This is a genomic window from Psychrobacillus sp. FSL K6-2836, assembly GCF_038003085.1.
Classification (GTDB): domain Bacteria; phylum Bacillota; class Bacilli; order Bacillales_A; family Planococcaceae; genus Psychrobacillus.
In genome coordinates this window covers 749,728-807,398 of the sequence record NZ_JBBOOM010000001.1, presented here as the reverse complement: position 1 = coordinate 807,398, position 57,671 = coordinate 749,728, and the positions used below count along the sequence as shown (strand labels likewise).

Sequence of the window (57,671 nt, the reverse complement as noted above, 5' to 3'; positions counted from 1 at the left end):
ATTTCAGAGAAACCTGTAATAAAAAATAGTGAAATTGTGGCTGCACCTGTGTTAGCATTATCATTGAGCTTTGATCATCGAATGATCGATGGTGCGACTGCACAACATGCGTTGAATCATATGAAACGTTTGTTAAGCAGTCCAGAATTATTATTAATGGAGGCGTAAAAAATGGTAGTAGGAGATTTCCCAATCGAAACAGATACACTTGTAATAGGTTCAGGCCCTGGAGGATATGTTGCAGCTATTCGCGCAGCACAAACAGGACAAAAAGTGGTAGTTGTGGAAAAAGAACATATCGGAGGAGTTTGCTTAAACGTAGGATGTATTCCTTCCAAAGCATTAATCTCTGTTGGTCACCGTTTTGAACAAGCAAAACACGCTGATGATATGGGAATTACAGCTACAGATGTAAAAATCGATTTTTCTAAATCACAAGCTTTTAAAGACAGTGTAGTTAAAAAACTAACTAGCGGAGTTTCTGGATTGTTAAAAGGAAACAATGTGGAAGTAGTTATGGGCGAAGCTTATTTCGTTGATGCTAATACTGTTCGTGTAATGGATGAAAAATCTGCGCAAACATATACATTTAAAAACGCAATTATTGCAACAGGATCTCGTCCTGTAGAAATCCCAACTTTTAAATATACTAAACGCGTTTTAAACTCGACTGGTGCACTAAGCCTACCTGAAATTCCAGAGAACTTAGTTGTAATTGGTGGAGGATATATTGGTACGGAACTTGGTTCAGCATTTGCTAACTTAGGCTCAAAAGTTACTATTGTTGAAGGTGGCGATGATATTCTAGCTGGCTTCGAAAAACAAATGACAACAATTGTTAAAAAAGGCTTGAAGAAAAAAGGCGTTGAAATAGCAGTTAAAGCATCTGCAAAAGGTGTGGAAGAGTCAGATACTGGCGTAGTAGTAACTTATGAAGTTGGCGGAGAAGAGAAAAAAGTCGAAGCTGATTACGTTTTAGTTACTGTAGGTCGTCGTCCAAATACGGATGAAATGGGTCTAGAAGAAATTGGTCTTAAATTTGCTGAGCGCGGATTATTAGAAGTTGACAAACAGTGTCGTACAAACGTTTCTAATATTTATGCAATTGGTGATATTGTTGCTGGTCCTCAACTTGCTCATAAAGCATCTTATGAAGGAAAAGTAGCTGCAGAAGCAATAGCTGGTCAAACATCTGTTGTGGATTACTTAGCAATTCCTGCTGTTTGCTTTACTGATCCAGAAATGGCTACAGTTGGTCTTAACGAAGCGCAAGCAAAAGAACAAGGGTATGATGTTGCTGCTGGGAAATTCCCATTCGGAGCTAACGGTCGTGCACTTGCTCTAAATGCTACAGATGGTTTTGTTAAACTTGTTTCTCGTAAAGAAGATGGTTTATTACTTGGAGCTCAAATCGTTGGTCAAGGTGCTTCAGATATGATCGCTGAACTTGGTTTAGCTATCGAAGCAGGTATGACTGTAGAAGATATTGCAATGACTATTCATGCTCATCCAACATTAGGTGAAATTGCTATGGAAGCTGCAGAAGTAGTTATGGGTCACCCGATTCATATTCTTTCTAAATAATTTCCCTTTTGGGTTTAAAAAATAGACTTGTTCGCTTTTTGCGACAAGTCTATTTTTGATGTACAGGATTTTTTCTAGTGAAATTGTGTACTGGAATCCTCATAACGCCTATATTTCAAACTAACCTGCCTTAGTTCAGGGAGGAATTATAGGAATCTATATCTAATTTATGCGACATGATGAAAATAGCCTAAGATTTATTGGATTTTATTAAACCTTATTTTCTTTTGGGTGATTTACTATGACATTTTTGTTGTTGGTAATAGCAAAACATTAGTGTTACTGAAGCCGAAGTTTTTGGGAGATATTTTCTAGAATCCACAACAGAATCACTAGAATCTGGCGAAGAATCACTAGAATCCACAACAGAATCACTAGAATGTGGCGAAGAATCACTAGAATCCACAACAGAATCACTAGAATGTACAGGAAAATCACTTGAATTCGATAAACATGAGTCGAAAAGTTTAGTTGGGTCACCCAAGGACAAGGATAGTAAATTGTATCTCTTTACTAAGAGTAGTAGTTTGTTAGACGGAGATAAAAACGGTAAGAATATATACCCTACTATCCATCTCTTTCTCCTGTTAAAATATAGAGGAAGGAAAGGGTGATTAGATTGAAACTTACAACTTGGACAATATCAGCAGTCATGTTAATCGGACTTTCTGCTTGCGGCGTTGCAGATGAGAAGCCTGAAGTGGAAAAAGAAACGGAAGAGACGACCCCGGTATCTCAAGAGCCTGTAGTAGAGGAGGTGGATGAGGTAGTTGAGGAAGTTGCTACTCGGGAAGCTGAAACCCTATACGAATTAAACGAGGCAAACTGGACATTCCAACCTATTGAAGATGCAAATCCAAAAGCAGTTTTACTTACAATCGATGATGCTCCTGAAAAATATGCAGTAGAAATGGCAAAAACGTTGAAAGAGTTAAATGCACCGGCTATCTTTTTCGTCAATGGACATTTTATAGATACGGATGAAGAAAAGACTAACTTAAAAGCTATATACGATATGGGATTTTCTATTGGTAACCACACACAAACACATGCTAATTTAAAGGAAAGCTCAGAAGAACAGCAAATGGAAGAAATTTTAAAAGTAAATGAAACAGTAGAAGCAGTAATTGGGGAAAAACCTAAATTCTTCCGAGCACCTTTTGGAGTTAATACAGATTTTAGTAAGTCTCTTGTCCTACAAGAAGGCATGCTTTTAATGAATTGGACATACGGATATGATTGGGAGAAACAATATCGGGATGCTGAAAGTTTGACAGATATTATGGTGAACACCGAGTATTTGACAAATGGTGCAAATTTATTAATGCATGATCGTGAATGGACTGCTGAGGCTTTACGAGGTATTGTAGAGGGTCTGCGTGCTAAAGGTTATGATTTAATAGATCCAAAAACGATTAAAGGAATTCAATAATAATCTATACACCTTTGGATCAATCATCCAAAGGTGTTTTTGAAGAATATGAAAGTATATAAAAATGTCCCGTGAATACTAGGTTCATGGGACTTTAACGAATGAATAAAACAGCTGATTTCCGTTTTAGGTGGAGTACAAAGGCTAAGTGCTTCACTTCGCGATCGCAATGCCTTCGTGACCAATATCATGTTGGCCTCCGCAGGGTGAGCGGTAAGCTATCACCACTGCTTGCGCTTTCGGTTGTGATGTCTTATCTGTCTCACTCATCCTGATGTAATCACCACTTTTCACTAATTAATATAGGGTGTAGTACTCAACAAGAAGATTTAGCATAGCTTACCGATAAGACGATTCGATAATTATAAGTTAATGTAGGAATAAAACTTTCCTGAAATCGCTGTTAATTCAGAAATGCTATTATTTTATGATGGTGGAAGAAGTAGACTTTTTTTATACTAGTGAAATTAAAGAGAAATAGTAAGTTTTTACCCAATAAAGAAGCGAATAGCGCGAGAAATTGTATCTTCTGGCGCTTATTTTATAAATAGGCAAGTATCTTTTCTTTAGTTATCCAAACATGTACTTACCTGTTTCTAAGAGTTGTAGGAGGGCGACAGATAGACAGACGCCATAAGGGATGCTAGTTGGTTGTGGCGGACGTCACAACCAACCAGCATCACTAAAAAATCACTCGGTAATGATATAGAAGCAATTCTGTCTGAAGCACTTCAGAAACGCTAGAAACAGGTTTTGAACTTAAAGGACCGGGCGTGCCCGGTTTTTCTTATATAGACAGTGAATCTTATTCACCTTAAAATTATTCCCTATATATCTATCAGTATTAGGAGGTGTAAGCTTTAAAAGAAATTTCTTTTGAAGCGTAAAATGGTTAAAATTATTCGTATTGTTTTCCAAGTAATTATTTTATATATTTTCTCGTTTATTGGATCTTGGATCGTACAAAGTCTATCACTTCAATTTCCTGGAAGTATTATTGGGTTGTTATTACTTTTTGGTTGTTTATATTTTAAAATAATCCCTGTCGAGCTTATTAAAGATGGAGTTGGGTTTTTATTGACCTTTCTTGCCTTGTTTTTTATACCAGCAACTGTTGGAATTATGGACTATCCAGAACTCCTATCTTGGACCGGTTTAGGAATGATTTTATCAATTTTCATAAGTACGCTAATAACTATTATTGTAACCGGGAAATTTTGTGAGTTCCTTGAGAGAAAACTATTAGAAAAAGAAAAGGAGCAAATTGAATGATTGCATTTGTGATGATAATCGGAACAATTATGCTTTTTTATGTAATGACTTCTGTATATAAAAAATTTACATACCCGTTATTAATTCCTATTTTCTCAACAACGGTATTGCTTGTGATTATTTTAGTTATGAGTAATATATCTTATGACACATATATGTCTGGTGGAAAGTGGATAAATGAACTATTAGGACCAGCTGTTGTTAGTATGGCCTATCCTCTATATATTCACCGAGAGAAAATTTTCAAATATAAAGTCCCAATTCTATTAAGTGTATTGAGTGCTCTGTTTTCGGGATTAATAAGTATTACTATATTATCTAAATTATTGTCATTCGATGATCATATTCTATTATCATTATTACCAAAATCGATTACTTCACCGGTGTCTATCCCCATTAGCGAGGCGATAGGGGGTATTCCAACATTAACGGCAGCTTTCGTTATTTTTGCGGGAATAATAGGAGCTATATTTGGACCCTTTATCTTTAGGATTTGTCGTGTCGAAAAAGCGATAAGTCGAGGTATATCAATGGGAAGTGCTTCCCATGGTATTGGCCTTTCCAAACTTGGAGAGTATGGGGAAGAAACCTTAACAATGGGTTCCGTCTCGATGACTTTAAGTGCAATATTTGGATCTTTTGTTTGCCCATTGTTTGCGCTATTAATTTAATTTCATTTCATGGAATGTATAACTTATGCGCCAAAACATAAAAAGGAACCTCATATATTGGAAGCTCCGTTTCTATGGAGAAAAATACAAAATATCATACTAATAAGGGGACCAAATCACATATGATTTGGTCTCTTTTTAACCTTATGAAACAAAGGTTGTTGGGATTTAACATATAAAATATCATATGATATCGCAATCAAAATGTCATAATGATAAAAGATGTTGTCAACGGTCTTTTTGCTACGTTAATTACAGTGTGATTATATATGTTAAAATAAAAAAATAAGGGAAAAAGTAATTGTATAAATACATATATAGATTGTGGAGAATTGTTGTTAATCTAATACATAATAGCCGAAAAAAGGATAATTAAAAAGTTGAGTTTCTTTGCTAAGATATTGAAGCGAACGGTTTAAATTTTTATTTGGAGGAGAAGTATGAAGAGATTTAAACGAAATATTAAAAGGTTTTTTATATTTTTATTTATTTTGGTTGGTTTCGTGTATTTAAATAACACATCATTATTCTCACAAGATAGGAATAGAGAACCTTTATTACTAGCTCATCGCGGATTGTCACAAAATTTTTATATGGAAGGAATTACTGGTGAAACATGTACAGCAGAGAGGATTTATGAACCAGATCATCCATTTTTGGAAAATACTATATCTTCAATGGAAGCAGCCTTCGAGGCTGGTGCTGACATTGTAGAATTTGATATTCAACTTACAAAAGACGGAGAGTTCGCTGTTTTTCATGATTGGGGACTCGAGTGCAGAACTGATGCCGAAGGACAAATAAAGGATTACACAATGCAAGAACTAAAACAATTAGATATAGGTTATGGCTATACGGCAAATAACGGAGAAACCTATCCTTTTCGTGGTAAAGGACTAGGTCTTATGCCTACACTTGATGAAGTATTATCGCATTTTCCAAAACAAAATGTTTTGATTCATATTAAAAGTAATGACTCGAATGATGGGGAGTATTTGTCTGATTATCTCTCCCAATTTCCAGATAGTAGGCTAAAAAAAATTTCTGTTTATGGTGGAGACAAGCCGATTGCTACTTTGAAAGAAAACCTACCTAATATGCGTGTTATGTCCTTGGATACATTAAAAAGTTGTTTGCTTCCTTATATAGCAGTTGGTTGGACAGGTTATGTTCCATCAACGTGCGAACACACTCAATTGCATATTCCAGAAAAATATGTTCCGTATATTTGGGGATTTTCAAACAAATTTCTAAACAGAATGGAAGATGTTAACACAAGAGTAATCCTCGTTGCAGGCGATGGTGGTTGGTCAGAAGGCTTTGATAAAAAACAAGACTTAGAACGTCTTCCTAAAAATTACTCAGGAGGCATATGGACTAATCGTATTGATAAAATAGCCCCCATTATAAAAGAATAATTTTGCATTTGTTTAACAAACAAATACACTAATAGAATGTAACATTTTATGGAAATTATAAAGAGGCCGGAACAGAAGTAGAAATTTTATTGGAAAAGGAGAAACTTTACTAAATAATGGATATTTAATAAAATTGATTGGAATGGAGGGGCGACTCCTACGGGAATAGCGTGACGCCTGAGACTACAGGCTCAGACCACGCCCGTGGAAAGCGTCCCTGGAATGGAAATCAACTTTGTGCACAGCAAAAAAACAGCATTTTTCTCACAAAGAAAAATGCTGTTTTGGGTTCTGGCCTAGCCGCTTCTTCGATTGACCAAAGAGCAAAAGTATAAGGGGGAGACCAACCGCCCATAAATGCCTGAATGGTTCAACTAACATTCAGGGTGGGATGATGCCCTCCACTGATTGAAGTTTCACCTTTTTTAAAATATCGCTTGATGTTCTTTAATGACGTGAATCATCTCAAGGGTGTCGTCTTCTGGACCTTGGACAGGTAGCCCTGCTTCAATGTTCATCGTTATATAATCTATATTACCTTGGGTAATTATTTCCCCGGGAATAAAAATTGGAATACCTGGTGGATAAACCATTACGAACTCAGCAGAGATACGTCCACTTGCGTCTTTTAGAGGAATAGATTCTGTAGCTGCGTAAAAAGCATCTCTAGGTGACATAGCAAGTCCTGGTATATCTGGCAGAGTAACAGATGGTTCTACGACGACTGCATCAGATTCGTGGGCAGCCACCATTCGTGAAAGAGCATTAACAAGTAAATTAACTTCTTTTTTTGTATCTCCAAGAGTAATCAAACATAGAATATTATATAAGTCTGAAAGCTCTACTTCTATATTTGCTTTTTCTCTTAACCAGATTTCCGCATCATACCCTGTCATACCTAAGTCTTTAACACTTATTAATAGTTTTGTTGGGTCCATATCATACGTAGCAGATGTTTGTAATATTTCTTCCCCTACACAACGAATATGGGGAATTGCATTAATACGTTTACGTGTGTCTTTTGCAAGTCGGATAGCATCCCCTATTAAATCCTCGCCATGAATAGCTAGTTGTCGTCTTGCAGTATCTAATGATGCTAGCAATGGATAGGAAGTGGAAGTTGTTGTTAACATGGACAAAATAGACTGCACACGCTTAGTAGAAACTAGGCCCTCTTTTACATTAAGAATAGAACTTTGAGTCATGGATCCACCTAATTTATGAACAGATGTTGCAGCCATATCAGCCCCAGCTTGCATTGCAGAAACGGGAAGTGAATCGTGAAAATGAATATGAACTCCGTGTGCCTCGTCTACAACAACAGGAATCCCTTTCTTATGCGAAAGCTCTACGATTCTTTTAAGATCCGCTGCTAAACCAAAATAGGTCGGATTAATAACTAGTAATCCTTTTGCATCTGGATGTGCCTCTAAAGCCTTTTCTACAGATTCTACAGATATACCGTGAGAGATTCCTAATTCTTTATCTACCTCTGGATGGATAAAAACTGGAATCGCGCCAGCAAACACAATTGCAGACATTATCGATTTATGAACATTTCGTGGAACAAGAATCTTATCTCCAGGTCCACAAATAGTAAGTATCATAGTCATTATTGCACCACTTGTCCCTTGTACAGAGAAAAATGTTTCATCAGCACCAAATGCTTCAGCTGCCAATTGCTGTGCTTGTTTAATAACACCTTTAGGTGAATGTAAATCATCTAAAGGAGCAATATTGATCAAGTCTATAGAAAGTACATTATCTCCAACGAACTCTCGAAATGCAGGGTCCATCCCTTTCCCTTTTTTATGTCCAGGAATGTGAAACTGGATTGGATGACGATTTCGATGCTTTAATAATGCATCGAATAATGGAGTTTCTAATTGTGACAACGTTCATACCACCTCTAGTTAAAATTTATAAAACAAAAGAAATTATAGCACTTCAATAGCCGTAATACTATCAAAATCATTGTAATTTGTATCATTAGATTAAAATCATTAAACTATTATAAAAGGAGGGGGAAAGAATGTCTTTTCATACAAGGGTTACAGAATTATTAGGGACGAAGCTTCCAATTGTTCAAGGAGGGCTTGCTTATTTAGCTTATTCTGATTTATGTGCAGCTGTTTCAAACGCAGGAGGTTTAGGACAGGTAACTGCCATGAGTTTAAAGACACCAGAAGAATTACGGCAAGAAATATATAAAGTAAGAAAGTTAACGGACAAACCTTTTGGTGTAAATTTTGCAATTGGTCAGACTGGGAGACCTTATGAACATATGTTACAAGTGGCTATAGAAGAAGAGGTTCCGGTAATATCAATGACTGGAGGAAATCCAGCTCCTATATTAGAAAAACTCGCTAATACCTCGATTAAAAAGCTAGTGCTTGTTGCTGCTAAACGACAAGCTCAAAAGGCAGAGCAGCTTGGAGCTGATGCAGTTATGGTAGTGGGACATGAAGGTGGAGGGCATCTTGGAAGAGATGATGTCGGATCTATCGTTTTAATCCCTCAAGTAGTGGATGCTGTGTCTATACCTGTCATTGCTTCTGGTGGTATCGCAGATGGACGGGGATGGATGGCTGCTCATGCACTTGGAGCAGAAGGGGTTGAAATGGGTACAAGATTCATCGCTACAAAAGAATGTGTGCATGCTTCACCTGCTTATAAAACTTCATTAATAAATAGCGGAGAAATGGACACTGTAATTATAAAGAAAACTATTGGTGCTCCTGCAAGAGCTATAAAAAATAGTTGGACAGATTCAATTTTAAGTATTGAAAGTGATAATCCAACATATGATGCTCTTAAGGACTATATTAGTGGTGAAGCGAATAAGCAGTTCATTTACGAAGGTAACGAAGAAAAGGGATTTGGTTGGGCAGGTCAGTCAGTAGGGTTCATAAAGGATATACCTACCGTACAAGAATTATTCGATCGCATGGAAATGGAAGCAATAGACATACGAAATAAGTGGAAATAAAAGGAGGCAGTATCAGATGGAATACACATACCCTTTTTCATTGGATTGGTCGACAGAAGAAATAGTGGATGTAGTGCAATTTTTTGAAGCGATAGAAAAAGCATATGAAAATGGTATCAAACGAGAAGAACTAATGAAAAGATACCGGAGATTTAAAGAAATAGTACCTTCTATTGCAGAAGAAAAATCTTATTTTCGTGAATTTGAAAAAGAAAGTGGTTATGTAAGTTTCCCTATTATTAAAAAGATGAAAGAACAATCGGATAGTGCCATTATCAAGGGTTAAAAAATACCTCCTATACCATAATGTGTATAGGAGGAAAAAATTTTATTTCATTTTGATCATTGTTTTATATATTGGCAATAAATTATCAAATGTCTCTTCTACAAGTTTTAAGAACTCTTCCTCGGAAAGCTGTACAGCTTCTTCTTTGTTAATATGACGACCTACTAAAAATTCTGCTTTTTTTACATCTTTTAAACGCACGAGTAAGTGCTCAAGACCTACTTTCTTTTCCTTTTTTAACAGCGAGGCTTCTGGCTTCATATGATCTCCAGAAATGATAAAGTCGGCAGGTAATTTGTTAAATAATGCTTTTTTCTTTAATAATCGCTCAGCAATGGCTACTTTATCGGGTGCCTCATAAATAACCGCTAATATGATAAAAGCATGGCTACCCCATAATCCTATTTGGAAGTGAGGTAGGGCTTTGTATCCCCTCTTATAAGGTGCAAATGCGACCCAGCTATCCTTTGGGGGATTAACCGACCGTCTTGCATGCTTTGCTACATGGGGATAATATTCTTGTCCAAGTAGTGTAGAAAAATACTGACTATAATGATTGCCTAGCTCCTCGAATTTAGGTCTAACTTTTTCGATCAATCCAGCCATTCTGTTTTCAAGTCCATCTATTTGAAAGACATTAAAATCTTCTTCAGTCCAAAATGTTTTGCTCATATGTAAACTCCTTTCAACTTCTATGTTTATTTTATAGGAATTTTGGGTAAAAATCTTGTAAGTAGTATTTTTCAGTAGACATTATTTATATGGTAGCATATTTTATTATAAAGAATCTTCTGAATATTACGATATAAAAAAAGAAGGGGTGGTAGTGATGAGACAGGTAGTGCATATTATTCGTAAAGAAGACTTGGAAAAAGGAAAAATTCAAACATTAAAAATGGAGTTAGATTATGAGTTGGCAACTTTATTTGACGCAATGACGAGTAAAAATGAAAAAGAAATAAGTGCTTCTAAAACCCGGTTAGCTGAAATTCACCAGCTTTTGGAGGAACTCAATGCTCTCGATTAATGTTCCAATTATAGGAGTACCTTAAAAAACACCTGCTAATGATAAGACAGCCGGTGTTTTTTTCTTTATACTAAAAGCATAGTTGTTAAGAAGGGGTGGGACGATTGGATATACACAAACTTGATACATACGCAAAGTCGTTAATAAAGGAAGCGGCATATAACATAAAAACTTCATTGTCTTCTGAACTCATTATTGAATCGAAGTCAGAGGCAAATGACCTAGTTACTAATATTGATAAAGAGACGGAACAATTTTTTATCAAGCATATAAAAGCAGATTTTGCAGGGCACCGAATATTTGGAGAAGAAGGATTTGGTGATGACATAAAGGATTTAGACGGCTATGTATGGTTACTTGATCCGATAGATGGTACAACAAATTTCATTCACCAAAAACAAAATTTTGCTATATCATTGGGAATATATAAGGATGGGGTTGGTATCCTAGGGTATATATATAATGTGATGGAGGATACTCTGCTAAGTGGTTCCTTAAATGGTGGTGCTTACCTTAATGATAAGCGTTTGCCGAAGTTACACGCTTCCTCAGTTGAGGAGGCAGTCGTTGGCATAAATGCAAGATGGGTAGTGCCAAATAGATATGTACAGGATGAAGGGATGGTGAAATTACTTAAAACCGTCAGAGGTACTAGATCACTTGGGTCAGCAGCAATCGAAATATCGTATGTAGTCACTGGAAGGTTAGATGCCTATATTTCTATGCGGTTATCACCCTGGGATGTAGCTGGTGGAATGGTATTAGCAAAAGAGGTCGGGGCAATTGTTACGAATTTAGCATTTGAACATCTAGATTTACTAGATGCTGATAGCTTTATCGTTTCTAAACCAGGATTACATGAACAATTATTGACAGATTATATTCAATTAAAACAAACTCCAGCAAAATAAACTTTGCTGGAGAGGATTAGGTATTTATAGCAAACCTGCGTCACGCATTTTTTTCTTTGTTTTGAAACCAAATCCCATAATAACGAACAATAAAATAAGGAATACAAAAATAAGTGGAATATTCCGCAGTGCAATAGCAATTCCGATAAGTGCCATTGATAAAATCGCACCTAGGGAATATAGTGCGAAAATCCATTTAATATTAGCCAAAATGATTACCTCCAAAAATAAATGATAAAAAATAATATTACTTTAGTTTCACTTGTGATATAATAACACAGTTATGGACTCGAAAAAAGAATATGGAGTGGAAATATGACAAATATACGTCAAGATTTAAGAAACATTGCAATTATAGCACACGTTGACCATGGGAAAACGACATTAGTCGACCAATTATTAAAACAGTCAGGTACTTTTCGTACTAATGAACATGTTGATGAGAGAGCCATGGACTCGAATGATATAGAGCGTGAACGCGGTATTACAATTTTAGCAAAAAACACTGCAGTCAATTATAATGGGACACGTATTAACATCCTTGATACGCCTGGACATGCTGACTTCGGTGGAGAAGTAGAACGTATTTTAAAAATGGTAGATGGCGTTTTACTTGTTGTCGATGCCTATGAAGGGTGTATGCCACAAACACGTTTTGTATTGAAAAAAGCGTTAGAACAAAAATTAACACCAATCGTAGTAGTAAACAAAGTAGATAAAGATTCAGCTCGTCCATTAGAGGTAGTAGATGAAGTTCTAGAATTGTTTATTGAATTAGGTGCAGATGAAGACCAGCTAGAATTCCCAGTTGTTTATGCTTCAGGTGTAAATGGGACTGCTTCTTTAAATGATGATCCTTCTAAACAAGAAGAAGATATGAAATGTCTATTCGAAATGATTATCTCAGCGATTCCAGCACCAATTGATAACTCTGATGAGCCATTACAATTCCAAGTAGCACTACTAGATTACAATGACTATGTTGGGCGTATCGGTATTGGTCGTGTATTCCGTGGGACAATCGAAGTTGGGCAACAAATTTCATTAATGAAATTAGACGGTTCTGTTAAGAACTATCGTGTTACAAAATTATTCGGTTTCTTCGGTTTAAAACGCGAAGAAATTCAATCGGCTAAAGCTGGAGATTTGATCGCGGTGTCAGGTATGGAACAAATCAACGTTGGTGAAACAGTATGTCCTACAGATCACCCTGATGCGTTAACTCCGTTACGTATTGATGAGCCAACTCTACAAATGACATTCTTAGTGAATAATTCTCCTTTTGCTGGACGCGAAGGTAAATGGGTTACTTCACGTAAAATTGAAGAGCGCCTACGTTCTCAACTAGAAACGGATGTTTCACTACGTGTTGAAGATACAGAATCTCCAGATGCATGGACTGTTTCTGGTCGTGGAGAGCTTCATTTGTCGATTTTAATCGAAAACATGCGTCGTGAAGGTTACGAGTTACAGGTTTCTAAACCAAAAGTTATTATCCGTGAAATTGATGGTAAAAAATGCGAGCCAATCGAAAGAGTGCAAATTGACGTGCCAGAAGACGCTGTAGGCTCTATTATTGAATCAATGGGTACACGTAAAGGTGAAATGATTGACATGGTCAACAATGGTAATGGCCAGGTTCGTCTAATTTTCATGGTGCCAGCTCGTGGATTGATTGGATATACTACAGAATTCATGTCCTTAACTAAAGGTTTCGGTATCATTAACCATACGTTTGATAGCTATCAACCAGTAGTTTCCGGTCGTGTTGGAGGACGTCACCAAGGTGTTCTTGTATCAATGGAAACTGGTAAAGCAACAACTTATGGTATGATGCAAGTGGAAGATCGCGGGACATTATTCCTTGAACCAGGTACTGAGATTTACGAAGGTATGATCGTTGGGGAAAATACTCGTGATGCTGATATCACTGTTAATATAACGAAAATGAAACAAAAAACTAACATCCGTTCAGCTAATAAAGACCAAACTAATGTTATTAAAAGACCTCGTATTTTGACACTTGAGGAAGCTATTGAGTATTTAGGTGATGATGAGTATCTAGAAATTACACCTGAGTCTATTCGTTTACGTAAACAAATTCTAGAGAAGAATGAACGTGAACGTGTTACGAAGAAAAAGAAAAATGCAGAACTTGAATAGAAACTGAAAGGGTGAATAACCTTGGAGGAAAAGCAATTCGTATTTGGTAGAATGTCTAGTATAGCGAGATATATTTATGAGGTTATGCCAAATTTCGATATAGCTGGTTATGTGCTATTTGTTTTAATTTTCTTGCTTTCTGTGCTTGTGTACAAGCTTGGATTTGCAAAGAAATTGCGTTTTAGTCAAAATGTTGTTATTTACGTATTTTTGTTATTAGGTTGTTTGATGTTGACGTTCCTCGCATTTTTCCTTCCTGTTGTGGAAGGGTTAATCGTGGCAGCATTGATTTTAATTATTTACAAAATACGCTTACGACTTGAGAAAAGACAAAGCTCGACTACTTAAATGTAGTCGGGCTTTTTACATATAATCCTTTGTACCTTGCATATACTTTAATAATGTAAAAAGGGGGATTTTAACTGGCGAAAACGTTCCAAGAATCCGCATTGTACGAACTTCATTTTTGGTTACAAATATTGGGAGACCACGCTAGATTTATCCATGATTCATTGGCTCCAAGTGAGAGAGAGAAAATTGAGGCAGCAAGTTCTTTTATTAAACGGTTTGACCAATTGCTAAAAATTTCAAAAAACAATTTAACTAATGAGGATATTATTACGTTAGTCCAAAAATCCAAAGTAGCTAGTGAAAAGATTCGAGCTTTTAAATTATGGATAATAAAAGACCATTTAGTTGGGGAAATAAAGATTTCCCTGCCACCTTCGTTCATCAATCATATGGTAAATGAAGTAGAGGAAGCCATCAGGGTGTTCTCTTATTTAGAGAAAGGTCAAGACATTCCAGATGTACATCCTTTGCATCATGATTTACTATGGCTAATTGATGCTGCAGGCCATGCTGGTGCAATTGATGCAGACCTGGACAGAGTCGAGAAGCAACTGAAAGAAAAAGGGCAGCAATTTATGAAAGAGTGGGAGGACTTTTATTTAAAAGCAGTAGAATTAGCAGGCTTTTTAAGAGCAAATGTTGATAAATTCCCGGCATTAGACAAATTCCATGATGATATAGAATTAGAAATGACTATTTTTAAAGAGTTCCTAAGGGAACTGGAAGAAATGAAGCTCAAAAAAGAAGTATTAGGAACCTTTACACCGCTTATGGCTGACCACATGACTAGGGAAGAAACATACTATTTAAGAAAGATAGAGCTAGTGTCTTAAAAAAACATATAAAAATAAAAAAACCTCACGAATCGTGGAGGTTTTTTGTGTATAAAACATCAATTTGCTGAAAAGTTTGCCTAAATTCCATTTTCAATTAGTGGGGGATAAAGAAAATCCCCACTGTTTAAAGTTCACTTTTTCTCCTAAAAAAGCTACATACTAAAATTCGTTTTCAATCAATCGTGAACTCTTATAAAAAATGAACTTCCCGGTTGCAAGTCGGCTATTGGTTCTTTCTTCAATACGATCGTGACACTCTGGGCACATATACGTGTGAATTGGGCGATTTCTGAGCTTCTTAGCCAGTGGGAGATCATCTGGGAGTTCATCAATTCTATCACAAATAGCACATTGTACTTTCATCTATACATCTCCTATTCTACACGGAACGCTGTGACAAATTTTACCGGAGTATTAATATTTGATCCATCTTTTTTCAATACATGTACAGGACCATCTGCGCGGAGTGGTTTACCTTTATGACTAAACTTCAATAATAGTGTTTCTAAATCTTCTAAAGAAAATATATGTTCACCCTCTGTTGTTTCAACCACTACTCTTGTTGCGTTTGGCAGAGGCTCAGAATTTAGGATAAATGGTTTCATGTCAATTCCGAAAGTACTTGTAAGTGCTTTTGTTCGTTCATATTTTTTTTCTGTTTGTAAAGTTGGTGGATTTGTAGATCCTTCAATGATTTCACGTGACCAATGAGCTGATGTGACTTTTGTATACTCTTCTAGCTCATCTTTGTACTCATATTCACCAGAAAAAAACTCATCCAAATCGATTTTACGATCATCGAAAATCCAAACGGTAGGGTCTAACGTAATATTAAATTTAACTGCACCTTTAACTGGTATGATAAGTTCCAACAAAATTGCCTCCTCTAAACTATCTAATCTTAATAAGTATACCTTTAAATTGATAAGTTCTAAAGAATATTTAACTATTTCCATAAGTTAAATGAGAGAACACTTGCAATTTTCCTGTTCAAAAGATACACTTTAGGGAGATAAATAATTAGAAATAATAAAAATGGGGGCGTCCTCATGGATACTAATATACAAATTTCGTATCAAGAAAAGGCATTAGAGCTTTTGAAAAAAGATGCAGAAAAGATTGCGCAGCTTATAAAAGTGCAGATGGATAACTTAACGATGCCTCAATGCCCTCTTTATGAAGAGGTTTTAGACACACAAATGTTTGGATTATCACGTGAAATAGATTTTGCGGTTAAACTTGGTCTTTTAGAGAAAAGTGAAGGAAAAGAGATTATCGCTTCTCTTGAAAAAGAATTATCCGTTTTACATGAGATTCATACAGAAAAATAATTATAAAACTCAAACAAACTATCTGTTTGAGTTTTTTTTCTATATAAAGAAACAGAGGTAAAATACATGATTTCATATTTAAAACGTTATGCAAGAAACTTTGACTACCCATTATTTTTTGTCTACTTAGCTTTATGCTTTTTTGGTTTGGTAATGATTTATAGCGCAAGTATGGGCTGGGCAGTAATGAATTACGGATGGGAGCCAGATCATTTTTTCAACAAGCAAAAATCAAATTTATTACTTTGTATTCCAGTATTCTTCGTAACCGCCTTTTTTCCTTATAAGCATTATAAAAATAAAGCAATGATGCAACTGATGCTTCTTGTTATGTTTACACTTTTGTTTTTAGTACATATTATCGGAGTCGGTGGAGAAAGTGGTTCCCAAAGTTGGATCGACTTAGGTTTTAACTTACAACCATCGGAAGTTGCAAAACTAGTAATAGTTTTATATTTCGCCGGAATATTTGCAAAAAAATCTGAAAATGGTACATTAGATAAATTAAATGAATCCGTTGGTCCACCTTTACTCGTACTATTTTTTGTTTTCGTATCAATCATGATGGAAACAGATGTTGGGAATACAATGATTATTAGTTTCGTAGCTATTTCAGTAATTGCAGCTAGCGGAATTAAATTTAAATCATTTTCCAAAATAATCGGATTAATTGGTATAGTTATAATTGCGGGACTATTTGCTATCTATATGATGAAAGATGCATTATTGACTCCCCATCGAAGAGGAAGATTAGAAGCATTTTTCAATCCTTTTGATTACGAACAAGGATATGGATATCAAATTGTAAATGGTTATATTGCTATTGGATCAGGTGGTTTAACAGGCTTAGGTTTAGGGAATTCCAATCAGAAATATGGATATTTGCCCGAACCACATACTGATTTCATAATGGCTATCATAGCAGAAGAACTAGGTCTTATCGGTGTATTAATTGTTTTATGTGGATTGTTCTTTATAGTATTTAAGGCTATTAATATTGCTTTATCTACAAAGGATCCCCAAGCCCGTATGATTGCTGCGGGTATTGGTAGTATTATAGGGTTTCAAACATTTATAAACTTAGGAGGAATGCTTGGAATTATCCCGCTGACCGGGGTACCACTTCCATTTATAAGCTACGGGGGTACTTCTATTATTATTTTATCGGCAGCCATTGGGATATTGATGAACGTTTCTATGTTCGTGAAGCATGAAAAAAATAGACAATAAGGGGTGCATGAGATGAGAAAGATTAAAAAGATAGTAGTTGCGAACAGAGGGGAAATAGCAATACGAATTTTTCGAGCATGTACAGAGTTAAACCTTCGAACAGTAGCGATATACTCTAGAGAGGATAGTGGTTCGTTTCACCGATTTAAATCCGACGAGTCCTATTTAGTTGGAGAAGGTAAGAAACCAATTGATGCTTACTTAGATATTGAGGATATTATTCGAATTGCAAAAGAAAGCAAAGCCGATGCAATCCATCCTGGGTATGGTTTTCTTTCGGAAAATGTAGATTTTGCGAAAAGATGTGAAGAGGAAGGAATTATCTTCATCGGTCCTACCTCTGTGCATTTAGACATGTTTGGTGATAAAGTGAAAGCTCGTGAACAAGCAGTACTTGCAGGTATACCCGTTATTCCGGGGAGTGATGGTCCATTAGATACTGTTGAAGAGGTACGTGCATTTGGGAAAGCTCACGGGTATCCTTTAATGATTAAAGCTTCCTTAGGCGGTGGCGGTCGTGGAATGCGCGTCGTTCAATCTGAAGATGAGCTTGAAAGTGCATATGAACGTGCTAAATCAGAGGCGAAAGCTGCTTTTGGTTCAGATGAAGTATATGTTGAGCGTTGTATTTTCAAACCTAAACATATTGAAGTTCAAATCCTTGGAGATACGCAAGGGAATTTAATCCATTTATATGAACGTGATTGTTCTATTCAAAGAAGACATCAAAAGGTTGTGGAGATAGCACCTTCCAATTCTCTAAATTCAGAATTGCGCGACAAAATATGTGGAGCAGCTGTCCAATTAATGAAAAATGTATCCTACATAAATGCTGGAACAGTAGAATTTTTAGTGACAGATGATGAATTCTTTTTTATTGAAGTAAATCCACGTATTCAAGTGGAGCATACGATTACAGAGATGATCACCGGTGTAGATATCGTACATGCACAGATTAAAATAGCTGATGGTATAGCACTTAATAGCGAAGAAATGGGAATTCCAAGTCAGGATAACATACCGTTATTTGGCTTTGCGATTCAATCCCGTGTAACAACGGAGGATCCATTGAATAACTTTATGCCTGACACAGGTAAATTGATGGTTTATCGCTCTGGTGGTGGATTCGGCGTACGCTTAGATGCAGGTAACGGTTTCCAAGGGGCTATCATTACACCTTACTATGATTCTTTATTGGTGAAGGTTTCTACTTGGGGTATGTCTTTTAAAGAAGCTGCTGCTAAAATGGACAGAAACTTACAGGAATTCCGAATCAGAGGGATTAAAACGAACATCCCGTTTTTAGAAAATGTTGTAAAACATCAAAGCTTTATCTCTGGTCAATTCAATACGAGCTTCATCGATACAACTCCTGAATTATTTTTGTTCCCAAATCGTAAAGACCGAGGTACTAAACTATTAAATTATATAGGAAATGTTACAGTTAATGGTTTCCCAGGTATTGAGAAAAAGTCTAAACCTATTTTTGGCGCAACTAGAACACCTAAATTTGATCTGAGTGTTGTACCTCCAGCAGGTACAAAGCAAATTCTAGATGAGCAAGGTGCCGATGGCGTGGTTAAATGGGTGAAAGAACAACAAGGTGTCTTGCTTACTGACACAACTTTCCGAGACGCTCACCAATCATTATTAGCAACAAGGGTCCGTTCTTACGATATGTTTGGAATTGCGAAAGAATCTGCGCAAGGTATGCATGATTTGTTCTCTTATGAAATGTGGGGTGGGGCAACTTTTGACGTTGCATACCGTTTCTTAAAAGAAAACCCGTGGGATCGTTTGTTGAAAATGAGACAAATGATTCCAAACGTATTATTCCAAATGTTATTCCGTGGTGCCAATGCAGTAGGATACAAAAATTATCCGGACAATGTTATAAAAGAGTTTATACAAAAGTCTGCTGAAGCTGGTATTGATGTATTCCGAATTTTTGATAGCCTAAATTGGATAAAAGGAATGGAAGTTGCAATAGATGCAACTAGACAATCCGGTAAAATCGCAGAAGCGGCTCTATGTTACACTGGAGACATTTTAGATGACTCTAGAGACAAATACACGGTACAGTACTACAAAGAAATGGCAAAAGAATTAGAAAGCGCTGGGGCGCATATTTTAGCGATTAAGGATATGGCTGGGCTATTAAAACCAGAAGCAGCTTATCGTTTAGTAAGCGAGTTGAAAAGTACGGTTGATATCCCAATTCATCTTCATACACATGATACTAGTGGTAACGGTGTATTTACGTATGCAAAAGCAATTGAAGCAGGAGTAGATATTGTGGATACTGCATTAGGTGCGATGGCGGGCTTAACTTCGCAACCAAGCGCAAGTAGTTTAAGTTATGCACTAAAAGGTTCAAATAGAGAGGTTATTGGAAATATCGAGGCATTCGAAAAAATCTCTTATTATTGGGAAGATGTTCGTAAATATTATCAAGACTTTGAAAGTGGCATGATGAGTCCTCATACTGAAATCTATGTTCATGAGATGCCTGGTGGACAATACAGTAATCTTCAGCAGCAATCAAAAGCGGTTGGACTTGGAGAACGTTGGGAAGAAGTAAAAGAGATGTATTCTCGTGTAAACCTATTGTTCGGTGATGTGGTGAAAGTTACACCTTCATCTAAAGTAGTTGGGGATATGGCTTTATTCATGGTACAAAATAATCTAGATGAAGTTTCTGTCATTACGAGAGGGAAAACAATCGATTTTCCAGATTCTGTTATAGAGTTTTTTGAAGGATATATTGGACAACCTTACGGAGGATTCCCACAAGAATTACAAAAAGTAATCCTAAAGGATCGTCAAGCAATTACAATTCGTCCAGGTGAATTATTGGAGCCTGTGGACTTCGAGGAAATTAAAGAAATGCTATTCCGTAAATTAGATCGACCTGTAACTAGTCAAGAGATTCTTGCTTACACTCTATATCCAAAGGTTTTTGAAGAATATAGTGAAACGGATAAAAACTTTGGTGATGTATCTGTATTAGATACACCAACTTTTCTTTACGGATTGAGATTAGGGGAAGAAATTGAAGTAGAAATCGAAGTCGGAAAAACGCTAATCATCAAGCTTGTATCTATAAGCGAGCCAACTCATGATGGAAACCGTATTATTTACTTCGAATTAAACGGTCAACCACGTGAAATTTCTATTCAAGATATAAATGTAGAAGTGAGTCATCTATCTAAACCGAAGGCTGATTTGACGAAAGAAGGTCATATTGGAGCAACAATGCCAGGTACCGTTCTAAAGGTGGCAATCTCTACAGGTAGCAAAGTAAAAAGAGGTCAACATCTCCTTATTACGGAGGCCATGAAAATGGAAACTACTGTACAAGCACCGTTTAATGGAGTTGTTAAAGAAATTCATGTAATTGCAGGAGAAGCTATCGCAACCGGTGATTTATTGATCGAGATGGAAAAAGAATAAACCAAAGGCTGTTAGATATTCTTATCTAACAGCCTTTTTTGAAGATTAAGAAAGCAAATAAAGTGTCCTGCGTACAACTAAAGAAGCGAAATAGCGAACGAAATTGCATCTACGAGAGCTTACTCATTGAATAAGAAAGTAGCTTATCTATACTTATGCAAAAACGCACTTACCTGCTTCTAAGAGTTGAAGGAGGGTGAGGGATAGACTAACTCCATAAAATTACCGAAAAAGAGAGGCTGGTTGTGAAGGACGTCACAACCAGCCTCTAAAAATTCAATCGGAAATAATATAGCTATCAAGTCTGTCTAAAGCCCGTCCAAAAATGATAGAAACAGGTTATAAACTTAAAGTAACGGAAGTATTATTGCCAGGTTTTTCTTATTTAATTGTTCATCTTACTTCTTGATAGTAATAGAATCATATAACATAACAAACCGAATAATAGAGATATAAATAAGGAATGGAGTAAAGCTACGTAAAGATTAAGTTTAGTCAACACGACTAACATTCCGGTAATTACTTGGCAGGATACTAATATTAAGGAAATGATCCATCCCCAGTAAATTGCCCGTTGATCTTTATAATTTCGCATTACATGAATTGCAATAATTAAAATCCAAATAAATATTAATCCAGCAGCAGCTCTATGCCCCATTTGTACCCACTCATATAAATTAGTGGGAAGAGCAAACTGGTTATTATTACATAATGGCCAGTCATTACATATAAGACTAGATTCTGTATGTCGGACTAACGCGCCGGTGTAAACGACAATATAAGAATAAAGTGTTACACCTATGGTATGGAACTTTAATGTTTTGCCGATTCTGATTTTATCTGTATCAAACTTTCGGTCAATCTCAAAAACTAATAAGGTCAGTAATAAAACGGACGCAAAGGAAATGAGAGATATCCCAAAATGCAGGGCCAATATAAAATCACCTTGTCCCCATTTTACCTGTGCCGCTCCTATCAATGCTTGAGCGACTAAGAAAAATACCGCCATTGCCGATAAGAACTTTGTTTCTCGAACATGTCCAAGAGCCTTCCATGCCCAAACAGCTAGAGCGACAATTAATATACCAACAGCCCCTGTAACTAAACGGTGTGAGAATTCAATCAATACTTCAGCTGTTATTACATCGGGTATAAGTTGTCCGTTACAGCCAGGCCAGTGTCTACCGCATCCCATCCCACTATCGGTTTTAGTAACTAATGCTCCTCCTAAAAGAATGAGCAGCATACCAACTGTAGATGCAACAGCTAACCATTTTAAATTTTTATGAATATGCAATACGCCACCTACTTTATGTATCTTGCTCGTCTTAAAAGACGGTATCTGCTTTTTGATGATATCGAATCACGAAGGAAAATACAATGTATAACCTTTAAACTAATAGGTAGAGTAATTGTTTTTCACAAATTGTTCATAAATTCGTACTCGAACATTCACAAACAATCTGCGTAAATGCTTTACTATTGATATGTTCTAAGTATATAAATGAGTATCTTAACTATTTATGCGAAAATTATCATTAACTGTAGAAATTACTAAAGATTTTCGTTATAGTAAAAGGTAGCGGAATATGCTTACAACTTTGAAAGGAGGGGCAGCATGTCAAATGGTCATTCAATAACCGCAACTAATGAGACTGAAACTGAACAGGTAAACACTACATTTTTTCAAGATTTTCTTTCACTCATTAAAATAGGTATAGTCAATTCTAACTTATTTACAACATTTGCTGGTATGTGGCTAGCATTTCAATTTACTGATCGAAACTTTCTTAGAGAGTTAGACATATTATTCTATACGCTTATAGGGTCTGGATTGATTATCGCGGGTTCTGCAGCTATGAATAATTTTATCGATCGTGATATAGATCCTGTCATGAAGAGCAAAAAAGGAAGACCAACAGTTACTGGACGGTTTAGTCCATCAGCCGTGCTTATAACTTCTTTTTCACTAATGATTGTAGGTGAAATATTATTATTTTTGGCCTCTACTTCAGCAGGAGTTTGGGGACTAGCAGGAATCATCAGTTACGTTGTGTTATACTCGATGTGGTCAAAACGAAAACATGTGAGTAACACAATAGTTGGTAGTATATCCGGTGCAATACCGCCCGTGATTGGATGGGCAGCTGTTGAACCAAGTTTAGGTATTGGAGCACTTGCTTTATTCTTGATCATGTTTGCATGGCAGCCTCCACATTTTTATGCATTGGCGATGAAGCGTACGGAAGAATATCGTGCTGCAAATATTCCAATGCTACCAGTTGTAAAAGGTTTTAAACGTACAAAAGTGTCCATACTCTTATGGATTCTACTATTATTCCCATTACCATTTTTACTAATGGAATTGGGCGTAATATTTGTTGTTTTGGCAACGGTACTTAATCTGGGATGGTTATACTTTTCCATTAAAGGTTTCCGTGTGAAGGATGATATCAAATGGGCAACAGGAATGTTCATATATTCCTTAAACTATATGACGATATTATTCGTAGCTATAATTATTTTTTCTATCTTTATCTAATTGCTGGAATTCTTTCTTTAGTCAACAAGAATTCATATAAACAGAACCACAGTCCAAAGAAACATGAAAACAACTATGAAAGAGGGGTTTGATTTAGCTATGATGAGAGGGCTTAAAAAATGGCGACTTTTTTCACTGTTAGCAGCTCTAACGATTTTCTTATCGGGTTGTGGCGAAGAATACTTATCGACGCTTACACCTGCAGGACAAGTCGGAAGAGATCAATTTAACTTGTTATTACTATCTTCTGCTATTATGGCTTTAGTTATTATTGTAGTAGTAATTATTTATGTTGTTGCTCTAGTGAAATTCCGTCGTAAAAAAGTTGGGGAAGATGTTATTCCTAAACAAGTAGAAGGAAGTCATACGCTTGAGATAATATGGACAGTTATTCCAATTTTACTATTAATCGTTCTTGCTGTTCCAACTGTTTACTATACATATAAACATGCGGATGTAGCTGCAATGGATCAAGTCGATGAAGATGGAAACAAAACAAATGTAACTGTAAATGTTAAAGCAAGTCTTTATTGGTGGGAATTTGAATATCCGGATTTAGGAATTGTTACTGCTCAAGAGTTAGTAGTGCCTACGGATGAAAAAGTTTATTTCAATTTAAAAGCTGCTGATGTGAAACACTCCTTCTGGATTCCTACAGCTGGCGGTAAAATGGATACAAACGTAGAAAACGTTAACCAATTCTATTTAGAATTCGATGATGCATCTGCTAGTTTAGAGCAAGGTGTATTCTATGGTAAATGTGCTGAACTATGTGGACCGTCACATGCGCTTATGGATTTCAAAGTAAAAACCTTAGAACGTGAAGATTTTAACGCTTGGGTTGAAACAATGAAAACTAAAGAGCATGTAGCTGAAGGTGAACTTGCATCTCAAGGTGAAGAAATTTTCAATACTAGCTGTATCGCTTGTCACGCAACTTCAGGTGCTGGTTCAACTGGCGGAATGGGACCAAACTTAGCAACTTTTGGAGATCGCAATCGTGTTGCTGGATTTATGTCTCATGATGAAGAAAGCTTGAAAAATTGGATCAGTGATCCTCAAAAATACAAACCAGGTAACTTAATGCCTCAGCCAAAAACTATTAACGACGGCAAAGAGTTCAGTGAAGATCAATTAGATGCTCTTGCAGCATATCTAATGGGACTATCTGTAGAAAAATAAGTTCCACAGATAAATTATGAGGGAGGTTAAAGTTGTGAGTTCTATCGCAAAGAAAAAAGGCTTTGGCGCAACTCTATGGGACTATTTAACAACAGTAGACCATAAAAAAATTGCAGTCATGTACCTTGCTGCCGGCGGTTTGTTCTTCGTAATCGGTGGTATCGAAGCAATGCTTATTCGAATTCAATTAGCAAAACCAGATAATGATTTTGTTAGTGCGGGTCTATTTAACGAAATTATTACAATGCATGGTACAACTATGATATTCCTTGCAGCCATGCCTATATTATTTGGATTTATGAATGCTGTTATGCCACTTCAAATTGGAGCACGTGACGTAGCATTCCCATTTCTGAATGCGCTTGGTTTTTGGTTATTCTTGTTTGGTGGTATTTTCCTTAACCTATCTTGGTTTATGGGAGGAGCACCTGATGCAGGATGGACTTCTTATGCATCATTATCATTAGCATCACCTGGTCATGGTATTGACTTTTATGCTCTTGGGCTACAGATAGCCGGTGCTGGTACTTATATAGGAGGTATTAACTTCCTTGTAACAATTATTAATATGCGCGCTCCAGGTATGACGTATATGCGTATGCCATTGTTTACCTGGACTACATTTGTAGCTAGTGCATTGATTTTATTTGCATTCCCACCACTTACTATTGGATTATTCTTCTTAATCTTTGACCGTATGTTCGGTGGTAACTTCTTTGACCATACAATGGGTGGTAATACGATTATTTGGGAGCATTTATTCTGGATTTTCGGGCATCCTGAAGTATATATATTAATATTACCTGCTTTTGGTATATTCTCTGAAATATTCGCCTTATTCTCACGTAAACGTTTATTTGGATACTCGTCTATGGTCTTTGCAACTGTATTAATCGGTTTCTTAGGATTCATGGTTTGGGCTCACCATATGTTTACAGTTGGTTTAGGACCAACAGCTAATGCAATTTTCGCAGTTGCTACTATGGCAATCGCAGTTCCAACGGGTATGAAAATCTTTAACTGGCTGCTTACAATTTGGGGAGGAAGTATTAAAGTTACGACCCCAATGCTATACGCGTTAGGTTTCATCCCTTCATTCGTAGCTGGTGGGGTAACTGGTATTATGCAAGCAGCAGCTCCGCTTGATTACCAATTACATGATTCGTACTTTATCGTTGCCCATTTCCACTATGTAATCGTTGGAGGGGTAGTGCTAGCAATTTTAGCAGGAGTACACTTATATTGGCCGTTAATGTTCAATCAAATGTTAAATGAAACATTAGGTAAATGGACGTTCTGGTTCTTCTTTATTGGTTTCCACTGTACGTTCTTTATACAGCATTTCTTAGGACTTATGGGTATGCCTCGTCGCGTATTTACTTTCGGAGCAGACCAAGGTTGGGATACTTTCAACTTAATCAGTTCTGTAGGTGCTGCATTGATGGCAATTGGTGTAATAATACTAGTAATTAACATCATAATTACAGCCGTTAAGAACGAAAAAGTTGGAAATGACCCTTGGGAAGATGGACGTACATTGGAGTGGGCTATTCCACAACCGATTCCGTTCTATAATTTTAAACAAACGCCACTTGTTCGTGGTTTAGATACTTTCTGGATTGAAAAACAAGAAGGTAACAAAGAAGGTATGACATATGCAGAACCACTTTCTGATATCCATATGCCAAACAATTCTTTCATTCCTTTTGTTATGACAATTGGTTTGTTTATCGCAGCCTTTGGAGCACTATACAATGGTGAAAAAGATTGGGCAGTTCCAGTCATTGTTTTAGGTTTAGCAATTACAGTTGGGTCTATGGCTGTACGTTCGATTAAAGACGATCATGGATTTCATATTCACAAAGAAGATTTAATGAATGATGAAGGGGGTAAATAATTATGGACTTTAATAAAAAGTACTCCCCACAAACGTGGCCAGATCATCCTGAGCAAGTTACTTTAGAAGGTAAGAATAAATTTTTAGGTTTTTGGTTATTTCTAGGTGGAGAAACTGTACTATTTGCAAGTTTGTTTGCTACGTATTTAGCATTAAAAAACAAAGGTCCAAGTGGTATGACGTTCTCAACTGATACACTTTTTGAATTACCGTTAGTATTTGTTATGACGATGCTATTATTAACTTCTTCATTAACAAGTGTCTACGCAATGTATCACATGAAAAATCACAATTTCAGAGGTATGCAAACTTGGTTAGCTATAACAGTTCTTTTAGGATTAGCTTTCTTAGGTTTAGAAATTTATGAGTTTAATCATTATGTACATTTAGGTTTTACTTATGGACAAAGTGCTTTCTCATCTGCATTCTTTACGCTTGTAGGTACTCATGGATTGCACGTAGTAATTGGACTAGGATGGATTATTCTATTAATGTTACGTAATGCAAAACGTGGATTTAGTTTGTATAATGCACCAAAATATTATACTGCTTCTCTATACTGGCATTTTATTGATGTAGTGTGGGTATTCATCTTTACAGTAGTATACTTGATGGGAGTTGTTGGTTAATATGTCACACGACGCTCAAGTTTATGTGAGATCACAAACAGAATTTGAATATATTAAGCAAAAACGTAAAAAAGATATGCGTCACCAGGTTACAACTTTTGCGATTATGATATTCTTAACATTAATTGCTTTTACTGCTGTAGCTGCTGATTTTTCCGTATATTTAATAGTTCCAGTTATTTTATTGCTTGCTGGAGTTCAAGTAGTATTACAGCTTTACTACTTCATGCATATGAGTGAAAAAAATCATCAGGTAGCTGCATTTTTCTTATACAGCGCTTGTTTGATAGCTTTTACTTTCATCTTAACTTTCCTTACAATTATTTGGTGGGGTTAAACAACTTAAAGCCGAGACAAAGTTAATCACTTTGTCTCGGCTTTTTTTAGAAAGTATATAAAATTGTCTCGTGATCACTGGATTCATGGGGCTTTAAAGAACGAATAATCCTATGATTTCCGTTTCGCACAAAGGAACAAAGGCTAAGATTGCCACCTCGTGTGGAAACGCCTTCGTGACCAACATCCTGTTGGCCACAGCAGGGGGAGCTATGAACCATCACCGATGCTTAAGCGTCGATGTATGGTTCATCTGTCTTCTATCTCACTGATCCTGCCGGAGTCGCCACATTGCACTACAATCAATTATAGCTTAGTACTACAATAAAGGTTTTGACAAAGTATATCGCTTAGAAGATAAGATTGATCATATTTTAGAAAGTGATAAAATCGTTAATAATCGCTTATGAATTAGAAATGCTATTATTCAAAGATAGATGAAGACAATAATTTTTTTATGCTAGGGTCCTTTTCAACACTACTTATTTCCATAATTACTATGAATATAGGTGATATTGTATTCAATATCTGTTTACTATAAGTGGACATTGTTGATTGGGGCTTAGGGCGCAAATGTTTTTCTGCACCGAAAGCGAAGCGGCAGATGCATGAGCTGAAGACCATGGACTGAACCTAGCGAGAGAATCGTCTGAAGCCATGCCGGCGGAAAGCGTCTGACCGGAGCGGAAATCAACGGCATATCTATGTTTCTGTTCAGAAGGATCAGGCGTCTTTTTGGTCAGTTTTTCTTTAAAGAAAAGTAAGTTTATGCTTTTAAAATGTTAGAAAGAATCATTTAGAAGAGGAATTCTCGAAATACTTAATTGTCATAGTTCGTTCATTGAAGTTATTGGGCTCGACCTATATAATAAAGAAAGTTACCAAAAAGGAGCGATGATACTTATGCCTATAAGTATATTTGGATTCCAAGCATTATGGAGCCCTGTTATGATTGGAGTATTAGTGTTTTTAACTATTTTATATTTTTTAATAACAGTCAAATGGCGAAATGACTTTAAAGTATCGGAGCCACTGAAAAAGAAAGAGGTAGCTTACTTTCTAGTCAGCATAGTTCTTTTATATATTGTAAAGGGTTCCCCTGTGGATTTAATGGCACATATTATGTTTTCATTTCACATGGTCCAGATGGCTCTTTTATTGTTATTAGTTCCGCCGCTACTAATGAAGGGCATACCGTGGTGGGTATGGAAAGCTGTATTAGAATTACCAGCTGTTCGTAAGGTTTTTCCAGTACTAACAAAGCCATTACTTTCTCTAATTGTCTTCTCAGGATTGTTTTCCTTTTATCATATCCCTTTATTTTTCGATTATATCAAATTGGATGAAGGATTACATGGAACGTACACGTTTGTTTTATTCCTGTCTGCGCTTTTCATGTGGTGGTCTATAGTTGATATAGAGGGAGTTAGTCAACGTTTGCATGGGTTAAAAAAGATCGGCTTCATTATTGGAAGTGCAGTTTTAATAACACCAGCATGTGCGCTAATTATCTTCACTGGAACACCTTTGTATGATACGTACACAAATTCAGATACATGGCTAAAAGCGATGGAGCTATGTGTTCCAGCAAGTACACTAGCTGGACTATCATTAAGTGGACCTGAATTATTTTCTAATATGACACCTCTCGCAGATCAGCAACTAGGTGGGATACTGATGAAAATTGTACAAGAGATTATATATGCAGTATTCCTAATGTCAATTTTCTTCAAATGGTATAAAAATGAGCAGGACAACGCGGAAGAAATTACACAAAAAGCTCTAGATGATTTAAAAGTACAAGCTAATCTTTAAACTTAATAAAGTAATTCGAGGAGAATGATTGATGAATTTACCCGTTCTACCAACTATAAGTACATTTTTTATCGTATTAAGTGCTGTTTTAGTAGCGATTGGTTGGGCACTCATAAAACAAAAGAAAATTGAAGCCCATAAAAAAACAATGACTGCAGCTGCAATATCGGCTTTAATATTTTTCATCATCTATGCATCGCGAACTATTTTTATCGGGAATACAGCTTTTGGTGGACCAGCAGATATTAAAGTTTACTATACAGTCTTTTTAATATTCCATATTACATTAGCAACGACTGGTGCTATTTTTGGATTGGTAACTCTGTATTTAGGATATAAAAATAATATTCAAAAGCATCGTAAAATTGGACCAATTACAAGTGTTATATGGTTTTTTGTAGCAATAACAGGTGTTGCAGTCTATTTACTGTTATATGTATTTTATACAGGTGGAGAAACCACATCTGTAATAAAAGCAATAATAGGTGGATAAAACAAATCAAAAGCCAATACTCTAAAGGAACTTATTCCAAAAGAGGATTGGCTTTTTGTTGTGTTTCTCATATAGAACATGGTTAAATCTTAAAGTTAAGTTTTAACATTCCCGATTCTTTAGCAGTTATAAAAATAATCACTACAAGAGGGCCTATCATAAATCCGATGAAACCGAAAAGCTTTGCTCCGATAAACATGGCTATTAAGATTGCTAGGGGAGATACCCCCATTTGAGAACCCATCAACTTAGGTTCTACAGCTCTACGTATTACTAATAATATTACTGCTAATATAGTTAACTTGGTTCCCATTACCATATCACCTGTTAAATAATGATAAACAGCCCAAGGTGCTAAAACAGCAATAGAACCCAATATTGGAATAATATCGATAATCCAAATGACAATAGCCATTATTAAAGCGTATTTTGGCGTGATAATTAGCAAAAGACCGATGAATGATGCACCCAAAATAATGAAACTTGCAATAATCTGAGCTTTCATAAATCCAATAGCCACTTTTTTTATACTAGCAAACATAAAACGTACCTTACCCGCAGTATTATCAGACAGATAATGAAAAAATTTCACTTGTAAATTCTGCAAGTCTAACATAAATAAAAAAAGAGCAATAATAAATACTATAAAACTAACTAAAAAGTTCGGTATATTCGTCAAAAGTGCAGAAATATTATTGTAACTAAGTATATCTAAGAGGGCATCTCTCATACTTTCTAAAGTGGCATCAAATTTATTTTGAATCGATTCGACTACTTCTTTAGGGAGACCTTCCGTGTATTTAAACAAACTATTTTGCATATCGATCCATAACCCGGTCCAGCTATTTATATATGTGGGAATGGTCTGTGATATATAAATGAGTTGGCTAAAAAGTTTTGTAATCACTAGGTATAATAGTCCGGAAATGACGCTAAGAAAAAGAACAAAGTTAGTTATGACAGCAGGTTTACGCTTCCATTTAAACGTTTTTTGAGTGAACTTGACGACTGGCTCCATAATAATTGCTGTAAGTAGTGCGAGTATAATAGGAATAGATACTGGAAGTATGAAGATAGCTAATAATAAGAGCATAACGGCTAGAACAAAATATTTTATATATTCCTTTTTAAAAAAATTTAAGACCATTGTATGCTCCTTTCTTCACGCTTATTAATAGTATAGACAAGTTTGTAATTTTTGAACAGAAAAAAACGCAAGAGAAAGAAACTCCTGCGTTTTAGGATATTCCTATTATGCGTGAATTTCAAAAGCAGCTAAATCAGCTTTTACAGCAGCTAATGTTTGTTCACTTGATTTTAGAAGATGTTTTGGGAAAACTTCATTTTCACCATATTCAACACCATGTGGGTAATAGTGTTTCCCTATAACCGGTTTTAAAAGAGTAATGTTTGCATCGTGTGCACCTACATCACCATCTTTTGTAAAGCCAAATACACGAAGATAAAATGTACCTTCTTTTATCACATACTTCTTATCATAAGTTACGCGTTCATAATCCCATTGACCTGCACGAACTAAACCTTGTTTTTTCATAAGATCATCTAATATATTTAGATCAATGACAGTGTTTTCTATACCAGTGTTTTCGAAATACATTGAATTGTCCTCCTTCACGTTCATATCCCAAATAGAATCTGTTCCTATTAATATTAATTCAAATTTGATAATGTTGCAATGGTAACATTGTGTCTTTCTAGCTAACCTTGGTATACTAGGATAAATGGTGGAAGAATAAGGAGATAAAGCTATGATGAATAATATAATCCGAATTGTTATTGCTATAGCTATAGTACTAGTGATTTTAATATATTTTGATAATCCTGTACATGAAAATGAACTTATTACTGGTTCAAATAATACAGGACAGGTAATTCCAGATACTTCTTCAGAAGTTGTGGAAGTTGAGACGGTATTTACACGCCCTAAGGTAGGAATCTCAACATTAGTAGGAGGTTCGACCCAAGAAGTTATTGGGTTGTTAGGGAAGCCCTCTCGGATCGAACCATCGGCATTTGGATATGAGTGGTGGGTCTACAATCAATCTCTCACGACTTATTTGCTAGTTGGAGTAGTAGGAGATAAAGTTACACAGGTCTTTGCTGCAGGAGCAAACGTAGAGGTCACTCCTTATAAAATTGGACAGGACGTAGATGAAATTTATCGATTTACGATAGTGCAATCTGAAATTACATTTTCTATAGATTCAAATACTTATACCTTTTCTCTTACGGATGAAGATATAGACAATAGAATATTAGTTCAGTTTGATAATTTATTTGCAATGTTATATATAGATTCAGAAAGTCGACAGCTGGAGGCAGTTAGGTTTACAGATCCTAAGACTATTTTATTGCATAAACCTTATGACATTTTATATAACGGTATTATGGTAGAACCTAAGACACCAGATTCTCTTTTTCAGTCTGCAATAGACCGTGCCAACGAGAGACAGATATTTGAACTCACGAATGTATATCGTTATCGTAACAACCTTCGTTTACTTATGTCTGATAATGAATTGCAAAATATCGCGATGGATAATAGTGAAGAAATGGCCAAAAATAATATTGTTGTCAATGAAAAATTTGAAGTTTCAAAGTTTAGTGATCAATTAAAAGAGTCCTCAATTGAATTTTCAAGTGCAGCTGGAAATACAGCCGCTTTTTATTTCGATGCTGGGGAAGCTGTAAATGGTTGGTTGAATTCTAAAGATCATCGAGAGATCTTATTAGGTAAAGATTATACACATACTGGTATTGGAGTATATGGTAGCTATTATACGCAAAATTTTATCGATCGAAAAGCTATAAATACTCCCAAAGATATTCCACAATAATTAGTTGGACACATAGGTGCCCTCACTTTCATGATACAAAGAGCGAATATGCAAAGGGACTTGATGAAGAGCAGCAAATGTGGCTGCTCTTTTTTGTATGACTTCGACAGGCTCCTCAATCTTTTCTTGGAGTTCTTCATAAGTCATAAAAGGAATGAGCTTTACATGCTTGTTAGTAAAAGGATCAGAAGTCATGATACCAGGTACATCTTTGTAAAACTCAACTACTTCAGCATTTAAATAATAGCCATAGACTACGGCGGTTAAATCACTGCCACCTCTCCCTAATGTAGTAAAATTGTGTGTACTTTCTGAGACACCTTGAAAACCTGGAACGATGACGCATTGGAAATTTTCAAATGCTTGGTATATAGCACTAGGATCTACTTTTTTAATAAGGGCATTTCCATACGTATCATTTGTAATAATGCCGGCGTTTTTGCCATAAAGAAGAGTAGTAGATACTCCTTCATTCTTTAGTTCTGTTGTTAATACAGAACTTGAGATTAACTCTCCACATGCAGAGAGCAAATCGGTTTCAGTGCTATTGTCGGTGAAAGGAAGTAAATCTAATAACGTATCAGTTGCATAGGGTTTACCCCTTCTTCCCATTGCGGAAACAACGACAAGCACTTTTTGATGGGTTTTAATAGCTTGCTGAATTCGTTTCATTACTAGTTGCCTGTTCTGATGATTTTGCATGGCGATTCCGCCAAATTTCTGAACAATCATAATCTCAACCACTCTATTCGTGACATTTCAAACACTCCGTTCATACGATACAGGGAATTCATTTTACTGTATGCGATTTTACAAGAATGGTGTAGGGAGTGTGGTACTATTTATCCGTTAAATGAACTTTTAAAAGGATTAACATATAGTGTAATTGGCAACTTTTCACTATGTCGTATGAGCAGAATCGTAAATTTTTCAAAACAGATTAAAGAAGGGGATATATTTATCTCCGAGAAAAATAATCGTTCCATTATAGATGAAGCTATTCATCTAGGGGCAATTGCGGTAATATCAGAAGTTTTTATAGCTGATTGTAGCGTTCCCCAAGTTATTATTCCTTCCGAAATGGAACGATTAAAGGAGAGGATTGGTAAAAAAACCTATGAATTATATGGAAAAAAAGTGAAAACAGTTGCGATAACTGGTACAAATGGCAAAACAACAGTTGCTTTTTTCATAGGTCAATTACTTATGCAACAAAGGAAGTCGGTTTGTGTAATAGGGACATTAGGCGTGTTTATCAACGGAAAGCAATTGGAACAAAATTTCCGCAATAATACGACATTACCATTCTATGATTTTATACAAATAGTACATTATTGTTATGAGCATTCTATTGAGTTCATCATTTTGGAGGCATCTTCGCAAGGATTATTGGACAATCGCTTGGGTAACTATCCGATAGATATTGGAGTGTTTTTGAATATTGGAAAAGATCATCTTGAGTTTCATGGTGGGATGGTCCCATACAAAAAATCAAAGGAATTACTAGTTCCACTATGTACCAAAATAGTAGTAAATGCGGATGATGAATGGTGTAGAACAGTGGCTGAAAATTCTTTTTTACCTATTATAAGCTTCGGTTTGGATGCTCGTAATACGGTTGTGTTTCAACAGAAAAACGACAAAGAAGATGAAATAATGTATAAATTTAAAGTAAAGAATGAAGAAATAGAAGTGCAAATGAGGAACAGTGGATTTTATAATGGGATGAATCTTGCTGCTGCACTTGCTTCTTTATGGGCCTTGAATATCCCACTTCAAAACATAAAACCTCTTACCCTTCCAACTGGAAGATTTCAACATGTGGATAATAATAAAGGGATTAAGGTGCTAATCGACTACGCACATACGCCAGATGCTCTGGAAGCCTGCCTTTCAACTATTAAATCCTTTGCAAAAAATAATATATACGTTGTATTTGGTTGTGGAGGAAATAGAGATAAGAAAAAACGAAACGAGATGGGAAAGGTAGCTACAGCTTTTGCAACACAAGCTATAATCACCTCCGATAATCCACGAAATGAGAACCCATCAGATATTATTAAAGAGATTATAAGAGGACTGGATAACAAGAAGTTTCGAATAGAACCCGATCGTAAACAGGCCATTACGTATGCACTACAAATGGCAGAAGCGGGGGATATTGTATTAATAGCAGGAAAGGGACATGAGCAAGAGCAAATTTTACATGACTCTGTAGTCCCTTTTTCTGATCGTGATGTAGTCAATGCTTATTTTGAAGAAGAGAGGGGATTAATCACAAAGAATGATCCCGTAGCATAAGCTATTTTTCTTCCGTCAGGTTGTGTTACTGTGCATTCCATTACTATTGTTTGACGACCTTTATGTAAATATTTAGCAGTTGCAATCAACGTTTTTTCCGTTGAAGATTTAACATAGTGAATTGTCATATTCGTTGTAACTGCACCCTTTCCTTCCGGGTGTAAATCCTTGTTAATTAAAAATCCCATTGCATTATCAGAAAGTGTAGCGATAATACCGCCATGAGGCATATTAAAACTATTATATGAGATTGGAGTTATTGGCATTGTGACGATACATTGATCTTGCTCATACTGAGTATCCATTTGAAATACGGCATTTAAGTATGTAGGTGACTGGTTTTGTTGCTTTTGTTGAATCGCATTTAGAAAATCATTTATTAAGTCTAGTTCTTGTTCAGATGACTGTTCTGCTACTTTTTCAAATAAATTTTGTAGTTTGTTCATTATTTTCTCCTAACAAAAAGTTAATAGTTTGGCATTTATTTTTACTTTTCTGGTATGATTAACTCAGATTGGAGGTTAATCAAATGATTATGACAAACGAATGGGTCGATATAATGGATCAATCGGATATATTATGTACTATGATTCTTTCCTCTGAACAATTTTACCAATACTTAGATGCACATCGTGCTGTATATACAGATACAACTTTAGTAGGTGAGGTTAATAGCTTCACTAGGCTAAAGGATCAATACGAAGAAGTTCAACGTTTCGGGAAATACCATCCTGATTATTCGAAGGTTATGAAAGACATCCGAGTAACTAAACGAAAATTGGATATGGTAGATGCAGTGGCGCACTTAAAGGTTGCTGAGAACGACTTGCAGGACTTACTAGACGAAGTGAGTTTGTTAATTGGTAAATCTGTTTCAGAAGGTGTTAAAGTTCCAGTTAGTAACCCATTTTTTGCTTCTGCTGGTTCTAGCTGTGGAAGTGGATGCGGTACCGGTGGTTCTTGTTCATGTTCTGCCTAAAGTTTCAAAAAGATTAGATGTGTGCATAAAATGCATACATCTTTTTTTTACAGAACTTTTATTGAATAATGCTACTGATTTCCGTTTCAGGTGGACGCTTTCCGCGGGCGTTGCCTCAGCCTCCTCACTTCGTTGCGGGTCTTCGCCTAACGCTTATCCCGCTGGAGTCGCCACCCTCCACTCCAATCAATATAAAAGGTAGTTCTCAACTCTGAGATAAAGCAAAGTAAATAGCCGAGACAATAATAGTAATTCAAATTATTATGGGGATAAACTGTCTGCATGATTAGGTAAATAATTTATTATGGAAGAAGAAAGTAAATAAATTCTCTTTTATCGGAGTCCATTTCATCCCTAGTTTAGCGCAGAGCAGCGACTCCGGTGGGAACAGCGCGAGCTGAAGACCCTGGACAGAGCGTAAGCGAAGGAAGCGGCTGAAGCCGTGCCCACGGAAAGGGTCTGCTCGGAGCGGAAATCAACGTTGTTTGGATACTATTGCTATTCGGTTTATTAATTGACTTATATAGCTGTACTTTGCTTCTTCTTAATTAGACACTAATCTAATTTCAAAACTTCCATTGCTAAGTCGGGTCTGTCGGTAATTATTCCTTTAGCGCCATTGCTGATAAGTTTTTTCATCACTTCTGGATCATTAATTGTCCAATAGTGAACAGGAATATTTAATGAATTTAAAAATTTTATAAAACCTGGATTATCAAGTGGGAATACATTTGATCTTACAGGAATCTGAAAAACATCTGCCTTTGGATGATATAGATGTTTAAATTGACTTGTATATGCTGCATACGCTTTTCTAACTTCCTTTTCACTTGCACCTAATGCAACAGAGTTTTGTGCATATAAGTTAAAACGATCGATTTGATCATCATAAAAACTAGCAACCACTACACGATCAAACGCTTGATGCTCCTCTAAAAGTCTCCAAAGTTTGGAAGGCATTAAACTACCTTCATAAGTTTGAGGTGCATCCTTCATATCCATGTTGATGAGCATCTGTGGATATGAATTTAGTAATTCCCCTAAAGTAATAATCTTTTCACCACAGTTTTTATAAGTTGGAGCTCCATCTATATCCAAAAAATGATGTCCAAGGTCTGCTTCTTTTAATTCCGATAATGTATAATCGGATACCTTACCAGTAAAGTTAGTAACTCTGTTTAGTTCTTCATCATGAAATACTATTATCTCTTCATCTTTTGTTAGTCTTATATCGATTTCAAAACCATGTACTCCAAGTTTGGCAGCCTGTTCGAACGCAGAAGGAGAACATTCTGGAGCAAGTGCTGATCCTCCGCGATGAGCCAATATAATAGGCTGTTCGTATTCCAATGCTTTTTTAGTCGGTCGACTTTGCGGTTTGGAAAGTGCTTTAGTACTAGCCCATGCCGCACCTGCTGCGGCTGCAAATGCGAAAGCAACATTTGATTTTTTACCCATCAATCAATTCCTCCTTTTTAGAGTGAATGTATTATATTAAAAATATATTACTTATTTTCTATTAGTTATCCAGTATGAATTTCATTCGCAAAAGGTATTTTCTTATTATATCTAAACTACACAAAACTGTCAGCTAGTTGTTGTTGCTATCAAATTCCCCCATATGGTATTCTTGAGAGTAAGAAATGAGGGGAAAAGTATGACAGAAAGACAAGGACTAATTGTCTATGTGCATCATTTAAAACAAGCTAAATCTTTGAGGAAGTTTGGTCACGTTCATTATATTTCTAAAAGACAAAAATATGTCGTATTATATTGTGATCAAGATCAAATCGACGCTGCCAAGCAAAAGATGAACAAATTGCCTTATGTCAAGGAAATTTTAGAGTCCTATAGACCATTTTTGAAAACTGAATTTGAAAATAGTAAGCCAGATAAAGCAAAAGAATACGATTATAAAATTGGACTATAACTAAGCCTATTGTAACGGTGGTATTAAATGGTTTAAACGTAATATACCAATTATATACTGATAATATAAATTTACATCCACATAGACGGAAGAATGTTTTATGTCGACTTTAATGGGTTGGATTGCTAACTCGTCTAATGCTTCTTTAAATATTGTGAGTCTTTTTGATTCATGCCCAGTTTCGACTATACCCTCTCGGCATATATATATGGGAAAAAAATTTGCAGTATTTACTGGTTTAAGTGCGATTGCGATGGAAAAATAGGTTATATTGTCTTTAGTTGAAGAAAAAATAAATGCTTGGTGTATACGTTCTCTGTTTACCCTTGCAAGTTCACAAAGTTCGTAAATATCTCCATAACCTTCGCCTAGTTCTATAAAACGTTGGATCAATTGAAAACACTTCCTTTCTCATATATCTTACCACTTTGTTGGAGGACAATTCTATGAAATTTGTTTTAAGTTTTTTATGCCTATTCCTTGTTGTGGCTAATAGTGTACTACTTTTGTTTCAATATGATGCTTACTCTTCTGGATTAGAAGAGGATGGACAAGTATTCTTTTATGAACAAGAAGTGGAAATGAAAGTAAAGAAGGATAAGATTGTTATTAAACAACATTTTTACGATATGCCAAAGGAAGATGTTACTGTATCATGGCCGATTGTAAGTGAGAATAGAAGCTGTGATTTGGATACTAGTGAAAGCTGCAACCGCCTAACTGAAGATATGACGACGTTTAAAGCAGGAGAGAATTCTAAGCAGAGTATTTCCTATGAAATACCTTTAGTAGATGGTTTAATAGATGGTCAATTAATCCAAAACTTCTTAGCTAAACTAGAAACAGGAGGTGTCTCGCTAACTTCACTTCATATTACGGATGAAATGAAAAGAGGAGGTATGTGGGTATCTGGATTACCTGTAATCGGTAAAACTTCACTTGAGTTAATTGATTATTCACTTTCTCTTGGTGCCGGAGATGTTCAAGAATTATATTGGCAGCAAGAGGTATTACCAATTCAATATGAAGATGATTACTTCACTATATACGCTTCTAACACTTTACCAGATGAAGTCACTAACTTACTTGATGAGTTAGATTTTACTAATAACGAACATTTAGCTGTACTTTTTGAGGGGAATAGGAATAATATTGATACTTCTCGTATCGTATTTATACAAAATGAGGATATCGCTTCTATACAACAGGAGCTAATCATCAAGAATATACAAGCAAGGTATGGGTTATCTCAAGAAGATCAGCTTATTGCAGAGGTTTTAAGTAGCTTTTTGCTAGAAATACCTGTCGGTTCAGCGAAGTCCATTTGGATGTATGAAACGGTAAATAATTATTTAACATCCGAACAACGAGTAGAGTTTCAAAATGCTTTAATAAACAATAAACAAATAACCGCAGCGAAATTTGATGAGATATTGACAGATATTATCGATTTAAAAACATCCTTCTTTGTGTTAAATGTACAAGCAGGAGCAGAAAACTTTCCATTATTATTTGAAGATTTTAGAACTGTTTATATTAATGAGCTCCAGTATGAAGAGATGAAAGTTCTATTCAAGGATGGTAAAGTTTTATATGCGGCTGCACCATTATTAACTACTTTAGGATATACTCTTAATGACACTGACAAGGGCTTATATGTTCAAAATGCAACGAGAGCATTTCGTTTTCCGATTCAAGAACCGTTCTATGTATTGAATAAAAAAAGATATGATGCATTATCAGAACCATTTGAGGTTATTGGATCACAATTATATATTGAAGAAGCGTGGATGATACGTTTGTTTTTATTGAATATTGAAAAACAAGACAAACGTATTAATATTACACAATCCGCACTATTTTAGGATTGGAGTGTAGAAATGAGAGTTATATCAGGTTCGAGAAAAGGACTGCCATTAAAAGCAGTCCCTGGGATGAATACAAGACCTACAACAGATAAAGTAAAAGAGTCCATATTTAATATGATTGGTCCTTACTTTGATGGTGGTATTGCCGTTGACCTATTTGCAGGCAGTGGAAATTTGGGGATCGAATCCTTGAGTAGAGGTATTGATACATGTATCTTTATCGAAAAAGATCCAAAAGCTATACAAACCATTAAAGATAATTTGACTAAATGTCGTTTAGAAGAATCAGGTGAAATTTTTAAAGCTGATGCGATAAGAGCAGTGAAAGCTATTGAGAAAAGAGAGCTTAAAATTGATCTATTATTTGTAGATCCTCCATATAACAAATTAATGTATTATGATTTAGTACAATCATTAGTTGATAAAGGATGTATGAGTGATACTGCGATTATTGTTTGTGAGCACGAGAAAAATGTCACACTTGAAAAAACCTATGGTGACTTTGAATTAGTGAAAAAAGAGATATATGGCGGTACGGTTATCTCTATTTATCGTTGCCTTAAAGAAGAGGGGAATTAAATTGGGAAAAATAGCTGTAGTTCCAGGTTCTTTTGATCCAATAACTAATGGTCATCTAGATATTATTAATCGAGGGGCATCCATTTTTGGAGAGGTTTTTGTCGTTGTTTTGAATAACTCTTCCAAAAATCCCCTTTTCTCCGTTGAGGAAAGAATGCAATTAATCATAGATGCTACTTCACATTTACCGAATGTCAAGGTTCAAACATTTTCCGGCTTATTGATAGATTATGTTGAAAGTGTAAATGCCAGTGTTATTATTCGTGGTTTACGTGCTGTCTCTGACTTTGAGTATGAAATGCAAATCACCTCTATGAATCGTGTACTAAATGATAAAATAGAAACATTTTTTATCATGACCAAAAATCAATACTCTTTCCTAAGTTCGAGTATCGTGAAAGAAGTAGCTAGGTATGGTGGTAAAATAGAAGAACTTGTACCGTCTCATGTGGAAAGAGCATTAAAAGAAAAATATAATACATACTGATCAAACCAGAGAACCTTGCCATATACGCAAGGTTCTTTTTTTAAAAATTAAGAAAGTATAAAGAAGTCTCATGAATACTGTGTTCATAGGACTTAATAGAATGAATAATCCTATGATTGATTTTAATCGCTGATGAAGTAGGAATACTATTATTCCATATAGAGGAATGCAGACAATTTTCTTTTACTAGTGGAAATAAAGGAAAAGTAGGAAGTGTTTGCCTGATAAAGAAGCGGAATAGCGAACGAAATTGTATCTTTGTGAGCTCCCTCTATGAATAGGGAAGTTATCTATTCTCTAGTTATCAAATACGCACTAACCTGTTTCTAAACGTTGTAGGAGGGCGACGGACAGCCAACAGCCATAATATTACCGGAAATAGTGAGTATTGGTTGTGACGACTGACACAACCAATACTCACTAAAAATTCATTCGAAAATCTTATAGCGAAATAGCTTTCCAAAGCACTTTGAAAACTATAGAAACAGGTTTTGACCTTAAAGCATTGGTCGTCTATTTGTAAGTTTTTTTTATTCTTTAGCTATGGAAGTATCATAACCAAAAAAACAATATCGGAATGATAAGAATGTGAAGAATGCGGAAAAGAATATATTTGCGAATGGGAATATTTGATTTCTGAGCAAGTACGATTATTTGCATATGAATACTTATGCCGCTAAAAGCAATAATAATAGCAACTACAAAGGGTAAAAACGTGGAGCCTGATAACATTTCCCCGGCTAAACTAATCCCGCCAGTCATTTCAAAAAGAGACGCTACAAAAACAAGTAGGATAGGTGAAATATTAGGTAGAATTTCTTTGACGGATTCAAACACGATAAAACTTACGGTTGTAAAAAATATGACAGTAGTACCAATTAGCAATAATATTTGATAGGTCTCTTTAATACTTTCCTGGAACGGTGAATCCGAAGCCTTTTGAACATGCATATTTTCCTGGATAGCTGGAGATAAAATGATAAATACTAATAAAAATATTAAATTCACCGCATGAATAATAAGTAAAAGTTTAATACCCGCAATTTCAGCGTGAAAGATCTCAATCCCTACAAACCCTATAACAAACATTGGACTAGGGGCATGGCATATTGCAAGCAGCCAACTTGCATTACGCTTATTTAAAGTACCCATATCCTTTAAAGACGTTATAACTGCAGCACCACTAGGAAACCCACCTATAGCACTTAATACATAGACATTAAAATACATTTTAAATTTATTTGTCGTATTTAAAAATGAGTTTTGAGAACGTATAAACAGCTGTGTTATTACTAAATAGGGTAGTAAATAAGGTAGTAGAGCAGTTGTGAAAATCCTCATTCCTTCAACTGCACCTTTATGTGCAATACCGGGCTGTAAAAATAAAAGGATAATAAGTGCCCAACTTCCAATCGTTATCAGTCTATGCAAGTAAAATTCATCCTTTGTTCACATATATTTTGTCAGAAAAAAAGGGAAGTGATAAACTAATATTCAAATGTGTTTTAGAAAGAGAGGGATAGTTTGATGAAGAAGAGAAATCCTATAATCCTTCTTTTCATAGTAGTGATAGTTTTAGCATTAGGTTTCTATCCAATGGAATCTTATATTTCGAAACCAGGTGGTGCTTACGAGCTGGATCCTTTTGTAGAAGTCGATGGTGGGGATCAGGATGACGAAGGTACATTGAGTCTCCTAACGATTGCCCTAGCAAAAGCTACGCCGCTTACATATGCTTATGCCAAAATTACGGATAGTCAAAAAATTTACAAAGCAAATGAAATTCGTCAGGAAGATGAAGATGAAAAGGAATATAATGTTCGTCAATTAAAGCTTATGTCTAATTCTCAATTTAATGCTATTTCAGTTGCATTTAACCGAGCGAAAATGCCTTACACTATATCAAATAACGGAATTTTTATTTTTAATGTGGTGGATGGAAGTGCAGCTGATGGGATATTAGATGCTGGAGATAAAATTTTACAAATGGATGATATTGATGATTTAACTGAAGAGTCTATTAGAGCCTATCTAGCTGACAAAGTAGAAGGGGATGTTATTCGCTTAAAGGTTGAGCGTGATGGGGAACAGATGGATAAAGAAGTTTCCCTTAAAACAATCCCTGGAGTGCTTGAAAAGCCAGGAATCGGTATTAGCTATACTGCGGATAAAAAAGTTGAAACGACTCCAGAAGTGCATATAAACTCCGAAGATATTGGCGGACCGTCTGCGGGTCTTATGTTCACTTTAGAAATTTTGAATCAGTTATTACCAGAAGATATAACCAAGGGCTATCAAATAGCAGGAACTGGTGAAATGGGACCAGATGGAACAGTTGGTAGAATTGGTGGGATAGATTTAAAAGTAATAGCTGCGGACAATAAAGACATGGAAATAATGTTTGCTCCTGACGATGATATTGATCCTACTGTTTTGGCCAATAATCCTGGACTAACATCTAATTATGAAGAAGCCTTAAAATCTGCAAGAAAAATAGGTACGAAGATGAAAATCGTACCTGTGAAAACGATTGATGATGCTCTTGCTTATTTAGATCAATTAGAGCCCAAATAGTCTATCCCTGAATAATAGGAGCAATACGAAAATCACTGCCAACCATGCTTTGACCATACGAAGACTGCAACCCTAAGTAATATAGGTCGGCAGCTTTAATATCTAATTGCAACTGTTTATCATGTTTACTTGCGGCAACTCTACTAATAAGTGGGAGCTGCAAGTCTTTTTTCATGCTCTGTAAATAAGCTTGTCCCTTCTTGTTCATTGCTAAAGGTCTAATATACGCAGGAAGATCGTTCTCGCGTAATTGGTCCCATGTAAAATCTGTATAAATATGTGTTAACATTCGTTGGATCCTTGTCCAAGTAAAGCGCTTTGATTTTATTTGGTGCATAAATGAATCAAAGTTCGTATGTGTTTTTGCTGCTTTCCAAATGGCATTTTCCATCCCCTCTGTAATTTCAGCAATTTGACCTAAGTTTTCCTTAGATGAGCGAAGTATAAGCAATCTTAATGTTGGATAAAACTGCTCCCAGCTACCAAAAGAAAAGTTAGTACTTTCCCATTCCTTTAGCCCTTTTAAGCTCGTATTAGGCATGTAAGTCTTTACTTCTGTGAGCTTATGACCTTCAAATAGTAATTTTCGAATACCGGTTGCACTTGCTATAGTTTCGGTATTGCTAGCGTCATCATGATAATTCGCAATGACACGTTGAATTGTTTCTGGTTTAATATTACTGTTTAAAAGGTTTGCTGCCTGGATGTAATGGTATCCTAATATATTATTTGGTTTGGAAAGATTTACTAATGGCACAGTAGTTGCTTTAGAAATTTCATTGTACGCTTCGTTTAATGCTTTAGGATAACTGATGCCTTTTTTCATATAATTTGCAATGGCTGTATTATATTCGTCTTTTTTGGTTGATAATAGATTATAGGTTTGTTGAAATGCTTCTAATGATCCTTCTTCACTTCCGAAACAAAAGGAATGGCATTTTAAAGCATCTAATAGGAAAATAGCGCCTTTTGCAAAATCACTCGCTTGGGCTGTAGCAAATGCATAAGGAAGTTCAATTACTAAGTCAACACCCGCAGCAATGGCCATTTTTGAGCGAGTCCATTTATCAACAAGGGCTGGTTCCCCTCGCTGAAGAAAGTTACCAGACATGACGGCAATGACAATATCGCTATTCGTTTTTAAACGAGTTTGCTGTAAGTGATGCAAATGACCGTTATGAAATGGATTATATTCTACAACAATTCCAGTTGCTTTCATCTTTAAATCAAATCCTTTCCTTAATGCAAGTATAATGTTAAAATAATGGAGTGACAAGAAAATATCTTGACATCTAAAATCAGTCATTATATAATCAACTTTGTTGTCTTGAGGTGATAATCGTATGAAATGGGCAATTCATCAGCTATCTAAATATCGTGAGAACGGACTAACTTTAGATGAATTCGTGGAACTCGAAAACGTGAAGAAGCGGAACCAGGACGTTCGAAGGATTTCACCCGTTCACGTAAAAGGGCACTGTACATTTGGTGCAGCGCAAATGACTTGTCACTTTCAGCTTTCAGGAACTCTTATTTTACCATGTGCTCGCACGTGGGAAGATGTAGAATTTCCATTTGAGATTGAATCTGATGAAATCTTCAACTGGTCTGAAACAGCACTCTCTTCTGCAAGAGCATATGATAATTTTCATGTTGTAGAAGGTGATGTTATAAACGTAGACCCTGTTCTAGAGGAGTTAATTCTTTTAGAAATTCCAATGCAAGTGTATAAAGAAGGTGCAGACCAATTTAGACATGAGGGTGGAAATGGTTGGAGTTATACAACAGATGAAGAACTTAAAGAAATGCAGGAAGATGAACAACCAAAAGTAGATCCAAGACTTGCTGATTTAGCTAAGTATTTTGATCAAACAGACGAATAATAGATCTGTAAGGAGGTGCCACCTATGGCAGTACCAGCTAGAAGAACTTCTAAAACTGTAAAAAGAAAGCGTCGTACACATTTTAAATTATCCGTACCTGGTATGGTTGCTTGTTCAAATTGTGGTGAAATGAAATTGGCTCACCGTATTTGTAAATCTTGCGGTCAATACAAAGGGAAAGAAGTATTGAGCAAATAATTCAGTATTTGTTCCTTAAAAGACTACCAAAGAGACCATGGCTCTTCGGTAGTCTTTTTCTCTATATACATTTTCTAAAAGGGGTGCATGGAAATGGCTTATACGTTAGCAAAAAGAGAACAATTAATCATATTGGAAATAGATAGACCTGCAATACATAATGCAATAAACATGGAAGTCTTAGAGGGATTTAAAGAGTTAGTACATACAGTAAAAAATGATAATTCTATTAAACTAGCAGTAATTACAGGAGCAGGAGATAAGTCTTTTTGCTCAGGCGGTGATTTATCTGTTCTACATAAGTTGAAAACAGAGAAAGAATCGTATGAAATGTTAAGTGACACAGCAACTATTTTATATGATGTTGCTACACTAACCATTCCGACTATAGCATTAGTTAACGGCACCGCAGTAGGCGGAGGCTGTGAGATTGCAACTTTATGCGATTATCGATTAGTAAAGAAAGAGGCAAGATGTGGTTTCATTCAAGGTCAATTGGCAATTACTTCTGGATGGGGTGGAGGAACCTATTTGTGGGAAAAAGGGATGCGACAAGATCATACGCTCCAAATGTTAACAGAAGCGGTTCCCTATTCATCTGACAAACTCCAAGCTATTGGCTGGGCAACAGAAGTTTTTGAAGGAAATAAATACATTGCTCTAGAGGAATTTATACAAAAAATGATTATGCCACATGAGACTGTGTTAAAAGCATACAAAATGCAATTAATTCGAAAATGGCAACAGACGAAATTATTCGAACGAATTATAGAAGAAGTTAGAACTTGTTCCGTTCTATGGGAGCAAGAAACGCATCATCAAGCGGTCGATTCATTTTTATCTAAAAAGAAATAATATGAGAGTCTATTTGTACCCACTTTGCATATATTAATAAAAAAGCAAAGGGTGATCCAGATGAATGTAAAATTGAGAAAAGATAGTTGGACTGAGGAAGAAGATAATCTTCTAAAAGAAATAATTTTGAATAAAATTAATGAAGGTCACACGCAGATTTCAGGTTTTCAAGAAGCGAGTGTACTGCTAGGACGATCCAAACAGGCATGTGCATTCCGATGGAACAAAAATCTACGCCCTCAAATTATGAAAAAGGAACATAAACCAACCTCTTATTCTACGAAAGAATTAGCGGATTCTTCCTCTCTTCAAAACCATTTGCAATTGGCAATGGAAAGTTATGATGAGATGAGGCACTCTTATGACGAAATTTCAAGCGCATATAATTTATTGAAAAATGATTATGAACAGCTATTAAACTGGGTTAAACAAGGTATTACTCATATCGAGCGCAAGTAAAAAAGCCTTATTTAGGGCTTTTTTTTTGTTGTTTAACATATTGTAAACTAGAATTTAGTTGAAATCGCTTTCATGATTCGTATAGACTAATATAGATGGGGTAAATGTTCAAATCGAGGGGGAAGTAATATGAAGAAAGTTTTAATCGCAAATAGGGGAGAAATAGCAAGACGTATTATTAAAACATGTAAGAGATTAAATATTGAAACAGTAGCAATCTATTCAGAAGCAGACAAAGATCTACCTTATGCAAAAGAGGCTGATTATGCTTTTTTAATAGGACCTAATCAAGTTCAACAATCCTACTTAAAAGTAGACGATATTATTGCACTTGCGAAAAGGGAAAAAGTTGATGCGATCCATCCGGGATATGGATTTTTATCAGAGAATGCTGAATTTGCTCGAAAGGCAGAGGCTGCAGGTATTATCTTTATAGGTCCAAAGCCAGAAACAATTGAAAAAATGGGGGATAAAATTGGCTCAAGACTTACGATGATAAATGCAAACGTTCCAGTTGTTCCAGGAACAGAAGAAGGACTTGCTTCTGTAGAAGATGCAATAGTAGCTGCTTCTTCGATTGGATATCCGATCATGCTTAAAGCGAGTGCTGGCGGTGGTGGTATAGGAATGATTCGTTGTGATGATGAGGCAACGCTTCTTAAAAATTTTGAATCGATTAAAACACGAGCGAAATCCTATTTTGGTAGCGATGTAGTTTTTTTAGAGAAATTCATTGATTTTTCTAGACATATAGAAGTACAAATTTTTGGGGACACCTATGGGAATATCGTTCATTTATTCGAACGAAATTGTTCTGTTCAGCGGAGAAATCAAAAAGTTATGGAAGAGGCACCTTCCCCAAATTTCCCTCAGGAAGCTAGGGAAAAATTATGGGAGGCAGCTGTTAATGCAGCGAAAGCTGTAAATTATATAAATGCGGGAACTGTGGAATTTATCGTGGATCATAATCATCAGTTTTATTTCTTAGAGATGAATACTAGATTACAAGTGGAACATCCAATTACGGAAGCTATCACGGGGTTCGATTTAGTGGAATGGCAGTTAAAAGTTGCCGCTGGGGAAGAACTACCAGTGAAAGATCAATCTTCGATAAAATCTAATGGACATGCTATAGAATTTAGAATATATGCGGAAGATCCAAAAACATTTTTCCCATCACCTGGAATTATTACTTCACAAAGTTTTGAAACAGAAGAAAAGATTAGAATAGATGCAGGTTACGCGGAAGGTGATAAAGTCACGCCGTTCTATGATCCAATGATTTCTAAAGTAATTGTTCATGCTGAAAATAGAAAATTAGCAATAGAGTCTGCACAAAAAGTGTTTTCTTCTGCTAAAATAGAAGGTGTGAAAACAAATATTCCACTATTCCATCAGTTTCTGGAAGATGAGAGTTTTACAAGTGGTGAGTATTCAACATCTGTTTTAGGGGAATGGATGAACAAACAAAGGGAGGAAATTTCAAAATGAAAAATTTAGAATCGACTATGGCAGGAACAGTATTTACAGTAAATGTAGCAGTTGGAGAAGAAGTGTCAGCTGGACAGGTTGTCATGGTATTGGAATCGATGAAAATGGAGATTCCAATAGAAGCGGAAACAGCAGGTAAAGTTGCAACAATTAATGCAGGTGAAGGTGATTTTGTAAATGAAGGCGATGTTTTAGTGACGTTTGAATAAAGGGGGCTTTAAACCGTGGGAGAAACAAAAGGGTATAATGATAGATTAGAAGAAAAGCTGGCATCCGTTTATTCGGGTGGACATGAAAAGTATCATGAAAAAATGAAAGAACAAAATAAATTATTTGTACGTGATCGTTTAGCATTACTTTTCGATAATGGGGAATATATCGAGGATGGTCGCTTTGCAAATGTCGAAGCAGGGGATTTACCGGCAGATGGGGTTGTAACTGCAACTGGTAAAGTAAATGGGCAAACTGTATGTGTTATGGCCAATGATTCCACTGTGAAAGCCGGATCCTGGGGATCACGTACTGTTGAAAAAATTATTCGTATTCAAGAAATAGCGGAAAAAAATAGAGTGCCAATGTTGTACCTAGTAGACTCGGCTGGAGCGCGTATTACCGACCAATTAGACATGTTTCCAAATCGTCGTGGAGCAGGAAGGATATTTCATAACCAAGTAAGACTATCTGGTTTTATACCACAGGTTTGCTTATTATTTGGTCCTTCTGCTGCTGGAGGAGCATATATCCCTGCGTTTTGTGATGTTGTCTTTATGGTTGAGGGTAATGCTTCTATGTATTTAGGTTCGCCTCGAATGGCTGAGAAGGTTATCGGAGAAAAGGTGACACTGGAAGAAATGGGTGGAGCCCGTATGCATTGTACGGTCAGTGGTGTAGGGGATGTACTTGTTTCTACAGAAGAAGAAGCGATTTTAGAGGCTAAACGCTACTTAAGCTTCTTCCCGTCAAACTACACAGAGAAACCAAAACAAGTCGAACCAAAGGCAATTAAAGAAGGAAGAACGCTGGAAGAAATCATTCCAGAAAATCAAAATGCACCATTTGATATGTACGAAGCAATTGATGCGATTATCGATGAAGGGACCTTCTTTGATGTGAAGAAGCTATTCGCACCAGAGCTAATTACAGGATTAGCGCGAATTGATGGCAGAGCAGTAGGTATTATTGCCAATCAGCCGAAAGCTAAAGGTGGAGTGCTCTTTGTGGATTCTGCCGATAAAGCGACGAAATTCATCTCACTTTGTGATGCATTTTCTATTCCATTAATATTCCTAGCTGACGTTCCTGGATTTATGATAGGAACGAAAGTAGAGAGAGCTGGTATTATTAGACATGGAGCTAAGCTGATTGCAGCGATGAGCTCTGCAACAGTGCCAAAGATCTCTGTTATTGTACGTAAAGCATATGGAGCTGGTTTATATGCAATGGCTGGTCCGGCGTTTGAACCAGATGTGTGCATAGCTTTACCTACAGCTCAAATTGCTGTAATGGGTCCAGAAGCTGCGGTTAATGCTGTATATTCAAACAAAATCGAAGCAATCGAAGATCCAAAAGAACGTTTGAAATTCGTTCAAGAAAAGCACGCGGAATATAAAGAGGAAATTGACATTTATAAACTTGCTTCTGAAATGATCATCGATGAGATTGTTGCGCCAAGTAATCTACGCTTGGAGCTTGCAAATCGTCTGCGTTTTTATGAAGATAAACAAATAGTTAATGCACCTCGAAAACATCCAGTGCTTCCTGTATAATATTGTTCATGCTAAGGTCTACCTCAGAGGTAGGCCTTTTTTAAAACATAAGAAAGTATATAAAAATGTAACGTGAACATTGGTTTTACAGAACTTTTAAGAAAGAATAATACTACTGATTTCCGTTTCAGGTGGGGACAAAGGATCGAAGGCTAAAAGCGCCACCTCATGTGGCAACGCCTTCGTGACCAACATCCTGTTGGCCTCCGCGGGGTGAGCGATGAACCATCACCGCCCCTACGGGTACGTTGTGATGTTTCATCTGTCTCACTCATCCCGCCGGAGTCGCCACCTTACACTCCAATCAATATAAAGTGTAGTTCTCAACTCTGAGATAAAGCAAAGCATATCGCTGAGATATTAAGAGTAATTAAATTTACTATATGGATAAAACCGTCTGCTTGGATAGGTATACTATTTAATCATGAAAGAAGAAAGTGGATTTTCTTTTATCTGAGACCATTTCACCATTACTTATATTATGATAAAACACGTAGATTTAGGTGGTTTTATACCCAGATATCCGATTATTTAAAGTGGATCTAGTTGAGTGGAGCATAGAGCGGCGACTCCAGTGGGAATAGCACGAGCTGAAGACCCTGGACTGAGCAGCGCGAGGGAAGCGGATGAAGCCGTGCCCACGGAAAGCGTCCGCTCGCAGCGGAAATCAACGGCATATCTATATTATTATTTTTAAAGGACCGGGCCTTTTTACCGGGTTTTTCTTAAAAGATTAGAAAGTATCCGCTATATTAAAGAAATCGGGGTGAATTTATGAATATTGGTATAATTGGTGCAGGAGCAGTAGGACTACTATTTGGCGCTTATTTATCGGAGTCTAGTCATCGCATTACTTTTTTAGTCCGAGAAACTAATATAACCAAGCAATTCTACATAGAAAATGACACTGAAAAAACTAAACAAATTCCTTGTGAAATTGTTTCAGACATAGCTGAATTAAAAAAGATGGATCTAATTATTATTGCCGTAAAGTACCATCATCTTACACAAATAGAAGGCCAGTTAAATTCTTTACCGCTGCATATCCCTCTTCTATTTATACAAAACGGATTATCACATATAGCTTTTCTAAAGCATTTAAAACAAGAAACTATTATAATCGGTTCAGTGTTACATGGTGCTGCAAAAAAAAATAACTCCACAGTTCAGCACTTAGGGATAGGTCCAACTTATATTGGGTTTTATAAAGGTGAATGGAATTCCATTCATAATTTTGCGGAAAATATTAATGATCTATTTCCATTAATTTTAACACCGGATATTGAGCAAATGCTTGTTAAAAAAGCGATGCTAAATTGTTTGATCAATCCATTGACTACTATTGCTTGTGTAACCAATGGTGAACTAATTGAAAAGCATTCATACAAATCTATATTGAGAAGTATGTACGACGAAATGATGGAAGCATTTGAGGAATGGAAAGAAAGACTTCCTTGGGATGAAGTTGTTGCATTGTGTGAGAATACTAGATTAAATCGTTCTTCCATGCTTAAGGACTTTGAGAATGGTCGAATGATGGAGTTAGATACAATAGTGGGGGCTATATTAGAAAGAGCCAAACAAAGAAAGCAAACATTGCCGATCTTACAAACATTTTATTTATTATTAAGTGAAATAAATAAAGAGGGTGATTATTATGGTTAATGTTCTTTCCGTTTTTGTCATATATCCAATAGTCGTTTTTTTAGTTGTTTTTCTATTTTGTATATTTATCTTACAAAAAAGAAAAAATTCAATTGGAATAGCATCTGATGTATCGACTTTCTTTTTATATTTTTCCATTACTAATATGTTTTCTTTCATTTTCATAAAAGAGATTGGTTGGTATCTTGTTATTTTTTCCATAATTTTAGCGACAATTATGACGTATCTAGAATGGCGATCTAAAAAAGAGATAGAAGTAATCCCGTTATTAAGGAAAATTTGGAGATTATTATTTCTACTATTATGTTGTCTATATGCGTTTTTGTGGCTATTCGGAGTTATCCGATATGTTTTATCATATATAAGCTGATAATTTTCACACATAAATAGTAAGTGATATACTCTTAAAGTATTTAAAATGATAGCTTTGGTGAATTTTCACCAAATTAATTTAAAAATAATAGAGGTGGAAAACACGTGCGATTAGAGCAGTACACACAACCATTCGCTTCCTCATTTTACAAGAAATATTTAGAAGATATAACTGACTTATCTTCTTTCTTTCATTATGAATGGAATCAAAAGGCACTAAACAAAAGAGTTCAGGAAGCTGATTTTAGCAAACATAAAAGAACTGAACTTGCTGAAGTCATAACTTCGTATATGAGCAAATATGGTATATCAGCAAAGAGTAGCCAGCATATAGATGAACTTAGAGAAAATGGAATTGTAGTTATTGGGGGGCAGCAGGCGGGGATTCTTTCTGGACCTTTGTATTCAATCCATAAAGCAATTTCTGTTATTGCCTTGGCAAAACAACAAAGAGAAATACTCGGAAAACCCGTTATACCTGTTTTTTGGATTGCTGGAGAGGATCATGATATTGATGAAATTAATCATGTATACATAGAAAGAAGCCGAACACTTCAAAAGCTTGTTTATCCAGAAAAATCTAGAACTAAAAAAATTGCTTCCGAATCCTCTTTTGAACAGCAGTTAATGGATGGCTATTTGGATGAAATTTTCAAAAGCTTACCAGAAACCTTATACACGAAAAACCTTAAATCCAAGGTTATGGAGCTTTTAGAAAATAACTTAACGTATACAAGCTTTTTTACGGCCTTGATGAATGAACTTTTTCAAGAGGAAGGGTTGCTGTTATTAGACGCTGCATATGAGCCATTAAGAAAACTGGAAAGTGATTATTTCCAATTACAAATATTACATGCGTCAGAAATAGCGAAGGTTGTATTGGAGCATGAGGGCAAAATGGAACAAGAAGGGTTTGGCACTCCCATCCAAGCAAAAGAATCAGCAGCTCACTTATTTTACATCGAAGAGGGCGAACGCTTCTTATTGGAAAGAGTGAACGACCAATTTATCCATGAGGCAAAGGGACTCTCATTTACATTGGATGAAATGATGGAAATTGCAAGAGAACATCCTGAAAAGCTGAGTAATAATGTTGTGACTAGACCGATAATGCAGGAAATGGTCTTTCCGGTGTTAAGCTTCATAGCTGGACCTGGTGAAATTGCCTATTGGGGTACACTAAAAACAGCATTTGAGATTTTTGATATGAAAATGCCTGTTCTCATGCCTCGAATTAGTATTTCGATTGTCAATGCAAAAACGCAATCATTATTAGAAAAGTTATCCTTTACAATTGAAGATGTATGGGATGGAACGTTACAAGAAGCTAAATTGAATTATATTAATAATAATCGTAACGAAGAAATTCCTCATTTGATTGAAGAAATTAAAGAGGATCTTATAGAAAAGTATGACAAGCTGGAGAAAATTTTAATGACGAATGGTATGAAGCTCTCTCCTTTAGTACAAAAGAATTTGCAAAACCATGAAAAACAGCTGAAATTTATTCATAATGCAATTGAAGATACATTCCTAAGTAAGTTGGATGCAACTATTAATCGCTATGATCGTATTAGTATGAGCCTTGTACCAAACAGTGGGCTACAAGAACGAACATATACACCGATTCAATTATTGAATGAATATGGTCCAACTCTAATCCAAAAATTATTAGAGGTTCCTTATGAATTTAATGGTAAACATCATGTGATTTATATATAGTCCTCCGTCCCCACTATTAAAAAGTGGGGTTTTTTTATGGAGTAAAAAAGTATATAAAAATATCCCTTGATAACAGGGCTTATGGTATTTAAAAGAATAAATATTATTTGTGATCTCCGTTACAACGCACTTACATGTTTCGAAGCTAGCGTAGCGATGCAAAAAACAGGTGGATGCGTCCCGCAGGATGATCGATGAACCATCATCGCCACGTGCACGTTCGCATGTGATGGTTCATCAGCCTCCCTAATCCTACCGGTGTCGCCACCTTTCGCTGCAATCAATTAAGTGATTAGTGTTCAACAATAAGATTAGGCACAACCTATCACTTAGTCGATAGGGTATTAAGTTATTGAGTGATAAAACCATTCTGTAATTGTTATTAAATTTGTGGTGATATTGATTTTCCAGGTTTTGGTTGATTTTTTTGCCTTTTTTACAGTATATAATATAGCCAGCTAACTAGTGTTCAGTGGATTTTAATGTCGGGCGCCCGAACTTGTACTTCGGGTACTTCTCAATTGAATAAGAAAGCATCTTTTTCTCTAGTTATTCAAAAAGTACTTAATTTTCCAACAGTTGTAGGGGGGATGGACATGCATACACCACAAGATTACCAGCATCTCGATATCCCATGGTAATGATGTAGCAATGTCAGCCGCAGTACTCCGAAAACGATTTCTAAAAGGGTGCTTGCGATTTTCTTATGGAAGTATACAAGATGAACTTAGGTTTTTTACAATTTGTGTATAGTAATCACCCTTTTCCAACTAAGTCCTTCATTTATCCTCTGGTGCCTATTTAATAAATACTTAACCCCACTTACTAAAATCTTTTCTGTAATTTTTGAAAAGTTGCAATAAATATATAACAACCCACCAATATTCCAGCTTTTACACGGCTAAAAGTTCTATGATTACTTTGTTGAATTTGCTAGAAAAAACGTCTCAACAAGTACTATTTACGCATTTTAAAGAAATATTGTCCCGTTTTCAAAAAAACGGTGGAGGAAAGTGGGGCGATGTGGTATGTTAATGACATAAAGTGGGGTGAGTAGCATGTTCATGGGCGAATATCAACATAACGTTGATGCAAAGGGACGGTTAATAATTCCTTCCAAATTCCGAGAGCACTTAGAAGACAGTTTTGTTCTAACACGTGGTCTTGATAATTGCTTATTTGGTTATCCTATGAATGAATGGCGAAAACTCGAAGAAAAACTAAAAGAACTCCCTGTTACGAAGAAAGACGCTCGTGCATTTACTCGTTTTTTCTTCTCCGGTGCAACCGAAGTAGAAATAGACAAACAAGGGCGTATCAACATCCCGAATAATCTACGGAGCTATGCAAAAATGGACAAGGAATGCATCGTACTTGGAGTATCGAATCGGCTTGAAATTTGGGCTAAAGATGCTTGGGAAAATTATTTTGTGGAATCTGAGGATTCTTTCAATGATATTGCAGAAAATATGATTGGCTTTGATATATAACTAAACTCAGCCGGGCTTTCATCGCCCGCTAAATATAGTTGAAGCCTCTGGCGGATGTCACAGATTTTTACTGAGCAAACTCGGTAAAATGTGAACGCATTTACGTCAAGGCGAATTTGATTAAGAGGAGGAGACAGCTTGTTTCATCACACAACCGTATTACTAAAAGAGACAGTAGATGGACTAGCTATTCGTCCTGATGGGGTCTATGTGGATTGCACGCTAGGCGGAGCAGGACACAGTGAATATTTAGTACAACAATTAAATGAAAATGGTAGACTTATTTGCTTCGATCAAGATATGACGGCTATTGAAAATGCAAAGTTAAAACTAGCACCCTTTTTAGATAAAGTCACATTTGTACATGCTAACTTTCGTTATTTAAAAGACGAGCTTTACCAAATTGGTATCGAAAAAGTCGATGGGATTTTGTATGACTTAGGTGTATCTTCTCCACAATTAGATACACCAGAGCGTGGATTTAGTTACAACTATGATGCCCCGCTAGATATGAGGATGGATCAAACCAGTGAGTTAACTGCTTACCATGTAGTCAATGAATGGTCATATGAAAAACTACTCAAAATATTTTTCCGTTATGGAGAAGAGAAGTTTTCTAAACAAATAGCACGCAAAATTGAAAAGGCGAGAGAAATAGAACCAATTGCTACGACTTTCCAACTCGTTGAACTAATAAAAGAAGGTATTCCAGCAGCAGCTAGAAGAACTGGTGGACATCCTGCGAAACGAATTTTCCAGGCAATCCGAATTGCTGTAAATGATGAATTAGGAGCAGCAGAAGACTCTCTAGAAGATGCGATTAAGCTTATAAAAGTAGGAGGAAGAGTAAGTGTTATTACCTTCCATTCTTTAGAAGATAGACTAACTAAAACAATTTTTAAAGAAGCATCCTCTATACCTGATTTACCACCAAATCTACCAATGATTCCAGCAGGAATGGAGCCAATGTTAAAACTAGTTACTAGGAAACCGATTGTCCCGTCGGAGGAAGAATTAGCGGTAAATAATCGTTCCCGTTCAGCTAAGTTACGCATTGTGGAAAAATTAATCGAAAAGGGGAGTATCTAAATGGCTATACGCAAACAGCAATCACAAACATACATAACGCGGCCTTCTTACCCTGAACAACCACATATAGAAAAGGCGGCAAAACAACGTAATAAGCTGATTTCTCGAGGAGAAAAAATCCTTTTTGTTGGATTATTAGCTGTAGTTACCATTCTGTCTTTAATGATTATTCAAACTCAAACCGCTGTACGGGCTACAACTACCGAGATTTCTCTGCTAGAAAAGGAAATTGACTCAACAGTGAAAAAGAATACTGACTTAACTTTACAAGTAAATGAATTATCTACCTATGATCGCATTTGGAAAAAGGCGGAAGAGCTCGGTTTGAAACTGAATGAGCAAAACGTAAAGGTAGTGCCAGGACAATGAATAAGAAATTTCGTTTTCAATGGGGAGCCTTTCTAATGTTTTTACTATATGGAGGGCTCTTTTTTTTATTACTTAGTCGCTTTGTGTTTATACAGTATACAGGTACTGCAGAAGGACAGGAATTATCAACGAAAGCAGAGAACAAATATAGTAGAGAACAAACTCTTCAAGCGAGTAGAGGCAAAATAATTGATCGTAATGGTGAAGTTATTGCGCAAGATACACTTAGCTACAAAATGATTGCTGTGATTAGTCCAAGTGCCACTAGTAATAGTAGTATACAAAGACATGTTAGTGATACAGCAAAAACTGCTAAAGTATTATCGAATTATATAGATATGACAGAACAAGAGATTAAGGATTTACTAGATAAGAATATAAAAGCAGAGAAATACCAAGTGGAATTTGGAAAAGCGGGTAGAGATATAAGTAACCAGGTAATGGAAGAGATTAAAAGTAACAAGCTGCCAGGAATTATTTTTATAGAGGATTTGAAAAGATTATACCCAAATGGGCAGTTTGCTTCTCATTTAATAGGTTTTGCTCTTAAAGAAGAAAAGGAAGATGGGACAGCTGAAGCAGTTGGAAAAATGGGGCTTGAATATATTTATGATGAAGAGCTGACAGGTACGCCAGGAAAAGTAGAATTCAAGAGTGATACAAAAGGTTTTTTACTTCCGAATGCTGAAAAAATGGTGACAGAGGCACAGGACGGCTTGGATATCCATCTCACACTAGACAAAACCATTCAAAATTTTCTAGAAGATGCGATGAATAATGCTCAAGAAAAATATGAGCCAGAACGAATGACTGCTATTGTAGCAGATCCGAAAACGGGTGAGATATTGGCTATGTCCCAGCGGCCTACCTTTGAACCGAATACAAGAG

At 36.0% G+C, this 57,671-nt stretch carries 59 protein-coding genes (2 of these 59 only partly in view); 45 read left to right on the top strand and 14 right to left on the bottom strand.

All coding sequences use genetic code 11. The features are described from left to right. The 6 genes from MKY37_RS03995 to MKY37_RS03970 all read left to right on the top strand — a co-directional run. Positions 1–168, top strand: the final stretch of a protein-coding gene (locus MKY37_RS03995) for a dihydrolipoamide acetyltransferase family protein (RefSeq protein WP_340774018.1). 1,188 nt of this gene lie to the left of the window's left edge; 168 of the gene's 1,356 nt are visible here — the last part of the coding sequence; the start codon falls outside the window, past its left edge; it ends in the stop codon at positions 166–168. Positions 169–171: 3 nt separating this feature from the next. Next, positions 172–1,584, top strand: a complete 1,413-nt coding sequence (lpdA, locus tag MKY37_RS03990; RefSeq protein ID WP_340774014.1) for a dihydrolipoyl dehydrogenase — start codon at positions 172–174, stop codon at positions 1,582–1,584. A gap of 652 nt (positions 1,585–2,236) precedes the next feature. Next, positions 2,237–3,016 (top strand): polysaccharide deacetylase family protein, encoded by a 780-nt coding sequence (locus tag MKY37_RS03985; protein ID WP_445323059.1) that lies wholly within the window; start codon positions 2,237–2,239, stop codon positions 3,014–3,016. Between the two features lie 888 nt (positions 3,017–3,904). After that, positions 3,905–4,288 (top strand): CidA/LrgA family protein, encoded by a 384-nt coding sequence (locus MKY37_RS03980; RefSeq protein WP_340774010.1) that lies wholly within the window; start codon positions 3,905–3,907, stop codon positions 4,286–4,288. Further along, positions 4,285–4,959, top strand: coding sequence for an LrgB family protein (locus MKY37_RS03975; RefSeq protein WP_340774008.1), 675 nt, complete (start codon positions 4,285–4,287; stop codon positions 4,957–4,959). The genes MKY37_RS03980 and MKY37_RS03975 overlap by 4 nt, the downstream gene beginning before the upstream one ends. 440 nt (positions 4,960–5,399) lie before the next feature. After that, positions 5,400–6,377: a glycerophosphodiester phosphodiesterase family protein gene (locus MKY37_RS03970; protein ID WP_340774006.1), complete on the top strand. Its 978-nt coding sequence runs from the start codon at positions 5,400–5,402 to the stop codon at positions 6,375–6,377. A gap of 425 nt (positions 6,378–6,802) precedes the next feature. On the opposite strand, the gene MKY37_RS03965 is transcribed toward MKY37_RS03970, so the two are convergent. Further along, complete coding sequence (locus MKY37_RS03965; protein WP_340774004.1) at positions 6,803–8,272, bottom strand: aminotransferase class I/II-fold pyridoxal phosphate-dependent enzyme; 1,470 nt, start codon at positions 8,270–8,272, stop codon at positions 6,803–6,805. A 137-nt stretch (positions 8,273–8,409) separates the two neighbouring features. Between MKY37_RS03965 and MKY37_RS03960 the strand changes: the two genes are divergently transcribed. Further along, positions 8,410–9,366 carry an NAD(P)H-dependent flavin oxidoreductase gene (locus MKY37_RS03960; RefSeq protein ID WP_340774000.1) on the top strand — a complete coding sequence of 319 codons (957 nt, stop codon included), beginning with the start codon at positions 8,410–8,412 and terminating at the stop codon, positions 9,364–9,366. Positions 9,367–9,382: 16 nt separating this feature from the next. Continuing rightward, positions 9,383–9,652, top strand: coding sequence for a UPF0223 family protein (locus MKY37_RS03955; RefSeq protein WP_340773998.1), 270 nt, complete (start codon positions 9,383–9,385; stop codon positions 9,650–9,652). Between the two features lie 42 nt (positions 9,653–9,694). Here the strand turns inward: MKY37_RS03955 and MKY37_RS03950 are convergent, their stop codons facing one another. Then, positions 9,695–10,324, bottom strand: a complete 630-nt coding sequence (locus MKY37_RS03950; RefSeq protein WP_340773997.1) for a YktB family protein — start codon at positions 10,322–10,324, stop codon at positions 9,695–9,697. 157 nt (positions 10,325–10,481) lie between these two features. Here MKY37_RS03950 and MKY37_RS03945 point away from each other — a divergent pair, with 157 nt between their 5' ends. Together MKY37_RS03945 and MKY37_RS03940 are read left to right on the top strand one after the other, a co-directional pair. Continuing rightward, positions 10,482–10,679, top strand: a complete 198-nt coding sequence (locus tag MKY37_RS03945; RefSeq protein WP_340773994.1) for a hypothetical protein — start codon at positions 10,482–10,484, stop codon at positions 10,677–10,679. Between the two features lie 104 nt (positions 10,680–10,783). Beyond that, positions 10,784–11,590, top strand: coding sequence for an inositol monophosphatase family protein (locus tag MKY37_RS03940; RefSeq protein WP_340773991.1), 807 nt, complete (start codon positions 10,784–10,786; stop codon positions 11,588–11,590). A 24-nt stretch (positions 11,591–11,614) separates the two neighbouring features. Here MKY37_RS03940 and MKY37_RS03935 read toward each other — a convergent pair whose 3' ends face one another. Continuing rightward, positions 11,615–11,800 (bottom strand): YlaF family protein, encoded by a 186-nt coding sequence (locus MKY37_RS03935; RefSeq protein ID WP_340773989.1) that lies wholly within the window; start codon positions 11,798–11,800, stop codon positions 11,615–11,617. A gap of 105 nt (positions 11,801–11,905) precedes the next feature. Between MKY37_RS03935 and typA the strand changes: the two genes are divergently transcribed. From typA to MKY37_RS03920, 3 genes are all read left to right on the top strand, one after another. Continuing rightward, entirely contained in the window at positions 11,906–13,753 is a 1,848-nt protein-coding gene (typA, locus tag MKY37_RS03930) for a translational GTPase TypA (RefSeq protein ID WP_090562966.1), read from the top strand. 21 nt (positions 13,754–13,774) lie between these two features. Beyond that, positions 13,775–14,101, top strand: a complete 327-nt coding sequence (locus MKY37_RS03925) for a YlaH-like family protein (RefSeq protein ID WP_340773986.1) — start codon at positions 13,775–13,777, stop codon at positions 14,099–14,101. A 101-nt stretch (positions 14,102–14,202) separates the two neighbouring features. After that, on the top strand, positions 14,203–14,937 hold the full coding sequence (locus MKY37_RS03920) for a DUF2935 domain-containing protein (RefSeq protein ID WP_340773983.1): 735 nt from the start codon (positions 14,203–14,205) through the stop codon (positions 14,935–14,937). A gap of 162 nt (positions 14,938–15,099) precedes the next feature. Here MKY37_RS03920 and MKY37_RS03915 read toward each other — a convergent pair whose 3' ends face one another. Together MKY37_RS03915 and MKY37_RS03910 are read right to left on the bottom strand one after the other, a co-directional pair. Continuing rightward, complete coding sequence (locus tag MKY37_RS03915; protein WP_340773981.1) at positions 15,100–15,303, bottom strand: YlaI family protein; 204 nt, start codon at positions 15,301–15,303, stop codon at positions 15,100–15,102. Between the two features lie 11 nt (positions 15,304–15,314). Beyond that, positions 15,315–15,812 (bottom strand): peptidyl-prolyl cis-trans isomerase, encoded by a 498-nt coding sequence (locus tag MKY37_RS03910; protein WP_340773978.1) that lies wholly within the window; start codon positions 15,810–15,812, stop codon positions 15,315–15,317. 177 nt (positions 15,813–15,989) lie between these two features. Here MKY37_RS03910 and MKY37_RS03905 point away from each other — a divergent pair, with 177 nt between their 5' ends. From MKY37_RS03905 to pyc, 3 genes are all read left to right on the top strand, one after another. After that, complete coding sequence (locus MKY37_RS03905; RefSeq protein WP_340773976.1) at positions 15,990–16,271, top strand: YlaN family protein; 282 nt, start codon at positions 15,990–15,992, stop codon at positions 16,269–16,271. Positions 16,272–16,337: 66 nt separating this feature from the next. Next, complete coding sequence (locus MKY37_RS03900) at positions 16,338–17,501, top strand: FtsW/RodA/SpoVE family cell cycle protein (RefSeq protein WP_340773974.1); 1,164 nt, start codon at positions 16,338–16,340, stop codon at positions 17,499–17,501. Between the two features lie 12 nt (positions 17,502–17,513). After that, positions 17,514–20,954 carry a pyruvate carboxylase gene (gene pyc, locus MKY37_RS03895; RefSeq protein ID WP_340773972.1) on the top strand — a complete coding sequence of 1,147 codons (3,441 nt, stop codon included), beginning with the start codon at positions 17,514–17,516 and terminating at the stop codon, positions 20,952–20,954. A 385-nt stretch (positions 20,955–21,339) separates the two neighbouring features. Here pyc and MKY37_RS03890 read toward each other — a convergent pair whose 3' ends face one another. Next, positions 21,340–22,251 carry a COX15/CtaA family protein gene (locus MKY37_RS03890; protein ID WP_340773970.1) on the bottom strand — a complete coding sequence of 304 codons (912 nt, stop codon included), beginning with the start codon at positions 22,249–22,251 and terminating at the stop codon, positions 21,340–21,342. 321 nt (positions 22,252–22,572) lie between these two features. On the opposite strand from MKY37_RS03890, the gene cyoE reads away from it, so the two are divergent. From cyoE to MKY37_RS03855, 7 genes are all read left to right on the top strand, one after another. After that, entirely contained in the window at positions 22,573–23,496 is a 924-nt protein-coding gene (gene cyoE / locus MKY37_RS03885; RefSeq protein ID WP_340773968.1) for a heme o synthase, read from the top strand. Between the two features lie 99 nt (positions 23,497–23,595). Continuing rightward, positions 23,596–24,678: a cytochrome c oxidase subunit II gene (gene coxB, locus MKY37_RS03880; protein ID WP_340779838.1), complete on the top strand. Its 1,083-nt coding sequence runs from the start codon at positions 23,596–23,598 to the stop codon at positions 24,676–24,678. A 34-nt stretch (positions 24,679–24,712) separates the two neighbouring features. Then, complete coding sequence (locus MKY37_RS03875) at positions 24,713–26,575, top strand: cytochrome c oxidase subunit I (protein WP_340773966.1); 1,863 nt, start codon at positions 24,713–24,715, stop codon at positions 26,573–26,575. 2 nt (positions 26,576–26,577) lie between these two features. After that, a complete protein-coding gene (locus MKY37_RS03870) occupies positions 26,578–27,204 on the top strand; it encodes a cytochrome (ubi)quinol oxidase subunit III (RefSeq protein WP_340773964.1) in 627 nt (208 codons plus the stop codon). 1 nt (position 27,205) lies between these two features. Next, positions 27,206–27,541: a cytochrome c oxidase subunit IVB gene (ctaF, locus tag MKY37_RS03865; RefSeq protein WP_340773962.1), complete on the top strand. Its 336-nt coding sequence runs from the start codon at positions 27,206–27,208 to the stop codon at positions 27,539–27,541. Positions 27,542–28,443: 902 nt separating this feature from the next. Continuing rightward, the gene (gene ctaG, locus MKY37_RS03860; RefSeq protein ID WP_340773960.1) at positions 28,444–29,355 is read left to right on the top strand and encodes a cytochrome c oxidase assembly factor CtaG; all 912 of its coding nucleotides are present in this window, start codon (positions 28,444–28,446) and stop codon (positions 29,353–29,355) included. Positions 29,356–29,386: 31 nt separating this feature from the next. Then, entirely contained in the window at positions 29,387–29,848 is a 462-nt protein-coding gene (locus tag MKY37_RS03855) for a DUF420 domain-containing protein (protein ID WP_340773958.1), read from the top strand. A gap of 82 nt (positions 29,849–29,930) precedes the next feature. Here the strand turns inward: MKY37_RS03855 and ytvI are convergent, their stop codons facing one another. Beyond that, the gene (gene ytvI / locus MKY37_RS03850) at positions 29,931–30,995 is read right to left on the bottom strand and encodes a sporulation integral membrane protein YtvI (protein ID WP_340773956.1); all 1,065 of its coding nucleotides are present in this window, start codon (positions 30,993–30,995) and stop codon (positions 29,931–29,933) included. A gap of 105 nt (positions 30,996–31,100) precedes the next feature. After that, positions 31,101–31,466 (bottom strand): YugN family protein, encoded by a 366-nt coding sequence (locus MKY37_RS03845; protein ID WP_340773954.1) that lies wholly within the window; start codon positions 31,464–31,466, stop codon positions 31,101–31,103. A 151-nt stretch (positions 31,467–31,617) separates the two neighbouring features. Here MKY37_RS03845 and MKY37_RS03840 point away from each other — a divergent pair, with 151 nt between their 5' ends. Next, a complete protein-coding gene (locus MKY37_RS03840) occupies positions 31,618–32,706 on the top strand; it encodes a CAP domain-containing protein (RefSeq protein WP_340773953.1) in 1,089 nt (362 codons plus the stop codon). Here the strand turns inward: MKY37_RS03840 and MKY37_RS03835 are convergent, their stop codons facing one another. Continuing rightward, complete coding sequence (locus MKY37_RS03835) at positions 32,707–33,438, bottom strand: amino acid kinase family protein (RefSeq protein WP_340773951.1); 732 nt, start codon at positions 33,436–33,438, stop codon at positions 32,707–32,709. It lies immediately after the preceding gene. 177 nt (positions 33,439–33,615) lie between these two features. Here MKY37_RS03835 and MKY37_RS03830 point away from each other — a divergent pair, with 177 nt between their 5' ends. Then, a complete protein-coding gene (locus MKY37_RS03830; protein ID WP_340773948.1) occupies positions 33,616–35,007 on the top strand; it encodes a UDP-N-acetylmuramoyl-L-alanyl-D-glutamate--2,6-diaminopimelate ligase in 1,392 nt (463 codons plus the stop codon). Here MKY37_RS03830 and MKY37_RS03825 read toward each other — a convergent pair. Next, the gene (locus tag MKY37_RS03825; protein WP_340773946.1) at positions 34,956–35,453 is read right to left on the bottom strand and encodes a PaaI family thioesterase; all 498 of its coding nucleotides are present in this window, start codon (positions 35,451–35,453) and stop codon (positions 34,956–34,958) included. The two genes, MKY37_RS03830 and MKY37_RS03825, sit on opposite strands and share 52 nt — an antisense overlap. A gap of 83 nt (positions 35,454–35,536) precedes the next feature. Here MKY37_RS03825 and MKY37_RS03820 point away from each other — a divergent pair, with 83 nt between their 5' ends. Next, the gene (locus tag MKY37_RS03820) at positions 35,537–35,986 is read left to right on the top strand and encodes a YlbF family regulator (protein WP_340773944.1); all 450 of its coding nucleotides are present in this window, start codon (positions 35,537–35,539) and stop codon (positions 35,984–35,986) included. A 555-nt stretch (positions 35,987–36,541) separates the two neighbouring features. On the opposite strand, the gene MKY37_RS03815 is transcribed toward MKY37_RS03820, so the two are convergent. Continuing rightward, on the bottom strand, positions 36,542–37,444 hold the full coding sequence (locus MKY37_RS03815) for a glycerophosphodiester phosphodiesterase (RefSeq protein WP_340773942.1): 903 nt from the start codon (positions 37,442–37,444) through the stop codon (positions 36,542–36,544). A gap of 199 nt (positions 37,445–37,643) precedes the next feature. Here MKY37_RS03815 and MKY37_RS03810 point away from each other — a divergent pair, with 199 nt between their 5' ends. Beyond that, a complete protein-coding gene (locus MKY37_RS03810) occupies positions 37,644–37,916 on the top strand; it encodes a YlbG family protein (protein WP_090562904.1) in 273 nt (90 codons plus the stop codon). A gap of 6 nt (positions 37,917–37,922) precedes the next feature. On the opposite strand, the gene MKY37_RS03805 is transcribed toward MKY37_RS03810, so the two are convergent. Then, positions 37,923–38,309 carry a DUF7147 family protein gene (locus tag MKY37_RS03805; RefSeq protein ID WP_340773940.1) on the bottom strand — a complete coding sequence of 129 codons (387 nt, stop codon included), beginning with the start codon at positions 38,307–38,309 and terminating at the stop codon, positions 37,923–37,925. A gap of 53 nt (positions 38,310–38,362) precedes the next feature. Here MKY37_RS03805 and MKY37_RS03800 point away from each other — a divergent pair, with 53 nt between their 5' ends. From MKY37_RS03800 to coaD, 3 genes are read left to right on the top strand one after another with little or no spacing between them, the layout of a single operon-like run. Next, positions 38,363–39,781 (top strand): hypothetical protein, encoded by a 1,419-nt coding sequence (locus tag MKY37_RS03800; RefSeq protein WP_340773938.1) that lies wholly within the window; start codon positions 38,363–38,365, stop codon positions 39,779–39,781. 15 nt (positions 39,782–39,796) lie between these two features. Continuing rightward, positions 39,797–40,363, top strand: coding sequence for a 16S rRNA (guanine(966)-N(2))-methyltransferase RsmD (gene rsmD / locus MKY37_RS03795; RefSeq protein ID WP_340773935.1), 567 nt, complete (start codon positions 39,797–39,799; stop codon positions 40,361–40,363). A gap of 1 nt (position 40,364) precedes the next feature. Continuing rightward, on the top strand, positions 40,365–40,850 hold the full coding sequence (gene coaD / locus MKY37_RS03790; protein ID WP_340773933.1) for a pantetheine-phosphate adenylyltransferase: 486 nt from the start codon (positions 40,365–40,367) through the stop codon (positions 40,848–40,850). A 552-nt stretch (positions 40,851–41,402) separates the two neighbouring features. On the opposite strand, the gene MKY37_RS03785 is transcribed toward coaD, so the two are convergent. After that, complete coding sequence (locus MKY37_RS03785) at positions 41,403–42,281, bottom strand: hypothetical protein (protein ID WP_340773932.1); 879 nt, start codon at positions 42,279–42,281, stop codon at positions 41,403–41,405. Between the two features lie 96 nt (positions 42,282–42,377). Between MKY37_RS03785 and MKY37_RS03780 the strand changes: the two genes are divergently transcribed. Then, entirely contained in the window at positions 42,378–43,424 is a 1,047-nt protein-coding gene (locus MKY37_RS03780; RefSeq protein WP_340773931.1) for a SepM family pheromone-processing serine protease, read from the top strand. Between the two features lies 1 nt (position 43,425). Here the strand turns inward: MKY37_RS03780 and MKY37_RS03775 are convergent, their stop codons facing one another. After that, positions 43,426–44,730, bottom strand: coding sequence for a nucleotidyltransferase (locus tag MKY37_RS03775; protein WP_445323017.1), 1,305 nt, complete (start codon positions 44,728–44,730; stop codon positions 43,426–43,428). 37 nt (positions 44,731–44,767) lie between these two features. Between MKY37_RS03775 and MKY37_RS03770 the strand changes: the two genes are divergently transcribed. The 14 genes from MKY37_RS03770 to MKY37_RS03710 all read left to right on the top strand — a co-directional run. Further along, on the top strand, positions 44,768–45,307 hold the full coding sequence (locus MKY37_RS03770; RefSeq protein WP_340773929.1) for a YceD family protein: 540 nt from the start codon (positions 44,768–44,770) through the stop codon (positions 45,305–45,307). Positions 45,308–45,331: 24 nt separating this feature from the next. Continuing rightward, complete coding sequence (gene rpmF / locus MKY37_RS03765; RefSeq protein ID WP_090562877.1) at positions 45,332–45,505, top strand: 50S ribosomal protein L32; 174 nt, start codon at positions 45,332–45,334, stop codon at positions 45,503–45,505. 93 nt (positions 45,506–45,598) lie between these two features. Beyond that, positions 45,599–46,360, top strand: coding sequence for an enoyl-CoA hydratase/isomerase family protein (locus MKY37_RS03760; protein WP_340773927.1), 762 nt, complete (start codon positions 45,599–45,601; stop codon positions 46,358–46,360). Positions 46,361–46,420: 60 nt separating this feature from the next. Next, complete coding sequence (locus MKY37_RS03755; RefSeq protein ID WP_340773925.1) at positions 46,421–46,819, top strand: transcriptional regulator; 399 nt, start codon at positions 46,421–46,423, stop codon at positions 46,817–46,819. A gap of 129 nt (positions 46,820–46,948) precedes the next feature. Then, positions 46,949–48,310 (top strand): acetyl-CoA carboxylase biotin carboxylase subunit, encoded by a 1,362-nt coding sequence (locus MKY37_RS03750; protein ID WP_340773923.1) that lies wholly within the window; start codon positions 46,949–46,951, stop codon positions 48,308–48,310. Then, positions 48,307–48,519 carry an acetyl-CoA carboxylase biotin carboxyl carrier protein subunit gene (locus MKY37_RS03745; protein WP_340773920.1) on the top strand — a complete coding sequence of 71 codons (213 nt, stop codon included), beginning with the start codon at positions 48,307–48,309 and terminating at the stop codon, positions 48,517–48,519. The genes MKY37_RS03750 and MKY37_RS03745 overlap by 4 nt, the downstream gene beginning before the upstream one ends. 15 nt (positions 48,520–48,534) lie before the next feature. Further along, entirely contained in the window at positions 48,535–50,076 is a 1,542-nt protein-coding gene (locus MKY37_RS03740) for an acyl-CoA carboxylase subunit beta (RefSeq protein ID WP_340773918.1), read from the top strand. Positions 50,077–50,850: 774 nt separating this feature from the next. Beyond that, positions 50,851–51,741: a ketopantoate reductase family protein gene (locus tag MKY37_RS03735; protein ID WP_340773916.1), complete on the top strand. Its 891-nt coding sequence runs from the start codon at positions 50,851–50,853 to the stop codon at positions 51,739–51,741. Continuing rightward, complete coding sequence (locus MKY37_RS22380; RefSeq protein ID WP_445323016.1) at positions 51,734–52,111, top strand: DUF3397 family protein; 378 nt, start codon at positions 51,734–51,736, stop codon at positions 52,109–52,111. The genes MKY37_RS03735 and MKY37_RS22380 overlap by 8 nt, the downstream gene beginning before the upstream one ends. A 107-nt stretch (positions 52,112–52,218) precedes the next feature. Further along, positions 52,219–53,835: a bacillithiol biosynthesis cysteine-adding enzyme BshC gene (bshC, locus tag MKY37_RS03730; RefSeq protein ID WP_340773914.1), complete on the top strand. Its 1,617-nt coding sequence runs from the start codon at positions 52,219–52,221 to the stop codon at positions 53,833–53,835. Between the two features lie 1,058 nt (positions 53,836–54,893). Beyond that, a complete protein-coding gene (gene mraZ, locus MKY37_RS03725; protein ID WP_340773912.1) occupies positions 54,894–55,325 on the top strand; it encodes a division/cell wall cluster transcriptional repressor MraZ in 432 nt (143 codons plus the stop codon). Between the two features lie 138 nt (positions 55,326–55,463). Then, the gene (rsmH, locus tag MKY37_RS03720; protein WP_340773908.1) at positions 55,464–56,414 is read left to right on the top strand and encodes a 16S rRNA (cytosine(1402)-N(4))-methyltransferase RsmH; all 951 of its coding nucleotides are present in this window, start codon (positions 55,464–55,466) and stop codon (positions 56,412–56,414) included. Beyond that, positions 56,415–56,783, top strand: a complete 369-nt coding sequence (ftsL, locus tag MKY37_RS03715) for a cell division protein FtsL (protein ID WP_340773905.1) — start codon at positions 56,415–56,417, stop codon at positions 56,781–56,783. Positions 56,784–56,818: 35 nt separating this feature from the next. Next, a protein-coding gene (locus tag MKY37_RS03710; RefSeq protein ID WP_340773902.1) for a penicillin-binding protein crosses the window boundary here: on the top strand, positions 56,819–57,671 show its start. The gene runs 1,313 nt beyond the window's last position; 853 of the gene's 2,166 nt are visible here — the first part of the coding sequence; its start codon is at positions 56,819–56,821; its stop codon lies beyond the right edge, outside the window.

What these genes read in the sequence shown, in the direction of transcription:
- lpdA (WP_340774014.1), top strand. Translation starts at nt 172, where the DNA reads ATGGTAGTAGGAGATTTCCCAATCGAAACAGATACACTTGTAATAGGT.
- MKY37_RS03985 (WP_445323059.1), top strand. Translation starts at nt 2,237, where the DNA reads ATGTTAATCGGACTTTCTGCTTGCGGCGTTGCAGATGAGAAGCCTGAA.
- MKY37_RS03980 (WP_340774010.1), top strand. Translation starts at nt 3,905, where the DNA reads ATGGTTAAAATTATTCGTATTGTTTTCCAAGTAATTATTTTATATATT.
- MKY37_RS03975 (WP_340774008.1), top strand. Translation starts at nt 4,285, where the DNA reads ATGATTGCATTTGTGATGATAATCGGAACAATTATGCTTTTTTATGTA.
- MKY37_RS03970 (WP_340774006.1), top strand. Translation starts at nt 5,400, where the DNA reads ATGAAGAGATTTAAACGAAATATTAAAAGGTTTTTTATATTTTTATTT.
- MKY37_RS03960 (WP_340774000.1), top strand. Translation starts at nt 8,410, where the DNA reads ATGTCTTTTCATACAAGGGTTACAGAATTATTAGGGACGAAGCTTCCA.
- MKY37_RS03955 (WP_340773998.1), top strand. Translation starts at nt 9,383, where the DNA reads ATGGAATACACATACCCTTTTTCATTGGATTGGTCGACAGAAGAAATA.
- MKY37_RS03950 (WP_340773997.1), bottom strand. Translation starts at nt 10,324, where the DNA reads ATGAGCAAAACATTTTGGACTGAAGAAGATTTTAATGTCTTTCAAATA.
- MKY37_RS03945 (WP_340773994.1), top strand. Translation starts at nt 10,482, where the DNA reads ATGAGACAGGTAGTGCATATTATTCGTAAAGAAGACTTGGAAAAAGGA.
- typA (WP_090562966.1), top strand. Translation starts at nt 11,906, where the DNA reads ATGACAAATATACGTCAAGATTTAAGAAACATTGCAATTATAGCACAC.
- MKY37_RS03915 (WP_340773981.1), bottom strand. Translation starts at nt 15,303, where the DNA reads ATGAAAGTACAATGTGCTATTTGTGATAGAATTGATGAACTCCCAGAT.
- MKY37_RS03905 (WP_340773976.1), top strand. Translation starts at nt 15,990, where the DNA reads ATGGATACTAATATACAAATTTCGTATCAAGAAAAGGCATTAGAGCTT.
- MKY37_RS03900 (WP_340773974.1), top strand. Translation starts at nt 16,338, where the DNA reads ATGATTTCATATTTAAAACGTTATGCAAGAAACTTTGACTACCCATTA.
- pyc (WP_340773972.1), top strand. Translation starts at nt 17,514, where the DNA reads ATGAGAAAGATTAAAAAGATAGTAGTTGCGAACAGAGGGGAAATAGCA.
- cyoE (WP_340773968.1), top strand. Translation starts at nt 22,573, where the DNA reads ATGTCAAATGGTCATTCAATAACCGCAACTAATGAGACTGAAACTGAA.
- coxB (WP_340779838.1), top strand. Translation starts at nt 23,596, where the DNA reads ATGATGAGAGGGCTTAAAAAATGGCGACTTTTTTCACTGTTAGCAGCT.
- MKY37_RS03870 (WP_340773964.1), top strand. Translation starts at nt 26,578, where the DNA reads ATGGACTTTAATAAAAAGTACTCCCCACAAACGTGGCCAGATCATCCT.
- ctaF (WP_340773962.1), top strand. Translation starts at nt 27,206, where the DNA reads ATGTCACACGACGCTCAAGTTTATGTGAGATCACAAACAGAATTTGAA.
- ctaG (WP_340773960.1), top strand. Translation starts at nt 28,444, where the DNA reads ATGCCTATAAGTATATTTGGATTCCAAGCATTATGGAGCCCTGTTATG.
- MKY37_RS03855 (WP_340773958.1), top strand. Translation starts at nt 29,387, where the DNA reads ATGAATTTACCCGTTCTACCAACTATAAGTACATTTTTTATCGTATTA.
- ytvI (WP_340773956.1), bottom strand. Translation starts at nt 30,995, where the DNA reads ATGGTCTTAAATTTTTTTAAAAAGGAATATATAAAATATTTTGTTCTA.
- MKY37_RS03845 (WP_340773954.1), bottom strand. Translation starts at nt 31,466, where the DNA reads ATGTATTTCGAAAACACTGGTATAGAAAACACTGTCATTGATCTAAAT.
- MKY37_RS03840 (WP_340773953.1), top strand. Translation starts at nt 31,618, where the DNA reads ATGATGAATAATATAATCCGAATTGTTATTGCTATAGCTATAGTACTA.
- MKY37_RS03835 (WP_340773951.1), bottom strand. Translation starts at nt 33,438, where the DNA reads ATGATTGTTCAGAAATTTGGCGGAATCGCCATGCAAAATCATCAGAAC.
- MKY37_RS03830 (WP_340773948.1), top strand. Translation starts at nt 33,616, where the DNA reads ATGAGCAGAATCGTAAATTTTTCAAAACAGATTAAAGAAGGGGATATA.
- MKY37_RS03825 (WP_340773946.1), bottom strand. Translation starts at nt 35,453, where the DNA reads ATGAACAAACTACAAAATTTATTTGAAAAAGTAGCAGAACAGTCATCT.
- MKY37_RS03820 (WP_340773944.1), top strand. Translation starts at nt 35,537, where the DNA reads ATGATTATGACAAACGAATGGGTCGATATAATGGATCAATCGGATATA.
- MKY37_RS03815 (WP_340773942.1), bottom strand. Translation starts at nt 37,444, where the DNA reads ATGGGTAAAAAATCAAATGTTGCTTTCGCATTTGCAGCCGCAGCAGGT.
- MKY37_RS03810 (WP_090562904.1), top strand. Translation starts at nt 37,644, where the DNA reads ATGACAGAAAGACAAGGACTAATTGTCTATGTGCATCATTTAAAACAA.
- MKY37_RS03800 (WP_340773938.1), top strand. Translation starts at nt 38,363, where the DNA reads ATGAAATTTGTTTTAAGTTTTTTATGCCTATTCCTTGTTGTGGCTAAT.
- rsmD (WP_340773935.1), top strand. Translation starts at nt 39,797, where the DNA reads ATGAGAGTTATATCAGGTTCGAGAAAAGGACTGCCATTAAAAGCAGTC.
- MKY37_RS03780 (WP_340773931.1), top strand. Translation starts at nt 42,378, where the DNA reads ATGAAGAAGAGAAATCCTATAATCCTTCTTTTCATAGTAGTGATAGTT.
- MKY37_RS03775 (WP_445323017.1), bottom strand. Translation starts at nt 44,730, where the DNA reads ATGACTGATTTTAGATGTCAAGATATTTTCTTGTCACTCCATTATTTT.
- MKY37_RS03770 (WP_340773929.1), top strand. Translation starts at nt 44,768, where the DNA reads ATGAAATGGGCAATTCATCAGCTATCTAAATATCGTGAGAACGGACTA.
- rpmF (WP_090562877.1), top strand. Translation starts at nt 45,332, where the DNA reads ATGGCAGTACCAGCTAGAAGAACTTCTAAAACTGTAAAAAGAAAGCGT.
- MKY37_RS03760 (WP_340773927.1), top strand. Translation starts at nt 45,599, where the DNA reads ATGGCTTATACGTTAGCAAAAAGAGAACAATTAATCATATTGGAAATA.
- MKY37_RS03755 (WP_340773925.1), top strand. Translation starts at nt 46,421, where the DNA reads ATGAATGTAAAATTGAGAAAAGATAGTTGGACTGAGGAAGAAGATAAT.
- MKY37_RS03750 (WP_340773923.1), top strand. Translation starts at nt 46,949, where the DNA reads ATGAAGAAAGTTTTAATCGCAAATAGGGGAGAAATAGCAAGACGTATT.
- MKY37_RS03745 (WP_340773920.1), top strand. Translation starts at nt 48,307, where the DNA reads ATGAAAAATTTAGAATCGACTATGGCAGGAACAGTATTTACAGTAAAT.
- MKY37_RS03735 (WP_340773916.1), top strand. Translation starts at nt 50,851, where the DNA reads ATGAATATTGGTATAATTGGTGCAGGAGCAGTAGGACTACTATTTGGC.
- MKY37_RS22380 (WP_445323016.1), top strand. Translation starts at nt 51,734, where the DNA reads ATGGTTAATGTTCTTTCCGTTTTTGTCATATATCCAATAGTCGTTTTT.
- mraZ (WP_340773912.1), top strand. Translation starts at nt 54,894, where the DNA reads ATGTTCATGGGCGAATATCAACATAACGTTGATGCAAAGGGACGGTTA.
- ftsL (WP_340773905.1), top strand. Translation starts at nt 56,415, where the DNA reads ATGGCTATACGCAAACAGCAATCACAAACATACATAACGCGGCCTTCT.